Annotated in this window: 46 protein-coding genes and 3 tRNA genes (1 of these 49 running past the window's edge); 23 read left to right on the top strand and 26 right to left on the bottom strand. The window is 39.8% G+C overall.

The genetic code is table 11. The annotated features are described in order from the left end of the window. Window positions 1-2,134 carry the 5' portion of an alanine--tRNA ligase gene (gene alaS / locus G3567_RS12110; RefSeq protein ID WP_164005581.1) on the bottom strand. The gene continues 491 nt to the left of window position 1, outside the view, so 2,134 of the gene's 2,625 nt are visible here — the first part of the coding sequence; its start codon is at window positions 2,132-2,134; its stop codon lies beyond the left edge, outside the window. A 109-nt stretch (window positions 2,135-2,243) separates the two neighbouring features. Here alaS and G3567_RS12105 point away from each other — a divergent pair, with 109 nt between their 5' ends. From G3567_RS12105 to G3567_RS12085, 5 genes are read left to right on the top strand one after another with little or no spacing between them, the layout of a single operon-like run. Beyond that, window positions 2,244-3,218 carry a M23 family metallopeptidase gene (locus G3567_RS12105; RefSeq protein ID WP_164005580.1) on the top strand — a complete coding sequence of 325 codons (975 nt, stop codon included), beginning with the start codon at window positions 2,244-2,246 and terminating at the stop codon, window positions 3,216-3,218. Beyond that, complete coding sequence (locus G3567_RS12100) at window positions 3,218-3,547, top strand: MerR family transcriptional regulator (RefSeq protein WP_164005579.1); 330 nt, start codon at window positions 3,218-3,220, stop codon at window positions 3,545-3,547. The genes G3567_RS12105 and G3567_RS12100 overlap by 1 nt, the downstream gene beginning before the upstream one ends. A gap of 13 nt (window positions 3,548-3,560) precedes the next feature. Then, window positions 3,561-4,160: a LemA family protein gene (locus G3567_RS12095; RefSeq protein WP_164005578.1), complete on the top strand. Its 600-nt coding sequence runs from the start codon at window positions 3,561-3,563 to the stop codon at window positions 4,158-4,160. Between the two features lie 9 nt (window positions 4,161-4,169). Then, complete coding sequence (locus G3567_RS12090) at window positions 4,170-4,607, top strand: TPM domain-containing protein (protein WP_164005653.1); 438 nt, start codon at window positions 4,170-4,172, stop codon at window positions 4,605-4,607. A 3-nt stretch (window positions 4,608-4,610) separates the two neighbouring features. Further along, window positions 4,611-5,420, top strand: coding sequence for a TPM domain-containing protein (locus G3567_RS12085; protein ID WP_164005577.1), 810 nt, complete (start codon window positions 4,611-4,613; stop codon window positions 5,418-5,420). 117 nt (window positions 5,421-5,537) lie between these two features. On the opposite strand, the gene G3567_RS12080 is transcribed toward G3567_RS12085, so the two are convergent. After that, a complete protein-coding gene (locus tag G3567_RS12080; RefSeq protein ID WP_164005576.1) occupies window positions 5,538-8,303 on the bottom strand; it encodes an outer membrane beta-barrel family protein in 2,766 nt (921 codons plus the stop codon). 88 nt (window positions 8,304-8,391) lie between these two features. After that, window positions 8,392-9,696 carry a ribosome biogenesis GTPase Der gene (der, locus tag G3567_RS12075; protein WP_164005575.1) on the bottom strand — a complete coding sequence of 435 codons (1,305 nt, stop codon included), beginning with the start codon at window positions 9,694-9,696 and terminating at the stop codon, window positions 8,392-8,394. Between the two features lie 112 nt (window positions 9,697-9,808). Here der and G3567_RS12070 point away from each other — a divergent pair, with 112 nt between their 5' ends. Beyond that, complete coding sequence (locus G3567_RS12070) at window positions 9,809-10,318, top strand: hypothetical protein (protein ID WP_164005574.1); 510 nt, start codon at window positions 9,809-9,811, stop codon at window positions 10,316-10,318. On the opposite strand, the gene era is transcribed toward G3567_RS12070, so the two are convergent. Beyond that, window positions 10,315-11,232, bottom strand: a complete 918-nt coding sequence (gene era / locus G3567_RS12065) for a GTPase Era (RefSeq protein ID WP_205521228.1) — start codon at window positions 11,230-11,232, stop codon at window positions 10,315-10,317. The genes G3567_RS12070 and era overlap by 4 nt on opposite strands. 266 nt (window positions 11,233-11,498) lie before the next feature. Between era and G3567_RS12060 the strand changes: the two genes are divergently transcribed. The 4 genes from G3567_RS12060 (at window position 11,499) to G3567_RS12045 (ending at window position 16,178) form a co-directional block, all read left to right on the top strand. Then, the gene (locus tag G3567_RS12060; RefSeq protein ID WP_164005573.1) at window positions 11,499-12,755 is read left to right on the top strand and encodes a PAS domain-containing sensor histidine kinase; all 1,257 of its coding nucleotides are present in this window, start codon (window positions 11,499-11,501) and stop codon (window positions 12,753-12,755) included. Further along, window positions 12,748-13,785, top strand: a complete 1,038-nt coding sequence (locus G3567_RS12055) for a response regulator (RefSeq protein WP_164005572.1) — start codon at window positions 12,748-12,750, stop codon at window positions 13,783-13,785. The genes G3567_RS12060 and G3567_RS12055 overlap by 8 nt, the downstream gene beginning before the upstream one ends. 97 nt (window positions 13,786-13,882) lie before the next feature. Then, the gene (locus tag G3567_RS12050; RefSeq protein WP_164005571.1) at window positions 13,883-14,674 is read left to right on the top strand and encodes a universal stress protein; all 792 of its coding nucleotides are present in this window, start codon (window positions 13,883-13,885) and stop codon (window positions 14,672-14,674) included. Between the two features lie 52 nt (window positions 14,675-14,726). Continuing rightward, window positions 14,727-16,178 (top strand): AsmA family protein, encoded by a 1,452-nt coding sequence (locus G3567_RS12045; RefSeq protein ID WP_164005570.1) that lies wholly within the window; start codon window positions 14,727-14,729, stop codon window positions 16,176-16,178. Window position 16,179: 1 nt separating this feature from the next. On the opposite strand, the gene G3567_RS12040 is transcribed toward G3567_RS12045, so the two are convergent. After that, window positions 16,180-17,016 (bottom strand): universal stress protein, encoded by an 837-nt coding sequence (locus tag G3567_RS12040; protein ID WP_164005569.1) that lies wholly within the window; start codon window positions 17,014-17,016, stop codon window positions 16,180-16,182. Window positions 17,017-17,154: 138 nt separating this feature from the next. Between G3567_RS12040 and rimP the strand changes: the two genes are divergently transcribed. The 4 genes from rimP (at window position 17,155) to G3567_RS12020 (ending at window position 22,995) form a co-directional block, all read left to right on the top strand. Then, window positions 17,155-17,628 carry a ribosome assembly cofactor RimP gene (gene rimP, locus G3567_RS12035; protein WP_164005568.1) on the top strand — a complete coding sequence of 158 codons (474 nt, stop codon included), beginning with the start codon at window positions 17,155-17,157 and terminating at the stop codon, window positions 17,626-17,628. Between the two features lie 7 nt (window positions 17,629-17,635). Next, complete coding sequence (nusA, locus tag G3567_RS12030) at window positions 17,636-18,871, top strand: transcription termination factor NusA (RefSeq protein WP_164005567.1); 1,236 nt, start codon at window positions 17,636-17,638, stop codon at window positions 18,869-18,871. A gap of 55 nt (window positions 18,872-18,926) precedes the next feature. After that, a complete protein-coding gene (gene infB, locus G3567_RS12025; protein ID WP_164005566.1) occupies window positions 18,927-21,713 on the top strand; it encodes a translation initiation factor IF-2 in 2,787 nt (928 codons plus the stop codon). A 250-nt stretch (window positions 21,714-21,963) separates the two neighbouring features. Next, entirely contained in the window at window positions 21,964-22,995 is a 1,032-nt protein-coding gene (locus tag G3567_RS12020; RefSeq protein WP_164005565.1) for an endonuclease/exonuclease/phosphatase family protein, read from the top strand. Between the two features lie 385 nt (window positions 22,996-23,380). Here the strand turns inward: G3567_RS12020 and G3567_RS12015 are convergent. After that, window positions 23,381-23,453 (bottom strand) — tRNA-Gln (locus G3567_RS12015). A gap of 177 nt (window positions 23,454-23,630) precedes the next feature. Here G3567_RS12015 and G3567_RS12010 point away from each other — a divergent pair. The 3 genes from G3567_RS12010 to G3567_RS13575 all read left to right on the top strand — a co-directional run bounded on the left by G3567_RS12010 (window position 23,631) and on the right by G3567_RS13575 (window position 27,801). Further along, window positions 23,631-26,951, top strand: a complete 3,321-nt coding sequence (locus G3567_RS12010) for a glycosyltransferase family 117 protein (RefSeq protein ID WP_164005564.1) — start codon at window positions 23,631-23,633, stop codon at window positions 26,949-26,951. 6 nt (window positions 26,952-26,957) lie between these two features. Then, window positions 26,958-27,578, top strand: a complete 621-nt coding sequence (locus G3567_RS12005; RefSeq protein ID WP_317164180.1) for a polysaccharide deacetylase family protein — start codon at window positions 26,958-26,960, stop codon at window positions 27,576-27,578. 97 nt (window positions 27,579-27,675) lie between these two features. Beyond that, entirely contained in the window at window positions 27,676-27,801 is a 126-nt protein-coding gene (locus G3567_RS13575) for a hypothetical protein (protein WP_262887124.1), read from the top strand. 85 nt (window positions 27,802-27,886) lie between these two features. On the opposite strand, the gene lysS is transcribed toward G3567_RS13575, so the two are convergent. The 14 genes from lysS to G3567_RS11935 form a co-directional block, all read right to left on the bottom strand. Continuing rightward, window positions 27,887-29,578: a lysine--tRNA ligase gene (gene lysS / locus G3567_RS12000; protein ID WP_164005563.1), complete on the bottom strand. Its 1,692-nt coding sequence runs from the start codon at window positions 29,576-29,578 to the stop codon at window positions 27,887-27,889. A 599-nt stretch (window positions 29,579-30,177) separates the two neighbouring features. Continuing rightward, window positions 30,178-30,459: a hypothetical protein gene (locus G3567_RS11995; protein ID WP_164005562.1), complete on the bottom strand. Its 282-nt coding sequence runs from the start codon at window positions 30,457-30,459 to the stop codon at window positions 30,178-30,180. Between the two features lie 92 nt (window positions 30,460-30,551). After that, window positions 30,552-31,103 carry a hypothetical protein gene (locus G3567_RS11990; RefSeq protein ID WP_164005561.1) on the bottom strand — a complete coding sequence of 184 codons (552 nt, stop codon included), beginning with the start codon at window positions 31,101-31,103 and terminating at the stop codon, window positions 30,552-30,554. A 151-nt stretch (window positions 31,104-31,254) separates the two neighbouring features. Beyond that, window positions 31,255-31,833 (bottom strand): hypothetical protein, encoded by a 579-nt coding sequence (locus tag G3567_RS11985; RefSeq protein WP_164005560.1) that lies wholly within the window; start codon window positions 31,831-31,833, stop codon window positions 31,255-31,257. A gap of 179 nt (window positions 31,834-32,012) precedes the next feature. Next, a complete protein-coding gene (locus G3567_RS11980) occupies window positions 32,013-32,552 on the bottom strand; it encodes a hypothetical protein (RefSeq protein ID WP_164005559.1) in 540 nt (179 codons plus the stop codon). A 179-nt stretch (window positions 32,553-32,731) separates the two neighbouring features. Further along, window positions 32,732-33,202, bottom strand: coding sequence for a hypothetical protein (locus G3567_RS11975; protein WP_164005558.1), 471 nt, complete (start codon window positions 33,200-33,202; stop codon window positions 32,732-32,734). Between the two features lie 2 nt (window positions 33,203-33,204). Further along, the gene (locus G3567_RS11970) at window positions 33,205-34,455 is read right to left on the bottom strand and encodes a M23 family metallopeptidase (protein WP_164005557.1); all 1,251 of its coding nucleotides are present in this window, start codon (window positions 34,453-34,455) and stop codon (window positions 33,205-33,207) included. A gap of 428 nt (window positions 34,456-34,883) precedes the next feature. Then, window positions 34,884-35,645 (bottom strand): tryptophan synthase subunit alpha, encoded by a 762-nt coding sequence (gene trpA, locus G3567_RS11965; protein ID WP_164005556.1) that lies wholly within the window; start codon window positions 35,643-35,645, stop codon window positions 34,884-34,886. 479 nt (window positions 35,646-36,124) lie between these two features. After that, a complete protein-coding gene (gene trpB / locus G3567_RS11960) occupies window positions 36,125-37,309 on the bottom strand; it encodes a tryptophan synthase subunit beta (RefSeq protein ID WP_164005555.1) in 1,185 nt (394 codons plus the stop codon). Then, complete coding sequence (locus tag G3567_RS11955; RefSeq protein ID WP_164005554.1) at window positions 37,302-37,937, bottom strand: phosphoribosylanthranilate isomerase; 636 nt, start codon at window positions 37,935-37,937, stop codon at window positions 37,302-37,304. Before G3567_RS11955 ends, trpB begins: the two co-directional genes overlap by 8 nt. Then, a complete protein-coding gene (trpC, locus tag G3567_RS11950) occupies window positions 37,934-38,704 on the bottom strand; it encodes an indole-3-glycerol phosphate synthase TrpC (protein WP_164005553.1) in 771 nt (256 codons plus the stop codon). Before trpC ends, G3567_RS11955 begins: the two co-directional genes overlap by 4 nt. Continuing rightward, the gene (gene trpD / locus G3567_RS11945) at window positions 38,701-39,696 is read right to left on the bottom strand and encodes an anthranilate phosphoribosyltransferase (protein WP_164005552.1); all 996 of its coding nucleotides are present in this window, start codon (window positions 39,694-39,696) and stop codon (window positions 38,701-38,703) included. The genes trpC and trpD overlap by 4 nt, the downstream gene beginning before the upstream one ends. 25 nt (window positions 39,697-39,721) lie before the next feature. Next, complete coding sequence (locus tag G3567_RS11940; RefSeq protein WP_164005551.1) at window positions 39,722-40,288, bottom strand: anthranilate synthase component II; 567 nt, start codon at window positions 40,286-40,288, stop codon at window positions 39,722-39,724. 10 nt (window positions 40,289-40,298) lie between these two features. Next, window positions 40,299-41,681, bottom strand: coding sequence for an anthranilate synthase component I family protein (locus G3567_RS11935; protein ID WP_164005550.1), 1,383 nt, complete (start codon window positions 41,679-41,681; stop codon window positions 40,299-40,301). Between the two features lie 384 nt (window positions 41,682-42,065). Here G3567_RS11935 and fabD point away from each other — a divergent pair, with 384 nt between their 5' ends. Continuing rightward, window positions 42,066-42,950 carry an ACP S-malonyltransferase gene (fabD, locus tag G3567_RS11930; protein WP_164005549.1) on the top strand — a complete coding sequence of 295 codons (885 nt, stop codon included), beginning with the start codon at window positions 42,066-42,068 and terminating at the stop codon, window positions 42,948-42,950. 72 nt (window positions 42,951-43,022) lie between these two features. Here fabD and G3567_RS11925 read toward each other — a convergent pair whose 3' ends face one another. Continuing rightward, the gene (locus G3567_RS11925; RefSeq protein ID WP_164005548.1) at window positions 43,023-44,963 is read right to left on the bottom strand and encodes a M1 family metallopeptidase; all 1,941 of its coding nucleotides are present in this window, start codon (window positions 44,961-44,963) and stop codon (window positions 43,023-43,025) included. Window positions 44,964-45,031: 68 nt separating this feature from the next. Further along, window positions 45,032-46,078 (bottom strand): hypothetical protein, encoded by a 1,047-nt coding sequence (locus G3567_RS11920; RefSeq protein ID WP_164005547.1) that lies wholly within the window; start codon window positions 46,076-46,078, stop codon window positions 45,032-45,034. Between the two features lie 89 nt (window positions 46,079-46,167). On the opposite strand from G3567_RS11920, the gene G3567_RS11915 reads away from it, so the two are divergent. The 5 genes from G3567_RS11915 to uvrB all read left to right on the top strand — a co-directional run bounded on the left by G3567_RS11915 (window position 46,168) and on the right by uvrB (window position 54,142). Then, window positions 46,168-47,067 (top strand): ABC transporter ATP-binding protein, encoded by a 900-nt coding sequence (locus tag G3567_RS11915; RefSeq protein ID WP_164005546.1) that lies wholly within the window; start codon window positions 46,168-46,170, stop codon window positions 47,065-47,067. A gap of 9 nt (window positions 47,068-47,076) precedes the next feature. Next, entirely contained in the window at window positions 47,077-47,901 is an 825-nt protein-coding gene (locus G3567_RS11910) for an ABC transporter permease (protein ID WP_164005545.1), read from the top strand. 44 nt (window positions 47,902-47,945) lie between these two features. Next, window positions 47,946-51,299, top strand: coding sequence for a T9SS type B sorting domain-containing protein (locus G3567_RS11905; protein WP_164005544.1), 3,354 nt, complete (start codon window positions 47,946-47,948; stop codon window positions 51,297-51,299). Between the two features lie 23 nt (window positions 51,300-51,322). Next, window positions 51,323-52,021, top strand: a complete 699-nt coding sequence (locus tag G3567_RS11900) for an SIMPL domain-containing protein (protein WP_164005543.1) — start codon at window positions 51,323-51,325, stop codon at window positions 52,019-52,021. Window positions 52,022-52,135: 114 nt separating this feature from the next. After that, on the top strand, window positions 52,136-54,142 hold the full coding sequence (gene uvrB / locus G3567_RS11895) for an excinuclease ABC subunit UvrB (protein ID WP_164005542.1): 2,007 nt from the start codon (window positions 52,136-52,138) through the stop codon (window positions 54,140-54,142). On the opposite strand, the gene G3567_RS11890 is transcribed toward uvrB, so the two are convergent. The 4 genes from G3567_RS11890 to mutS all read right to left on the bottom strand — a co-directional run bounded on the left by G3567_RS11890 (window position 54,139) and on the right by mutS (window position 57,577). Further along, window positions 54,139-54,678, bottom strand: a complete 540-nt coding sequence (locus G3567_RS11890; protein ID WP_164005541.1) for an RNA methyltransferase — start codon at window positions 54,676-54,678, stop codon at window positions 54,139-54,141. The two genes, uvrB and G3567_RS11890, sit on opposite strands and share 4 nt — an antisense overlap. Window positions 54,679-54,723: 45 nt before the next feature. Next, a tRNA-Leu gene (locus tag G3567_RS11885) sits at window positions 54,724-54,808 on the bottom strand. Between the two features lie 6 nt (window positions 54,809-54,814). Continuing rightward, window positions 54,815-54,886: transfer RNA gene (locus G3567_RS11880), tRNA-Gly, on the bottom strand. Window positions 54,887-54,958: 72 nt separating this feature from the next. After that, window positions 54,959-57,577, bottom strand: coding sequence for a DNA mismatch repair protein MutS (gene mutS, locus G3567_RS11875; RefSeq protein ID WP_317164179.1), 2,619 nt, complete (start codon window positions 57,575-57,577; stop codon window positions 54,959-54,961). Window positions 57,578-57,671: the final 94 nt, after the last annotated feature.

Raw genomic sequence — 57,671 nt, 5'->3', positions numbered from 1 at the left:
AAATCTGAGATTCTTTGGTTAAAAATGCTTTGGCAGCTTCTGAAGTGATCGCTTCGATTCTTCTTATTCCAGAAGCTACTGAAGATTCGTTCTTAATGATAAAATGCCACAGCTTAGACGTGTTGTTCACATGCGTTCCTCCACACAATTCCATGGAGTCACCGAATTTCACCAACCTCACCTTATCGCCGTATTTTTCCCCGAAAAGGGCAATGGCTCCTTTTTCGATGGCAGCATCGTAAGCGATTTGCCGTTCTTCTTCAAAAGACAAAGACTCTTCAATTCTGGAGTTTACAAAATCTTCCACTGCCTGGAGTTCCTCGGCAGTCAATTTTGAAAAATGAGAAAAGTCAAATCTTAAATAATCCGCCTGAACCATGGAGCCTTTTTGCTCTACATGTGTTCCCAGAACCTGGCGCAAGGCTTGATGCAACAGGTGTGTCGCAGTATGATTGGCGGCTGTTTTCTGTCGGCGACTTACATCTACCTTAGCGATAAATTCTTCGTCTAAAGCTTTTGGTAAGGTCTTAGAGAAATGAATGATTTGGTTGTTTTCTTTTTTGGTATCCAGAATATAAACCTTGCTACCATCCTTAAATTCCAGAACTCCCCTGTCGCCAACCTGACCACCGCCTTCCGGATAAAATGGTGTTTTACTCAACACAAGCTGGTACTGCTCACCCTCTTTTTTAGAGGTAACTTTTCTATACTTTACAAGTTGGGTTTGAACTTCGGTCTGGTCGTAACCTACAAATACTTCTGCTCCACTAGAGCCGACCTCTGTCCAGTCGCTTGAGCTGGTTTCGGCAGCATCCTTAGATCTCTTTTTCTGCTTAGAGAGTTCTTTTTGAAACGCCTCAAAATCCAGTTTATAGCCTTGCTCACTCAAAATGAGACTGGTTAAATCAATAGGGAAGCCAAAGGTATCGTAAAGTTCAAAAGCCTTTTCACCACTTATGGTTTTGGAAGAAGAGGCTTCCATTAAATTATCCAGCATGCCAAGACCTTGCTCCAGGGTTCTTAGGAATGATTTCTCTTCCTCCCGTATTACGTTTTTACAAAGCTCAGCCTGAGTTAAAATCTCTGGAAAAGCTTCACCCATCTGTTTTGCCAGTACATTCACGAGTTGAAATATAAAGGGGGTCTTGACATCCAAAAAGGTAAATCCATAACGGATTGCTCTTCTCAGAATTCGCCGTATTACATAACCAGCTCCCGTACTGCTGGGCAGCTGCCCGTCGGCAATGGCAAAAGCAACGGCTCTTACATGGTCTGCGATTACCCTTATCGCAATATCGGTTTCTTCTGTTTTACCGTAAGTTTTACCCGTGATGTTTTCAATACTCTGAATGATAGGCGTAAATACATCGGTGTCGTAATTGGAGGTTTTATCCTGCATCACCATACATAAACGCTCAAAACCCATCCCCGTATCAATGTGTCTGGAAGGAAGGGTTTCCAGACTCCCGTTTGCTTTCCGGTTATATTGAATAAACACTAAATTCCAGATTTCTACAACCTGGGGATGGTCCTGATTGACCAGGTCTTTCCCGGGCACCTTCGCCTTTTCCTCTTCGGTTCTGATATCCACATGAATTTCTGAAGCAGGACCACAGGGTCCCTGATCTCCCATTTCCCAGAAATTATCTTTTTTGTTTCCCAGTAAAATCTTGTCTTCCTCTACCAGTGCTTTCCAATATTCGTAAGCTACTGTATCTTTTTCAAGTCCGTCAGCTTCATCACCTTCAAAAATGGTCACGTATAAATTATCCTTAGAAATTTTAAGCACTTCAGTTAAAAACTCCCAGGCCCACTCTATAGCTTCTTTTTTGAAGTAATCCCCAAAACTCCAGTTACCCAGCATCTCAAACATGGTGTGATGATAGGTGTCTTTACCTACTTCTTCCAGATCGTTATGCTTCCCACTCACGCGCAAACATTTTTGAGAATTGGTGACCCTGACAGATTTAGGCTCAGAATTACCCAAAAAGTAGGATTTAAACTGATTCATACCCGCGTTGGTGAACATAAGCGTAGGGTCATCTTTCAATACAATCGGGGCAGAATTCACTATGGCGTGAGATTTGCTGTGGAAAAATTCTAAAAATTGACGACGAAGAAGTATAGATTTCATAAAGTCTGTTCTGAATTTATTTTAAGGTGTTTCAATTTTGAGCTATATTTGTAAGTTGCGAAATGGTAATTCGCACCTCACAGGTGCAAAAATACTATAAAATTAAAGAATGAGTAAAGTAAAATATTACTACGACAGCGAAACCTTATCCTATCGGAAAATCGAACCGAAAAAAGGAAAAAGCTTTGCTTTAGTGACCTTATTCATATTGGGAATAATCACTGTGAGCTTTGTCTTAGTATTAGTTTACCTCAATATTCCGGATTTGGAAACGCCAAAAGAAAGAGCCTATAAAAGAGAGATTGAAAACATGAAATTTCAATATGAGCTTTTGAACAAGCAAATGGAAAATATTGTGGATGTTTTGGAAAATGTAGAGGAGCGTGATGACAATATTTACAGGGTTTATTTTGAAGCCAATCCAATTTCTGAAGAACAGCGAAAATCCGGGTTTGGAGGTATTAACCGCTATAAGGACTTAGAAGGGTTTGAAAATTCTGAAATCATCATTGAAACCACCAAAAACCTAGATAAGTTATCCAAACGATTAGTTATCCAATCTAAATCCCTGGATGAGATCGCAGAATTAGCAAAAAACAAGGAAGCACTGTTAGCTTCTATTCCAGCTATACAGCCTGTAAAAAATGATGATTTGAGAAAAATGGCTTCCGGATTTGGAATACGCATGCATCCCATTTTGAAATATAGAAAAATGCACAACGGTATGGATTTTTCTGCCACCACGAATACTGAGGTTTTTGCCACAGGAAATGCCGTTGTAAAAAAAGCACAGCGAACCAGCGGCTTCGGAAATTTAATTGTTCTTGATCATGGTTTCGGATACGAAACCTATTATGCCCACTTAAACGAGTTTAATGTAAGACCCGGACAAAAAGTGAAACGTGGAGAAATCATAGGCTATATTGGAAATACCGGGCTTTCCACGGCGCCACATTTACATTACGAAGTACATAAAAACGGCAGGGTAGTCAACCCCATTAATTTCTATCACGGAGATTTGACCGCCGAGGAATATGATATCATGTTAAATCAATCTGCTCTTGAAAATCAATCTCTAGACTGATGAAACACCAGCTTGGGGAAAAACTTTATTATTCTATTGGAGAGGTTGCCAGGGCTTTTGAAGTCAATTCTTCTCTTATTCGATTTTGGGAAAAAGAATTTGATGAAATCCAGCCCAAAAAAAATGCAAAAGGAAATAGAAAGTTTACCCAGGATGATTTAAAAACCATAGATTTGATTTATCATCTGGTTAAAGAACGCGGATTTACACTAGAAGGTGCTAAAACACACTTGCGCGAGGACAAAAAAGAAACGCTTTCAAAATTTGAACTGATAAGCAAATTGAAAGCTATAAAATCTGAACTTATCTCAATCAAAAATCAACTTTAATAAATCAAAAGAAATGAAAAAGTGGTTAATTCCGGTTATTATAATCGTTGTTGTAGCATTCGGCTTATATAGCTGGACCAAAGGATTCAATAACACAGCAATAACCTTAAAAGAAGAAGCCAAAACGGCCTGGAGCAATGTAGAAAGCGCTTACCAGCGGAGAAATGACCTTATTGGGAATCTCGTGAAAACAGTGCAGGGAGCTGCAGATTTCGAAAGAAATACCCTGACAGAGGTAATCGAAGCCAGGTCTAAAGCAACTTCTGTAAACATCAATGCAGACAATCTAACAGAAGAAAACATAAAACAATATGAACAGGTTCAGGGTGGATTAAATTCAGCCTTATCCCGATTATTAGTAAGTGTAGAACGCTATCCGGATTTGAAATCCAACCAAAACTTTATGAATCTTCAGACTCAGCTGGAAGGTACCGAAAACAGAATCAATGTAGAGAGAAATCGCTATAATTCTGCTGTTGGTAAATACAATACGCACATCAGTTTATTTCCAAATTCCATTTTTGCAGGCTGGTTTGGATTTGAGGAAATGTCCAGATATTCTGCCGATGAAGGCGCAGAAAAAGCTAAAGAAGTTGAATTTGACTTTAATTAAACCCGTTTTATTATGAAAGTATCTGAATTTATAAATCCAGCCGATGAGCACGATATCGTAGAGGCTATAAAAGAAGCAGAGCTCAATACTTCTGGAGAAATTCGAGTACATATAGAACACAAATGTCCTAAGGACAGATTTGAAAGAGCTTTGGAAATTTTCGAAAAGCTGGAAATGCATAAAACGGAACTTTCCAATGGCGTTTTGATTTACGTCGCGATAGATGATCATCAGTTAGTGATTCTTGGCGATAAGGGTATAAATGATGTGGTACCCAAAGGATTCTGGGAAAGTACCAGAGATGAAATCTTAAGTCAGTTTAAGCATCAGCATTTTAAAAGAGGACTTGTCAATGGCATCCTGGAAGCGGGTAAACAGCTGAAACAACATTTTCCTTATCAGTCTGATGATACCAACGAACTGGATAACGAAATTTCTAAAGGATAATTTATGAAGTCATTACAAAGATTAGTTTTATTCAGCATACTCACGCTATCAGGTTTCAGTTTTACTGGATTTTCACAAATTGAAATTCCGGAAAAGCCATCCAAAGAAATGGCGGTTTATGACGCTGCTGATCTACTTAAGGAAGCAGAAGAACAAAAGCTTAGACTAAAGCTGGAAACCTATGCCGATACAACATCTACTCAAATCGTTGTAGCTACCATCAATTCTCTTAACGGTGAATATATTGGCACTTACGCTGCAGAGTGGGGCCAGAAGTGGGGAATTGGACAAAAAAAGGAAGACAACGGACTTCTTATTCTTATCGCTAAAAAAGAAGCGAAAATCTGGTTTTCGACTGGCTACGGCTTAGAGCCCTACCTTACAGACGCCACAAGCAAAACCATCATTGAAAACATCATCCTGCCGGAATTCAGAAAAGCAAATTATTATGAAGGCATAGATGAAGGCACCACTGCCGTTTTTGAGGTTATTGCCGGGAAATTTGATGCCTCTCAGGTAAAAACATCCAGCAGCAAAGATGTGGGCTGGGGATTTGCCATCTTCCCTATACTTATATTTGTCGTTATTTTCATTTTGATTGCAAGAAAAAATAAAGGCGGTGGTTCTGGCAAAGGCAATCACGGCAGAGGTCCGGACTTACTCGATTTCCTCATTCTGGGGAGCATGGGAAGAAGCATGGGCGGCGGTAGTTTCGGCGGCAGCTCTTCCGGAGGCTTCGGCGGGGGCGGAGGCTTTAGTGGAGGATTCGGCGGCGGCGGCTTTGGCGGAGGCGGCGCTGGTGGTAGCTGGTAAAGTACAAATCCCATTGGGTAGTTTGTTAATCTAATTCACTTTACAAACTACCCAAACCGGACACAGAACTTAGTTATTTATCTAGTCTATTGAGTTTAACATACGTCTGATATAGGATTAAAACCTTCGCCTCGAATTATTAGGATCTTTACCACCAAATTTACTGAACTTATAAGTAAAACTCAACATAAAGTAACGTTCCAGTATCAATTGATCGGTGTCCTGAACAAAATCATCTCCAGTCTGTCTTCGCGTTCCAATATTTTCGTCTAGTAAATCGTAAACTTTAAATTTTAAAGTGGCATTGTCTTTTAAAAACTGATAACCAAGACTCATATTCCATTGCAAGGAAGTTGATCTGAAATCTGCTGCAACATTACCATACTTGAAGTAAGTAATATCATTACCGAAAACTACATTTTTTGGCCAGTAAGTTGTCGCTTCCAGTGAAAAATTAAGATTGGTAAACTCTTCATTTCTATTGGAATTTATATTGAAATTCCTAAGGTTATAATCCAGACCAAAACCAGGGTTTAAAGTTATAACTTGGTCTTTTTCGTAGGTAACACCCAAATAAGGGGATACCACATAATTTTCACTTTCAAATTGCTGACCGTTAGTAAACCCTAAATTTTTACCGTATTGACCAGAGAGATTTCCTCTTAGCCGATAAGTGTCTTTATTTACTGCTTTAATTTGCTTACTATAATAAAAGTTAATATTTGCATTCTGTGCTCCACTAATATTATCATAAGTAGTTGTTCTCAATAAGTCTTCATTGGTTTCTGTAACCTGCACTACCTGGTCTGAAGTGTAATTATAAGACATATAAAAACCATAACCTGAACGCGATTTAAAATCAAAGTTATTATAATTCAAACTCACGTTTTGATTAAAAGATGGCTTTAAATTGGGATTCCCCTCTATGATATTAAGTGGATCCGTTTGTATTCTTACCGGTTGTAATTGCTGAATGGATGGAATGTTATTACTATTTCTATAATATAAGCTTATCCGCTTGGACCTTTCAAATTCATATCTAATATTGGCACTTGCAAACAGATTATTAAAGTCATTATTGAATTCAATATTCTGAATTAAATTTTCAGTTCTTAATTGTGTATTGAGCAGACCAAGATTGAAGCCTGTTCTCAATTTATCGCCTTCATAACGTAAACCAAGGCTTGGAATATGAGTTTCTCCTTTTACTTTAAATTCGTTACTCAGGTCTTCATTAAAATTTGAATAACTATTGGTAGTATTATCGAAATCAAAAACACTTCTTTCATTCTTACTGGATTCAATTTCATAAGAATATTCTACATCCAGAAATAAATTATCAGTCATTACAGATCGATAGCGAGTTTCAAGTTGATATGTGTCAGAATTGTTATCCTCAGAAATTAATTGATCTTGGATTTGTGTGCTTGGATTAGCGCCAAAGGTTTCCCTACTGGAAAAGAAAAAGTTGTCGCTTTCACTTTTGTTGTTTTCATTTTCAAAAGAAAAACTCAGAAACGCACCTCTACTCCCAAACTTCCTGGTAATGGACAAATCATTACTAAAAGTGAAATTCAAGTTATCATTTCTGTTTTCAGTTTCGGATGTATTGATAAGGTTTCCTTGTTCATCTAAAGACTGGGAAATACTGGAGCTTTCAGTTGTTCCTGTGTTCCCGTTTATTGAGGGCCTGATGTTAATCCTAGTTAGCGTATCTGGCTTAAAGGTGAAATTCACATTACCTCGGTGAGAATTGTTATCTCTAGTTGCATTGCTTTCAGAGTTGGTGAAAAACCGTCGATCTGGAAGAATATTCTCTCTCCTTGTCGACGTCCGGGTATCCGTTTTATTATTTCCAAAAAAATAATCTGCAGCCAACTCGTACTCCTCTCCCCATTCATTTACAAAATTAAGACCAGCTGTCTCTGACTTAGTAATACCCGTATTATTTCCAAAGTTGAGTCCGTTTATCCCAAAACTACCTCCACTCACTGTGATGGATCTTGCGCGTCTTCCCATAGCATCAAAAACTTCATCGAAAGTAAAACCGCTACTATTAATGTTATTGGAACTTGCTAAAACACTAAGTCGCAATTCATCTTGGAAATAATTGGCAATTCCACTCATTTCATACCTGTCATCTGTACCGCCACCTAAAGTAGCTCTGGAGAAGTACCCTTTATTTTTATCTTCATCTATGGTGATGTTAATGGTTTTGTTTTCAGAATCCCCTTCTTCTCCCGTAAATTCCTGAGATTGGGTTTTTGTATCTACCACCTGAATTTTATTGATGATGTCCTTGGGTAAATTCTTGGTTGCAATCTTGGGGTCGTTGCCAAAAAACTCTTTCCCATTCACCAAAATTCTTTGAACCGGTTTTCCGTTGACGGTGATGTTACCCGCAGCATCCACTTCTACTCCTGGCAGTTGCTTCAGGGTTTCTTCCAGATTGGCATCTGGCCGAGTACTAAAAGAAGACGCATTAAATTCTAAGGTATCCTTTTTAATGGTTATTGGGGCACGGTTCACATTAATAAGCACCTCATCCAAATTATTGGTAAGTTCCTCAAGTTTGATTACACCAAGGTCGATGGATGGCTCCGAAAGTGAAATGGTTTCCACGTAAGGCTTCATCCCCGCAAAACTGATGTTTAATCGAGCTCTGCTCTCTTTTGTTTTAACTGAAAGTTCAAAATTGCCAGAGCTATTTGTAATGGTGTAATTCAATAAGGTTGAATCCTTTAAGGTCTCCACAAAAACAGTGGCTGAACTCAAATAAGCATCAGAAACACTATCGGATACCTGACCCTTAATCGTATATTCCTGGGCAAAAGACGTAAAAACAGTAAAAAAGAATATGTAAGCAAATAGAATGTTTTTCATGATAGGTTTGTCGGTTAACAGACCTAAGACTAAAAAAAAATCCAATTGTTTAATTGGATTTTGAAAAACTTAGACTAATTCTTTAAACCTACTTCTTCCGCATATAAATAGAAATCGGTACGCCTTTAAAATCAAATTCTTGTCTTAATTTATTTTCAAGAAAACGCTTGTAAGGTTCCTTTACGTACTGTGGCAGGTTGCAGAAAAAGGCAAACTGAGGTTGTGGCGTTGGCAACTGAGTAATGAATTTAATTTTCACATACTTCCCTTTCAAAGCAGGCGGTGGGTTTTCAGCAATAATAGGTAGCATGATATCATTGAGCAATCGTGTTTTTATTTTTGTGCTTCTACTTTTATAAACATCAACCGCCGTTTCAATAGCTTTAAAAATTCTCTGCTTATTCAAGACCGAAATAAATACAATCGGTACATCTACAAACGGAGAAATTTCCTGTCGTATTTTGGCTTCAAATTCTTTCATGGTGTTGGTTTCTTTCTCTACCAAATCCCATTTATTCACCAAAATCACAACGCCTTTTCTATTTTTTTCTGCCAGCCAAAATATACTTTGATCCTGCTTTTCAAAACCTCGTGTCGCATCTAAGACGATCAGGCATACGTCGGCATTTTCAATGGCTCTTACGCTTCGCATCACTGAGTAAAACTCAAGGTCTTCTTTCACTTTTGCCTTACGTCTGATTCCTGCAGTATCCACAAGTTTAAAATCAAACCCAAACCTGGTGTAACGCGTATCGATAGAATCTCTTGTTGTCCCTGCTATATCGGTAACAATGTAGCGTTCCTCTCCCAGCAGGGCATTTATAAAGGAAGATTTTCCTGCATTAGGTCGACCGACGATGGCAAATTTGGGTAAATCCTCCTCTGCTTCCGGTTCGCGTTCAGGAAGTTTTTCAACAATAGCATCCAGCAGTTCACCGGTACCCCCGCCACTTGTGGCAGAAATACTGTAATATTCACCAAGCCCAAGGTTGTAAAACTCAAGAGCATCGGTTCTGTTTTTATTGGAATCTACTTTATTGACACAAAGGACAACAGGCTTGTCCACACGGCGAAGCAATTTGGCTACATCCTCATCCATGGGCGTTATTCCTGAAATCACATCGACTACAAAAACAATCACATCCGCTTCATCAATCGCCAACTCTACCTGCTTATCAATTTCCTTTTCGAACACATCATCACTGCCGACTATATAGCCTCCGGTATCAATAAGCGTGAATTCACGACCGTTCCAGTCTGATTTTCCATAATGTCTGTCTCGAGTCACGCCACTAACAGAATCTACGATAGCTTCCCTCCGCTTAATCATTCTATTAAAAAGGGTGGATTTTCCTACGTTTGGTCGGCCTACAACGGCTACAATGCTATTCATTTTTGTATTTTAAATAATTTGCAAAGTTACGTCTTTAATTGCTCATAAAGTAGAATACTTCACGAAAGCTGTAATTTACAAAATTTACGTAAATTTTGACCTTTAAAATATCATGGCCGACCTCATCCGCATTGAAGAATTAAACGAGCAGCTTCAACTCAAACCCAGTTTCAAAGTTGAAGTTACCGGTATGAATATTGCCGAAGAATTTTCAGTTCGAAAAGACGATGCCCTGGTGCGAGGAGTAGAAATTAAGCAGTTGGATGATCACATCTGGTTGTCCATTCCAAAAGCCGACAGAACCTATTATTCTCCGCGTTTGCATCTCGAAATTGAACAAAAAGGAGACCTAAGCATTTTGCACTGCAGCTTTGGACCTGACCCAAACCTGTGGACCATGTTCATGTTTGTGCATTTCTTCTTAGGATTGTCTTTTGTGGCTTTATTCGTTTGGCTTTATACGAATATGACCTTAGGCCAGTCCAATACGCTTGTTTATATCCTAATGTTTATCGTTGTTTTATCCTGGATAGCCCTTTATTTTTTTGCCCGCCGAAACCGGCAAAAAGCAACACCACAGTCCAGACAATTGCTCAAGGTTTTGTCCAAGCTTATCGGCTAAGTCTTGTCATAGCCAAATCGCTTGAGTTGATTCGGGTTGCTACGCCAATTCTTATTAACCTTCACAAAGGTTTCCAGGTGTATTTTCTTGTCGAAGAATTTTTCAAGATCCTTTCTGGCTTCAGTCCCCACTCGTTTTATAGCCGTCCCTTTATGACCTAAAATGATCGCCTTTTGCGATTCACGCTCAACCATGATCACACTTCTGATATGAATTATGGAATCGGACTCTTCAAAACTTTCGGTTTCCACCTCAACGCTGTAAGGAATTTCCTTTTTGTAATGCATCAGGATTTTTTCTCTGATTTTTTCATTGACAAAAAATCGCTCAGGTTTATCGGTGAGCTGGTCTTTGGGGTAAAAGGGAGGAGATTCCGGGAGCAGTTCCAGAATTCTATTAAATACTTCTGCCACTCCAAAATTTTCCAGTGCTGAAATCGCGAAAATTTCCGCATCAGGGAGCTGTTCCTGCCAGTGCTTTTGCTGCTCCAACAGCAAGGCCTCGTTTCCTTTGTCAATCTTATTCAAGAGTAAAAGCACGGGCATTTGGGCATGCTGTAGCTTTTGAAAAAAAGCTTCATCTTTCAACGCCTTTTCTCCAAGTTCCACTAGGTAGAGGAGAACGTCCGCATCCTGGAAAGCAGATTTGACAAAATCCATCATAGAACTTTGCAATTCATAAGCGGGCTTCAATATGCCGGGCGTATCGCTAAACACCATTTGAAAATCTTCGCCATTTACAATTCCCAGTATTCTATGACGTGTGGTCTGTGCTTTATTGGTGATAATGGAAAGTTTCTCCCCAACAAAAGCATTCATCAATGTAGATTTTCCGACGTTTGGATTGCCTATGATATTTACAAATCCTGCTTTATGCGTTTTAGTTTCGATGGCTATTGTTTTAAATTTGAACAAAAATAAGCATTCATTTCGACCTAAGGTATCCAAACTTAGCTTGAAACCTTATATTTGCCTAAAACCAACATCCATGAATAAAATATGCATTGCTTTAGTATTCTTTTGCGCTATGCATGCATTTCCTCAAACAGAATCCAATTTTTCTAAGACTGAATTTCACGAAACAAAGTTCAACCTTGCTTATCTTAGTTCCGGAAACTTATGTGTTGTTTTGAAAGCAGGTCCCAACCCTGGACAGAGATTTTAATTAAAACCATTTAAATGTGAGTCAGACCGATTTTCAAAAAAATTCTAAAATCTTTAATCTTCTTTTTGAAGGCATTTCAGAGGGAATTATCGTAGTAGATGAAACTCAGCATGTTGTTGAAGTCAATTCTGCTACTGAAGCTATGTTTGGTTATAAAAAAGGAGAGCTTATCGCCAAACACCTGGATATTCTCATCCCCAAAAATTACAGATCCAATCATCACAAGCACGTAGATAAGTTTATAGACAATTCTGAAAAACGGCAGATGGGTCATGGCAGAAATATTTACGGCCTCAAAAAAAACGGAGAGATCTTTCCCGTCGAAGCGGGGCTTAACCCCTTTCAATTTGAAGGGAAGCGTTACGTCATGTCTTTGATAAGTGACATCACGCAAAGAGAAACTCAACAACAGGAAATAGAGGAACTCAACAAAGGCTTGGAGCGCAAAATTGAACAGCGAACAGAGGAACTGAAATTAACCATTCAGGAATTACAACATCTCAATTCCAAGCTGGAAAGTGAAGTCCATAAACGAAAACTGGCTGAAACTAAAACCAAAAAAGCACTGCAGAAGGAAATCGAACTCAATGAGTTAAAAACCAAATTTTTATCCCTGGTCTCGCATGAGTTTAAAACTCCTCTTAGCGGCATATTAACCTCTTCCACTTTAGCCAAGAAATACACTCAAACCGAGCAACAGGATAAACGAGAGCGACATCTGAATACCATCAAAAACAAGGTGCATTATCTCACTGGAATTTTAAATGATTTTCTGTCTATAGAACGCTTAGAATCCGGCAAAGTCACGTATAAATTTGAAGAATTTAGCCTGATCACCCTAGTAAACGAAGTCATTTACAACGCCAATATCACTTTAAAGGACGGACAGGAAATCGTTTATCCCCGAGACCTTCCAGACATCAGTTTAAAGCAGGACAAGCATGTTTTAGAACTGGTTTTGTCCAATTTACTAAACAATGCCATCAAGTATTCTTCAGAGGACACGACGATCTATTTTGAAGTAAACCCCACAGAGTCTAATCTGATTCGATTCAGAATAAAAGATGAAGGCATTGGTATACCACAGGAAGACCAAAAACACATTTTTGAGCGCTATTTCAGGGCGGAAAATGCATTAAACAACCAAGGAACCGGCATTGGTTTGAACATTGCCAAGGTGCATCTCGAAAACTTAAACGGCTCCATCTGCTTTGAGTCCACAGAAGGCGAAGGCACGACATTTTATATAGAAATCCCTAAGTCACATGAGTAAGAAAATTTTATTAATCGAAGACGATAAAACGGTAAGAGAAAATACGGCAGAACTCCTTGAGCTGTCAAATTATGAGGTTGAAACCGCCTCCAACGGGAAAATCGGGGTGGAAAAAGCCCCAGTCTTTTTTCCGGATGTCATCGTTTGTGACATTATGATGCCGGAGATGGATGGCTATCAGGTTTTGGATAACTTATCCAAAAATGAGGCTTTGAGAAAAATTCCTTTTATTTTTTTAACCGCCAAAACCGATCATAAAGATGTGAGGAAAGGAATGAATCTTGGAGCAGACGATTACCTGACCAAGCCTTTTGAAGAAGATGAATTGGTAGATGCCATAGAAAGCAGACTGGCCAAAGCTGATATCTTAAACTCCGGTGCTAACCACCAAAAATTGACAACGGCACCTCAAACCTTTGAGGCTTTAAAGGATGTGTTTAGAAAAGAGAAATTAAAGATTTACGAAACTGGTGACCCCATTTTTGAAAGCGGACAATCTTCAAATTCGATTTACCTCATTGATAAAGGCGTGGTAAAAACCTACAAACTTGAAGATAACGGTAAGGAGCTCATTACGGGTATTCACAAGGTCAATGATATTTTTGGCAGCATGAGTTTTACAAAACAATCCAGTCTTAATGAATTTGCTTCAGCACTGGAAGATACTAGCGTTTATGAAATTTCTATTGAAAAGGTGAAAAGCCTGTTCAACGAGCATCCGGAGGTCATGTTTGAATTCATTGATCATCTTGGAGACCACTTGAGCGAGACCAAATCTCAGCTCATGGAAATGGCCTACAGCTCTGTAAGAAAGAAAACAGCCCAAAGCATTTTGCTCTTTTCTGAGCGCTTGAAGAAGAACAAACTGAGCCAAATCCGAATTTCCAGAGCAGATCTTGCTGCTGTAGCGGGTATTGCTTCAGAAAGTTTGATCAGAACCCTTTCCACCTTCAAAAAAGAAGGCATTATCGACGTGGAAGGCAGAAACATCAAGATCAATGATTTTGAGGCTTTGGAACAAATTGTTTAAATAGCTCAGAAAAATAAATCAATAAAAGAGAATCTGATTTTTATCATATTTTGAATTTGATTCTCCTTTTACTTTTGCAGTCATAGAACTTTTATCTATGAATGTAGTATTGCTGTCTGACTTTTCACCATTATCCACTCATATGCTGGATTATGCTGCAATGCTGTTTAAAAATCAGGACGTCAACTTCACAATTTTACATATCAAGATGCCCTATCAAAAAGAAAGCTGCAAAGGGAAATGCAGCCTTATTTTTAGTCAAAAATTAAGAACAGACCAGGAGTTCCTCCAATTTAAGGGCTATGATGAAAAAGACATTCAAACGAAATTCATTGAAGGTCCATACATTGAAAGCATACGGCATGTAATCCATGAAGAACATATCAATCTGATTTTATTAGGGAACTCCAGCAAAGACATTAACAGTACCGGATTGTTTTTCGATAAAAAAACCCTGGAGATAATCACCAAGGTTAAATGCTCTGTAGTCCTGGTTCCGGAACAGACTCGCCTGGAATTACCAAAAACCGCATTATTGCCAACGGACTTTTCGATCACTTCTGAATACAGCATTTTCAATATTTTAAATTCGTTATCCTTTGTAAAACAAACACATCTTTCTCTCCTGCCCATCGGCCTCAGCAAAACCTTAGGCCCCAACAGGAAGCAGGCTAAAAAACTTATTTCCAAAGCGATCAATTCTTTGGAATTCAAGAGCGTGGAAGAAATCGATTTCTCCCCTAAAGTGAGCAGCATCAATACATTCAACCTGATTATGGTGATGGCTAAGAACCTGAGCATTTTCCAGGACCTGTTCAGCACCTCTCACAACTCCCTAAGTCGTCTCGAAACGCCTGTTCTTTTTTTACACGATTCAAAAACCTTATAACACGCCCATTCTAGTGTATTTTACGTAAATTCAATTTTTAAATAAATTGAGCATGAAACCTTTTTATCGATATGCGATTGCTGCCCTTGTCCTTTTAATAGCTTTGTTTTTTATCGCAAATTTTTGGGTTTCTAAAAAAATCAAAACACATTTAGCGGAGGTAGATTCGCTCTACTATTCCAGCTACTATGTCAACGCACTGACAGGAATCTTTTCCCTGGAGGAAGTGAAGTTCGATGATGCAGCCATGGATATTAAGATTAAAGACATGGAGCTGGATGTAGCCCTTGTTCCACTTCTGATGAACAACCAACTCATCATTGAACGTATTGACGTCAGCAGATTGGATTTAAAACTTTTCACCTCTTCAAACCTTGAGTCCAAAGCGCATAAGGAATCAAAAGACCTTATCATTAAGAAACTTCAGTTAAAGGATGCAAACATCACACTTACAGGTAAGGATAAAATCGCTTTTGAAGTAGTCCAGCTGAATCTCAAAGCTGAAAATATAACCTGGCCACTGGACAAAAACTATGCATGGCTAAACAATGAAACCCTGAAAATCGATGCGAAAAACCTGAGATATACGATGGACACCTTGCACGATTTGAATTCCGAAGCCTTTGATTTTTACGATAAAGAGCTCTTATTCACAAATTTTAGCATTACACCAAAGTTTACCAAAAGCGAGTATGTAAACCATATCCAAACCGAAAAAGATTTGATGGATTTAAAATCTAAATCCTTAAAGATTTCGGGTTTCAGACTTCAAAAGAAAGACAATTTACTCCATGTGTCATCGCGTAAAATTGAAATGGACTCTACAAATTTTGATATTTACAGGGACAAAACGGTGTTAGATGACAATTCATATAAACCGCTTTACAGCCAGGCTTTGAGGGAACTCAACTTTGAACTTGACATAGATTCCTTACTGATATCTGAACTTGACATCACTTACGGAGAATTGATAAAACCCGACAGGCAACCGGGCAGAATCAGAATTAAGGCTATACAGGCTCAGGTTTTGAACATTCACAATACTCTTGAGGCAGAGCATCCTGAAATAAAAGCCGAGGCCAAAGCCAGGTTTTCTGAAGATTCTGAAATTGTGTTCCACTTAAATTTAGTTCCAGATCATGAGCAGTTTTATGTGTCTACGAACTTGAGACAAATTGAAGATAGATCCATCAATGGCTTTTTTGCGCCAGCCATGAGAATGGAGATGGATGGAAAAATAGATGAGATGAAAACATCAGCTTATGGTAACAATACTGAAATGAATGGTGATTTTAGTCTCAATTATGAAAATCTAAAAGTCAATATTCTTAACAAGAATGGCTCAAAAAACAGTTTCGCAAGTCTTATGAGCAATGCCTTAATACGCAATAACAATGCAGGCCAAACCCGTCCCTTAAAAAATGTTGAAAGAAATACCACCAAATCGTTTTGGAATTATGTCTGGACATTTCATCTGGAAGGTTTAAAAAAATCTCTGTTATAAACTATATTTTAAAGGTTATAATCGGTTTTTTTAAGTGATTAATCACGTCTTCAGTCAGGCTGCCATTCATAAAGTGAGAAATCCCCTTTCTGCCATGAGTGCCGATTCCAATTAAATCCACATTCATTTTAGAAGCGAAATTTTGAATACCCCGTTCAACAGTCCGATCGTTATAAATATGAAAATGAGAAGGATTCAAAGCTGTGTCCTGGGTAAAACTATTAAACAAAGCATCCAGTTCGGCTGTGGTTTTAAACTTATAAGGCGTGTTGATATAAACGAGTTGCAAATCCACTTCAAGAACTTTGGAGAACTTTAAAGCAGCTTTAAAGGCCGATCTGCTGTTAAGACCAAGACTGGAGACAAACATAAAAGATTTAATTTTGAAAATGGGTATTTCATCTTTAATGACCAGAACAGGAATCGTGGATACCCGAACTACCTTCTCGGTATTGGAGCCTACAAAAATTTGTTTCAAACCATCAGAACCACTGGACCCCATAACGATAAGATCGCAATCATGTTTCTTGGCAACAGAAATGATTCCATCGAAAGCTTCATCAAACTCAACAATTTCATGAACATGGATTCCCTCCAGATAATGACTCATGTTATCAAAGGTCTCTGTAAATTTCTTGTGAGCAAGCTTCATAAAAAACAAAGATTCCGGAAGGTCTCCGGCCACTCCTTCATTTAAGGGGTCTATAAGTTGCAAGGGGAGATTAAGCAAATGCACAAGAAAGATTTCGCTGTCATGATGTCTGGCAATTTGAGCGGCAACTTTGAGCGCGTTGTTGGCTTCTTGAGAAAAATCCGTAGGAACGAGTATGCGTTTCATGGTTAAAAACTTAAAAGACAATTAAAGTTACTTCAAATTATAAAAAACAGGCTCTTTTATAACTGATAAATTATTATTACATTTGCAAAGTTTTGAATATGAGGGGACAAATTAGTCCCCTCTTTTTATAAGTATAGAATGGCTTTAGAGAAAGAGCAGATTATGACCTTGGTAACAGAAGGTTTAGAAGAAGATAAAGGTCTATTTCTCATCGATTTACAAATTACTGGAGGTAACAACATCAAGGTAATTATTGATGGTGACAGAGACTTATCCATTTCGGATTGTGTGAATATTAGCAGAGCTATTGAGCACAATCTGGATAGAGAAATCGAAGACTTCGCATTGGAAGTTGCTTCCTGTGGAGCTACAGAACCTCTCACCTACCCTAGACAATATCAAAAAAATGTAGGCCGAAAATTAGCTGTAGTCACCAAGGAAGAAAAGATTGAAGCCGATTTAGTTGGCGTTGAAGACGGTAAAATCCACCTGAAGTGGACAGCAAAAGAGCCAAAACCCGTTGGGAAAGGCAAGCATAAAGTACAGAAAGAAACAAAAATAGCTTTCGAGGATATCGTGAAAGCTCAAGTTATAATAAATTTTAACAAATAAAGATATTATGGAAAATATCGATTTGATCAACTCATTTTCAGAATTTAAAGACGACAAATTAATTGATCGAGTAACTTTAATGGCTATTCTTGAAGACGTTTTCAGAAACGCTTTGAAGAAAAAATTTGGACAGGACGACAATTTTGACATCATCATCAACCCGGACAAGGGGGATCTAGAAATCTGGAGGAACAGAATTGTTGTAAACGACGGTGAAGTTGAGGATGAAAATAAAGAAATCTCACTTTCAGACGCCAGAAAAATCGAACCCGATTTTGAAGTCGGTGAAGATGTATCTGAAGAAGTTAAACTTTTTCAGTTGGGTCGTAGAGCGATTTTGGCTTTAAGACAGAATTTAATTTCAAAAATTCACGAACACGACAGCACCAACACCTTTAAATATTTCCAGGATTTAATCGGAGAAATATATACCGCCGAAGTTCATCACGTCAGACACAATGTGGTGATTTTGCTGGACGATGATGGTAATGAACTGATTATTCCTAAAGAGCATCAAATTCCTGCAGACTTCTACAGAAAGGGAGACAGTGTGAGGGGTGTAATCGAAAAGGTGGAATTGAAAGGCAACAAGCCTGTCATCATTCTTTCGAGAACATCATCAGTTTTCTTAGAGAAACTATTCGAACAGGAAATACCAGAGGTTTTTGACGGGTTGATCACGGTTAAAAACGCCGTGAGAATTCCAGGCGAAAAAGCTAAAGTAGCTGTTGACACTTACGATGACAGGATAGATCCTGTAGGTGCCTGTGTAGGCATGAAAGGGTCGCGTATTCATAGCATCGTTAGAGAATTGGGCAATGAAAATATAGATGTCATCAACTATACGAACAATCCACAACTCTACATACAGCGTGCGTTAAGCCCGGCAAAAATCGTGAATATCAAGCTGGACGAAGAAAAGAAATATGCTGAGGTCACGTTAAAACCTGAAGAGGTTTCTAAAGCCATTGGACGCGGAGGACATAACATAAGATTAGCCGGTCAGCTGACGGGTTACAACATTGAAGTCTTTAGAGACGGTATTGAGGAGGAAGATGTAGAATTAACAGAATTCAAAGATGAGATCGAAGACTGGGTCATCAAGGAATTTAGCAGAATAGGATTGGATACTGCAAAAAGTATTTTAGAATTAGACGTAAGCGATCTCGTGAGAAGAACTGATTTAGAAGAAGAAACGGTTCAGAACGTGATCAAAATTTTAAAAGAAGAGTTTGAAGAATAGATTATTTAAACTCATCTTTGTAACATTATATAAGAGGTAATATTAGAGGCAATTTATGGCTGAATCAAAACAAACAAGATTAAATAAAGTACTGAGAGAATTTAATATTTCACTGGATCGTGCTGTGGAATACTTGAATACTCAAGGCTACGAAATTGAAGCAAGACCTACAACTAAAATTTCTTCGGAAGTTTACGAGGTTTTATCAGATAAATTTGAAACTGATAAAAGCAAGAAAGTAGCTTCCAAAGAAGTCAGTGAAGAACGCAAAAAGGAGAAAGAGGAGTTGCGTCTTGCCAGGGAGCAGGAACTTGACAAGAAAAAAGAAGACGAAGCCAGAAGAGAGCGAGAAGCAGAAGAAAACAAGAAAAAGGCTCAGGAAGCTGCCAAAGCCAAGGCTCAGGAAGAAGAAGATAGAGCTAAGGCTGAAGAATCTAAGAAAGCTGCCCAGCAGCAAGAAGAAACTATCAGGTCTAAGACCAAGATTTCCGGCTTAAAGCAAGTGGGGAAAATTGAACTTGAAGATGCGAGGAAAGATAAATCCACAAGCAAAAAAGCATCGGAAGAACCTGAAAAGTCTTTTAAACCTGTTGCACCAACAACCTCTAAAGATACTTCTAAAACGACTGAAGAAAAACCTAAGACCGAGAAAGAAGAGGAAAAAGCTGCTGAGGAAGCTAAACACCAGACGCAGTACACTAAACTTTCTGGTCCAAATTTCACCGGTGAAAAGATTGATTTAAATCAGTTCAAAAAAACGCCAACCAAGAAAGAAAAGGAAAAAGAGAAAGAAAAAGAAGCGGCTTCCAAACGAAGAAAACGCAAACGTATTTCTAAAACCAATACCTCTCCGGGGGCGAGCAAACCCGGCTTCAAGAAAGGTGCTGCAAAACCTTCTTCCAGAAGAGGGGCTAAAGCCGCTCCAAAAGAAGAGCCAACTCCTGAAGAAGTCCAAAAACAAGTAAGAGAAACCTTAGAGAAACTTCAAGGCAGATCTTCTGGTAAGAAAGGCGCAAAATATAGACGAGACAAAAGAGACCAGCATAAACAGCGTTCTCAGGACGATCTCGATCAGCAAGAAAAAGAAAGCAAAGTCCTTAAGGTTACAGAATTTGTCAGTGTCAATGAAATTGCCACCATGATGGATGTGCCTGTGACTAAAATTATATCAGCCTGTATGTCGCTTGGCATGATGGTGACGATGAACCAGCGTTTGGATGCAGAAACCTTAAGTGTGGTTGCAGAAGAATTCGGTTTTGATGTGGAATTCGTCAGTGCAGAAGTTGAAGACACTTCGCAAATTGTCGAAGAAAATCCTGAAGATCTAAAACCAAGAGCTCCGATCGTTACCGTTATGGGACACGTAGATCATGGTAAAACCTCTTTGCTGGATTACATACGAGAAGAAAACGTGATCGCCGGTGAATCTGGTGGAATCACACAGCACATCGGTGCTTACAGCGTAAAAATAGGAACAGGTGAAACCATCTCCTTCCTGGATACCCCTGGTCACGAAGCCTTTACGGCGATGCGAGCAAGAGGAGCACAGGTTACCGATATTGCGATTATTGTGATTGCGGCAGACGATGATGTGATGCCACAAACTAAAGAGGCGATTTCCCATGCGCAGGCCGCAGGAGTCCCCATTGTTTTTGCCTTGAATAAGGTAGATTTACCTACGGCAAACGTAGATAAAATCAAAGAATCTTTAGCCAATATGAATCTTCTGGTTGAAGACTGGGGCGGTAAAGTTCAGTCTCAGGAAATTTCAGCAAAACTGGGAACAGGTATCCCTGAATTGTTAGAAAAAGTATTGCTGGAAGCAGAATTACTCGATCTTAAAGCAAATCCGGACCGACTTGCAAAAGGAAGTGTGGTAGAAGCCTTTTTAGATAAAGGCAGAGGTTATGTTTCTACCATTTTGGTACAAACAGGGACTTTAAGAATTGGAGATTATGTCCTGGCAGGAACTACTAGTGGTAAGATAAAAGCCATGCAGGATGAGCGAGGCAACAAAGTAAAAGAAGCAGGTCCTTCGACCCCGGTTTCTATACTTGGTCTTGATGGCGCTCCTCAGGCTGGTGATACCTTCCAGGTGATGCAGGACGAGCGTGAAGCAAAAGATATAGCTTCCAAGAGAAATCAACTTCAAAGAGAACAAAGTGTACGAACTCAAAAGCATATCACGCTTGATGAAATTGGTAGACGTATTGCTCTGGGAGACTTTAAAGAATTGAACATTATCCTGAAAGCTGATGTGGATGGTTCTGTAGAAGCCTTAACCGACAGTTTACAGAAACTTTCTACCGAAGAAATTCAGGTGAATATTATACATAGAGGTGTGGGTGCCATCACAGAAAGTGATGTACTTCTGGCCTCAGCTTCTGAAGCTGTCATTATCGGATTTAACGTAAGACCTGCAGGAAATGCAAGAACGCTAGCCGATAACGAAGAAATAGATATCAGAATGTACTCTATCATCTACGATGCCATCAACGACATCAAAGACGCAATGGAAGGCATGCTCTCTCCGGAATTAAGAGAAGAGATTACAGGTACGGCAGAAATCAGAGAGACGTTCAAAATTTCAAAAATTGGAACTATCGCCGGTTGTATGGTATTGACAGGTAAAATTTACAGAAACTCTGGAATCAGACTGATCCGAGATGGTATCGTTATTCATACAGGAACACTGACTTCCCTAAAACGTTTCAAAGACGACGTGAAAGAAGTTTCCAAAGGATATGACTGTGGTATGCAGTTGAAAAACTACAACGACATACAGGAAGGAGATATCTTAGAAGCATTCCAGGAAGTGGAAGTGAAAAAGAAATTGAAATAGATTATTTTTTATGCGATTTAAAAGCTCCACAATGTCTTGTGGAGCTTTTTTGTTTTTTAGAAAACCCTTGCTTTAAAACGTCTGAACTGGTTTTCTAAAGCAGTTTTATGTCAACGTTTCATTTATAATTACCCTTGAAAATTTGAAGATGGATTCAGGTTTAAGATTAGGTTAAGTAAAAGCAGAAAACCTAAAAACAGACAGCGTACAAGGTTTGACTTCTATATCTTCGTTTTAAAATAACAACTCAATGAATTCAAGCTTCAGTAACAACAGAACACCACTTAACTGTACTCCAAAACTTAAATTTTTGGTATGCCTGTGTTGCATAGCGCTCTTATACAGCTGTAAGTCTTCCCAGGATATCAGCAGGACTGATTCTAAAGCGGATTCTCAGGTTGTGCCGGCAGATTATCAGTATCCAGAGGATGAAACTTTCAAAGTCTTATCCTGGAACGTGGAGCATTTTGTAGATGCTTACGACGATCCCTATATGGATGCGTCACGTGAAAACAATCCAACTCCTGAACTGGAAAATAAGGTAGCATATTTGGCCGAAGCCCTAAAAAATGCTGATGCTGATATTGTCGTGCTACAGGAGTTTGAAAGTACAAAGTTTTTGAAAGAAATCGCCGAGGAGCAACTGAGTGGAATGGGATATGAATTTTTCGCTAGTGCTCCCAGTGATGGCTGGTATATGAATGTCGTGTTGATGAGTAAATTCCCCCTAGGCATCCTTTACGCCTATGGTAACGTGACCACGCCGGTAGTTGATTATACCAATGATGAAGGACTCTCCGAAACACAAAACAATTTGAACACACGAATGTGGTCGATTGAGGTTTTTCCATCCAAAAATTATGACTTTATACTGACAGGTCTTCACCTTAAAGCCGGACGCGGTGAACGCAACGCATCCATGAGACTGGGACAAATCAATTTCCTAAAAGACCAGTTTTCACGCTTTTTGGACAGGAATGCTTCACAAGACCTGTTGATTGCCGGAGATTTGAACAGCACTCTGGGAAGTCAAGAAATTGAAACGCTCAAACAAGGGAATACCGAAGGCAATACCTTCTTTGACCCCCTTCCTGAAAACATCCTCACCCATCCTTCAGATAAGCCTTCCCGAAGACTGGACTATATACTCTTTAACGGGAATATGCAAGACGAATATATACCGGAAACAGCTCGAGTACCTGAGTTATTAGAAGATGAGAAAATGCAGGCAGTGAGCGATCATTTGCCTATAGTCTTTCAATTCACAAAAAGTAATCCATAAATAAACCGGGGTAGAAACCGGTTTCTAACCTAAAAGGGGTTCAATTTTATAATGCATCCCGTTCCAGAAATAAAGCAAAAGCCTGTGTAAGTTTAAAACTGCTGAATTCATTTGAAGCCTGAATTTAATTAGACAAACCTTACCCCCAAATCTAAACCGTAAAGGTATCGACCAGAAGAAATGGTAGTTTTCACATCAAACCAAAAGTTGAACATTTTTTGTAAACAATCTTGGAAGAAAATTTAAAAAAAATTAGCCTATTGCGTCTCGTGTAGCTTTATTTAAAAGCAACAGGAGTTCCGAAAGTACTTGAGTTTAATAACAATGGCATTTGTTATAAAACAAAAAAACCGACTTCATTTAAGAAATCGGTTTTCGAATAAAGTTGGCCTACTAGGGCTCGAACCTAGACTCTTCTGGACCAAAACCAGATGTGTTGCCAGTTACACCATAGGCCAATAATTATTGGAGTGCAAATATAAAACTTACTTTTATATGACCAAGCCCTTTTTTAAAATTATTCTTCAAAAAAATAAGTTTGACTTAAAACCATATTTCAAGTCGCAAATAATAATCAAAATCAAGCGTTTATAAGATTTCTTAATTGTTTATTTTCGTCCAAAATTTTAATTTCAATGACAAAGCACGCCTTCTCACTTTGGAACAAACTATTAGGTTGGTTTGCCTTTTTAGTAGCATTCATTACGTATTATCTCACAGCAGAGCCTACCGCTAGTTTTTGGGATGCTGGTGAATATATTGCTACTTCAGCAAAACTACAGGTGGGGCATCCACCGGGCGCTCCTTTTTATCAAATCTTTGGGGCTTTCTTCTCTATGTTTGCCTCCGACGATAGTCAGATAGCCTTTATGATTAACCTCATGTCTGGTGTGGCGAGTGCGTTTGCCATTTTGTTCATGTTTTGGTCTATCACTCTGCTATTGAAAAAACTTACAAAAAACATTGAAGTTAAATCTCAGGCTTCAGACATGGCTATTTTAGCCAGTAGTTTGATTGGTGCACTTACTTTTACCTTTACCGATAGCTTCTGGTTTAGTGCTGTAGAAGCTGAAGTGTATGCGATGGCCGCCTGCTTAATGGCCGCCATGTTTTATGTGGGATTGCTTTGGGAAAGAGATATGCATAAACCCAGAGGGAATCGCTGGCTGATCTTAATTTGCCTGATTATCGGCCTGTCTTTTGGCGTGCACTTCATGGGATTACTTACCATTCCAGCCATCGGTTTTTTATATTACTTCAAGAATTACAAAACGATCACGGTCAAGAATTTTATAGTTGCCAACTTAGTTGTGATCGGTATCTTACTGTTTATCTTCAAACTCCTTCTACCCTACTCGCTCACCTTTTTCGCCAAGATGGAGGTGTTTTTCGTCAACAGCATAGGATTACCCTTCAACTCCGGAACCATCATAGCCGGATTGCTTGTGATTGCTGTATTTTATTTTGGTTTAAAGTACACAAGACGTAAAAATTATATTCACATGAATACAGTATTGCTATGTATTTTATTTGTGTTTATAGGTTTTTCAAGCTGGATTATGCTTCCTGTAAGAGCCAACGCAGGTACAGTCATCAATGAAAACGATCCCAGCAGTGCTCAGCAACTCCTCGCCTATTATAATCGGGACCAGTACCCGGAAACGCATCTGTTTTACGGACCTCAGTTTACCGAGATCTTCGCAGGCCTTGATCCTGACAATCCTTACCTGGACGACGACCCTATCTACGAAAAAGATGAGGAAAAAGGGGAATATGTGATCATCAACGATTACAAAAATGCCAAGCAAAATTCTGACGCTAAACAAAAAACATTCTTACCGAGAATGTGGAGTACACAGCATGCCTCGAATTACATGATGTTTACCGGCCCCTTGGAGTTTTCAATCAAACCTGAATACAGAGGCGAAGAGGAATTAACTGCTATCGTCAATACCTTTAGAGAAGACTTTAGAGAAGGAGAAGTTTCTTCAGAAGGCTACATCAGCTTTTTAAAGCGTTTTAATCAGTACCTGGATGTGCAAAAACCCTCTGCAGCCTCCAACCTCAATTACCTTCTCGAGTTTCAGATGGGGTATATGTACTGGAGGTATTTTATGTGGAATTTCGCAGGACGACAAAACGACAATCAAGGCAAATACACGAATTTAGAAGGGAACTGGTTAAGCGGCATCGATTTTATTGACGAAAAAAGACTGGGAAGCCAGGATAATTTACCTTCAGACTTAGCTGAAAACAAAGCACGAAATACCTATTATTTCCTGCCACTCATCTTAGGGCTTATCGGTTTATTGTTTCATGCGTCCAAAGATGTCAAACGCTTTTGGGTGCTTACCGTATTTTTCCTGTTCACAGGAATAGCACTGAAAATTTACCTCAATGAACGCCCTTTTGAACCCAGAGAGCGGGACTATGCGCTTGTGGGATCCTTTTATGTGTTCGCCATCTGGATAGGAATGGGTGTTTACGCTTTGTTCCATTATCTGAAGACATGGATCACGCCGAAACTGGCAGTGCCTCTTGTGGGGGTAGTTTGCTTGTTTGCCGTACCGGTTTTGATGGCTTCGGAAAACTGGGATGATCACGATCGCTCAGGAAAATATACAACCTTGTCTATGGCCAAAAAGTATTTGGACTCTGTAGACCAAGACGCCATACTCTTTACCATTGGTGACAATGACACCTTTGCGCTGTGGTATGCTCAGGAAATTGAAGGCTATAGAACCGATGTGAGGACTATAAATACCAGCCTTTTTGCTACAGACTGGTATATAGACCAGATGAGAAGAAAAGCCTATGAAAGCGAACCTATTAAGACCACGTTAAAACATGATGACTATAAATACGGGACAAACGATGCCGTTTGGTACCAGGAAGATCCCAGAGTGAGTGACACACTTGTGATAGACCAGTTTATACAATACATCAAAAGTGATAACGAAACCACAAAAGCAGAATTGCAAAGTGGACAGGTCATCAACACCTTTCCAACCAAAAACATCAGAGTGCCGGTTGACAAGGAACAGGTATTGAAGTCAGGTATAGTAAAACCTAAAGACGCAGACTTAATTGTCCCTTACATCGATATTAACCTGGAAGATAATCTGATCTACAAGCCCAATTTGATGATGCTGGATTTACTTGCCAATAACGACTGGGAAAGACCAATCTACTTTACAGGCGGAAGCTTTAGAGATGAGGACTACCTCTGGATGAAAGATTATCTTCAGCTGGAAGGCGTGACCTATAAACTTGTACCTATCAAAACTCCGGTCAATCCACAAAATCCATTTGATATGGGCCGTATAGACGAAGATAAAATGTACAATATCGTTATGGACTGGGAGTGGGGAAACAGCGGTAGCGACGACATTTATCACGATCCTGAAACCCGAAAAAATGCCATAACCTACAGAAGCAACCTTGCCCGACTGGTCGAAAAACTGATTGAAAAAGGAAAGTTTGATAAAGCTGAAGACATTCTTGACCTGGGTATGAAACATATTCCGGTAGAACATTACCAGTATTACCAGTTGGTTGAACCTTTTGTGACCGGTTATTATATGATTGACAAACCAGAGAAAGCCAGGGAAGTATGGGAGCAACTCGCGACCAACTATCAGGAATGGCTGGATTATTATGCCGGGATGACCTATGAAAATCAGGTTGAAAATGCCGAGGATATTTTTACTGAAATCGAGAAATACAGAAGTTTAGTCGATATCCTCATCATTCAGCAGGACGATGAAATGGTAAAAGAAAAAGCCGCTGAATTCAACTCCTACCTGGAGAAATTCAGCTATTTTTATCAGGATTCTGAAGCTGAAGATGTGGATCAGAACCTATTAGATGAACTCAATCAGGAAGACGTAGAAGAGATTGAAAAAGATAGCGGCAGTGGTAGTTTATTATCGCCGGATCAAATCCCTAATGAATAGATAGATGTGAACTCCACTGACTTTCTGAAACCCCTATTTCCAAAACGCGTGTGGAGCATCCCTACTCAGGAAAAAGAGATGTTCCTCACGTTTGATGACGGACCAATCCCCGAGGTAACCCCCTGGGTTTTGGAAACGCTAAAAAAACACAAGGCCAAAGCCACCTTTTTCTGCATTGGAGATAACATCAGGAAACATCCACGGCTTTTTAAACAGATCCTGGCTGAAGGCCATGCTGTAGGAAATCACACCTTTTATCACAGCAGTGGGTGGAAGAGTTCATTAAAGGATTATTTGAAAGACGTCAGGCGTTGTCAGGATGTGATAGAGTTGAATTCAGTGGAATCCAATCTCTTCCGGCCACCCTATGGAAAATGTACCTCAGCCCAGGCCAGAGCCGTTTTGAAAGACCATCAGCACATCATTATGTGGAGCATCATCAGTAAGGATTATGATGCTAGGATTTCTAAAGAAGCGTGTTTTGAGAGAATTCAAACCAAAGCAAAACCCGGCAGCATCATCGTCTTTCACGACAGCCTAAAAGCGGAAACCAACATGAAACATGCTTTAGAGAAAACCCTGAAGACGTTTAGTGATTACCAGTTTAATAGGATTGATTTATTGTAAAGGACTGGATTAGATTCTCTGTCTCGTCCGACAGTCGGAAGTCTCCTCATATAGAATAAAACCACAACCCTTGTCATTCTGAATGAAATGCAATGGAATGAAGAATCTTACATTATCTAAAAACATAAGATTACTCATAGCCTCGAATTGGAAAAGATTACTCATCGAAGCAGAAGAAAGCTTCTCTGTCAGAATGACAAACTACATCGCAGAATTATATTAAACTCGCCGCTGGTGCAAGCCTGCTTGCGTTGCTAGCAAAGTCAGACGTCTCGCTCGTACCAAACATTAAGTTTTCAAGCAATTTTTTACAACAACCTAACAAACAATCCTTCATCTGTTTTATCAACAGTAGCCTGATCTTTACTTCTAAGCCCTTTTATAGCCTTGTCCCATTTTTTGTTACTCAACTCAGATTTGGCTTTAAGGCTTTCCAGTTCCTGAGGAGATTCTTGTTTCAAGAGTTCCAGAACTGCTTTTTCTTCTTCAGTCAGCTCCACTTTTTTCTTCTCTGGTCGCATTTGCGGGAAGAACAGGACTTCCTGAATTGACGGATTATCCGTCAGGAACATAATCAATCGGTCCATACCAATCCCTAAACCAGAGGTTGGAGGCATGCCGTATTCCAGAGCCCTGAGGAAATCATAATCGATAAACTCCGTGGCTTCATCGTCGCCTTTTTTGGCCAGCTTCAACTGATCTTCGAAACGCGCACGCTGTTCTATAGGATCGTTTAACTCTGAATAGGCATTGGCGATTTCCTTACCACAGACCATCAGTTCAAAACGCTCGGTCAAATCCGGATTATCTCTATGCTCTTTGCACAACGGACTCATTTCCTTGGGGTAATCGATGATAAATGTAGGCGCTATAAAATTGCCTTCGCATTTCTCACCAAAAATCTCATCGATGAGCTTGCCTTTACCCATGGTTTCATCCACGTCCAAGCCCATCTCCAAAGCCGCCTTTCTCAATTCATCTTCAGACTTACCCGTAATATCAAACCCGGTATATTCTATAATGGCATCGGTCATGGTCACACGCCTGTAGGGCGCTTTAAAGTCCACGTGATGCTCTTTAAAGGTAGCTTTGGTAGTTCCATTCACCTGCAGGGCACAATGCTCCAGCAGGTTCTCGGTAAACTCCATCATCCAGTTGTAATCCTTGTAAGACACATAGATTTCCATCGCGGTAAACTCGGGATTGTGCGTTCTGTCCATGCCTTCATTCCTGAAGTTTTTGGAAAACTCATACACCCCGTCAAAGCCTCCGACAATCAAGCGTTTCAGATACAATTCATTGGCAATTCTCAGATACAAGGGAATATCCAGCGCATTGTGATGGGTGATAAACGGACGGGCCGCTGCACCACCAGGAATGGATTGCAGGATTGGTGTCTCCACCTCCATATAGCCTTCAGCATTAAAGAAATCCCGCATCGCTGTAAACAAAGCCGATCGTTTTTTGAAAATCTCTCTCACAGTAGGGTTCACGGCCAGGTCGGCATAACGCTGTCTGTAGCGCTGCTCCGCGTCATGAAAGGCATCATATTCTTTACCCTCTCTGTCTTTTTTAGCAAAGGGAAGCGGCTTTAAAGATTTACTAAGCAGCTGAAAATCCAGCACCTTGATGGTTTTCTCACCCACCTGAGTCATAAACAATTCCCCTTCTATCCCGATAAAATCGCCGATATCCAGTAGTTTCTTATACACCTCATTGTAAAGGGTTTTGTCTTCACCCGTACAGATTTCATCTCTGTTGAAGTAGACCTGGATGCGTCCTTCCCCATCCTGCAACTCAGCAAAAGAAGCCTTTCCCTGTATTCTTCGGGAGACCAGACGTCCGGCAACCACTACCTTTTTGCCTTCCTCAAATTTCTCATTTATCTGTTTGGAGGTATGCGTATAATCGAATTGAGCAGCAGGATACGGATCGATGCCCATTTCCCTAAGTGAAGCCAGTTTATCCCGCCTTACGCGTTCTTGTTCTGATAATTGCATGAGTCTGTAATTTTTTCTGAAGCCGCAAAGATAAAGACAATCCAACAATTTCTTTTATAATCCCGGGATTAAAGCTTCAGGATTTTGAGAAATCTGCTTAGCAGGATAGCGTTTTTTATTTATTCTGATTTTGTAAACCTTAACCTGATGTTTTTAGACATTCAACTCGGTGTTTTCAACTGACTTTAAAAAACGTCCTGAGTGAGAAGGTTGATCTGAAGGATTTGAAGTGGTTTGAAACATGAATTGAAATCAATCCTTGGATCTATTAGCCCAGAATACCTCTTTAAATTTAATGAAGATTAAGATATGAAATTAATTCTGGAGGCCTACGTAACCAGTAAGATTAATTTGATGTATTATCTTACTTTATTAAGTCATCTCAACATAAACTATCTTCGTGATCCTATTCTTTGAATCCAAATACAGAGATAAAAAATTATTACAACCCTCACAGTACTGATAAATAACACTTTTTCCACCGTCAACCTGGTTGTTTAAAACAACGTTTCCCAATTCATCTATATGACTCCCTATCGTAATGGTTTTGCCTTGAATTGTCATTTCCCAATTCGAATTAGTAATTTCAAAACTACTTATTAAAAGGTGCCCATAATACCAGAAAAACCAATAGAAAATCCATTAAAATCATAGTTATAAAATTCACCATCTGGATCTATATTACTCGATCTTTGTAGATCATAAGTAAATAAATTATCAAGTTGGTCTTTATCTGCATTGGTTGCTTTAATGTCCTTAAGTTTGACATTATTGATTTCAATGTTATTAAACTCATCTTTAGAAATGATGTTTGAATTTACTTGACATTGAACATAATTGCTTAATAAAATTATTGATAAAGTTATTATTATATTTTTCATTTAATATCAATTTACTATTCAAGAAAATAAGTTAACGGAGAAAGACTTTACCTCGCTTTCTCTGTTATGATACACCCAATTGTTTTCAAATACTATATAGGAGCATACAATTCTATCTCTAATATGGTATGATCATAAGTTGAAATAACAAATCCTAGTGTAAAGTATTCGTATCTAAAAAATAGTGCTTTCTTTCTAGAAGAAATTGACTTTGTACAAAAGCTCACCTCACTAAAAGCCTGTTTTAAAGCACTCTCTGTATCTCCTACCTGAATACCATTCACATGAAACACTCCTCTCTCTTTTATGACGAAAGAATTAATTCGTTTAAGACCATTGTAATTAAAGTCCTCAGTAATTCCTGCAAAATGAATGTAATTATTACCTAAGTAGTAATAGTACCATGGATATCCAAACTCTTCGGTATCCTTTTCACCGCCATAATCCAATTGAGAATTTTGTTCTAACCCAGCTACTTCTATAAATCTTTCGTGCGTATAATCTGTCCTGTCAATATCCCATCCATTAAGTGTTACATTGATATCTGTAGAATCATAGTTACATTCTTGACCAAATGCAGATTCAGTAGTGCATAATAATAAAAGTATAAAAGCGTATATGTTGAGTTTTGTTTTAATTGTCAATTTTTATCACGATACAACTATAGAATATGATTTTCACGTCATCTAGTTAGCCCAGAATACCTCTTTAAATTTAATGAAGATTAAGATATGAAATTACTTAATTCTGGAGGCCTACGTAACCAGTAAGATTAATTTGAGTTGTAAAATAGATTTAAGTATAAATTAAATACACGATTTTAGTGATTTTATTATACCTATCAAAGACTATGACTATGGGACAACAATATCCATTATTTTTAATGAATCTAATTGAATACCCACCATTCTTTCTTTGGTTAAATTCAATATCATCCCCAAACACATCTATAGAATCTCCTACTTCTAAATGATGTCCTAATACAGTGATATCAGGAGATTCTAGTCTGCCAATCTCAGCTGGCACGTTCGGTCCTTCTAGTCCAAAAAATATTTTGAGCCCACTATTAAAATAAAAATAGCGTTGAGGTTCACCTATTTCACTTCCAAATTCATCTACTTTAAAAGCATCCGGATGATTACTTGCAGTTGAAGACGGAAAGAGTTCTCTCATTGCTTGTACATCTCCATCGGTGGCTTTTATAGCTTCAAAAGAAACACCCTGGAATTTTACATTGGCATACTCAGTATCGTTCAAGCTATTATAGCCTTCTTGAGCGAAACAGGCTTGAACGAAAATTAATACTATGGATAAATAAATTATATTTTTCATGTTTCTTTTAATTACAATTGTTATTTGTTTGAGAGTTTCCATTGTCATCTATTATAATACCCTCATTTCTTTAGACCACTTTTAGTCGCTCATACATTGCAAAATAGTTTTTCCATAGGCACTTAGGACATCTTAACTTTCAACACTACTCTCAAAAAATTACCATAGAGTAAAAGTAAAATAACCGAAAAGGCTTATGCCATATCGGTTATAAATAATATCTAAGTCATTTCTATATATCCCACTTCTAATATGCTCTGGTCGTGAATATTATATTTAATATATAAAAAATTATTACATCCCTCACATGGGGCTATTAGAAAAGCTTCTACTCTGGAAGAATAATTTCCAGCAGTATTTTTTTCTAAATTTAATGGCGACAAAACAGAGATGTTATCTCCTACAGAAAAATTCACACCTTTTATTGAAAGATTAATATCTTTATCTGTTATTTCAAAGTTACTCAGTGGAACTTCTCCTGATGAAGAGTTTGTAGATGAAAATCCTATTTTAAACTCCCCATTATTTAGAGACTTGAAAAAATATTCATAAGACACTCCACCTAGGTTTGTGGCTTTCAAATTATTATATGTTCCAAATAGATCTATAATTTGTATCTCATTCCCATTGGTAGATCTTATTTGACTTATACTATGTCCGTTGATTTGTATAGATTCAAATTCATCCTCGCTCAAAACGTTTACATTTGGTTGAGCATAGATTGAAGCAGTTGTTATTAATAAAAAATATATCAGTTTCATATTATTAGTTTAAAATTATTATTTATAGTTATAAGATTTACGTGATTTTCACATTTTTTCCATTATTTAAAGTAAAAAAAATTCAATTTAACTGATAGTCTCAATTTTTTGGGCATTATAAAGTCAATAAAAAAAGGTCTTATCCCAATGATAAGACCTTTTTAAAACGTTTCAATAGCTCAATAAGAATATAACTCTATTTTTTTAATGACATTTTCTTTAGAATAATGTAAAGATATAAAGTAATCCACATCAGAAAATTGTATTATTATTTCATAATTTTTTCTATTAGAATAACTTTTTGGATAGATATTTTCTAATGAATCAATTTTATCATTTATATTAATGTCATCTGACGTAAAATCATATTGACCACCTTCTATTACGAAGCTTTCGACTTTATCATCTTTTACATAAAAGCAAAGTTTATCGTAATAATAAATTTTCCCCATTGTATTTTCCATCTCAAAAAAGAAGTTTTCTTTAGAAACTGGTTCTCCAAATACGTTCAACAAAGAACTAACTGGAGTTTTAAATACATTAGTGCCATTGATAGTGGCTTGACTACTATCAATATTGTTATTTTGGGCTTCACAACTAACAATAAATGAGAATTCTAAAATGGTTAGTATTAAAAATAGCTTTTTCATGATTAATTACAATTTGAAATTGGATTATGATTATTATCGTATTTTGTGTTTAAAAAATCAGAAGGGTTTATACTCTGCCAAGAAGAATTAAACACCTGTAAATGTATATGAGGTGTTACACCAGCTGAAGCAGCATTACCAGTATTACCAGCGGTACCAATTATATCCCCAGCAACTACGCTTTGCCCTTGAACTAATGAAACAGTATTTAAATGATTGTATTTCGCAAAATATGTATTACCATTTATCTGAAAAGTAATAATAACATAATTACCGTATGAATCTATTTGATACTGACCTGGACTAAATGAATCTCTTATGTTGCTTACTTTTCCTGAATACATAGCATATACATTTGTATCTAGTTCAGCTTTTATGTCCATACCATCGTGTTCTTTATCAAAAGGCGGGGAGCAATCTGTATCCCCTTGTCTTGTACATCCAAAAGTTCCTCCTTTTTTTCCTGATGCCCCTGAAGAAACAATTTCAGGATTGTTAACAGGATCACCGGGACAAGGTTTATCATTTTCAGAGTCGGGGTCTAAATCGGCATAACCTCCACCACTACTACCAAGATCCCATTCATTAGTGTCTTCACCACCTCCGTCTGTTGTATAAATATAAGAAATAGATACGTATGGTACTGGTGGTGTATCAGATACATCTGCAGTTATAATAACTTCATCAAGTTCTCCACACCAATCACAATTGGATAAACCACACCAGCAATTTGTGGCAGCAGTAGTCTTACCCGTATCACTTTTATGGCTTTTATGACCAAATCCGTTATGCTTATACTCAGCTACAATGGCATTTTTCTCAATAACCAAAACTCCCTGTATATTGCCTTCTCTATCTGTTATCAATAGTTCTCCCGAAAAACTAGTGGGTGTAGCATCTTCAAACGGGTTTAAGCTTACTACTGCGCTTTGTATTTTATTATCAATAGTCAATAAAACCAATCTACTATACAACTTTGGATACAGAGTGGTGACAGGTATTACCGCAAGCTCTTCTTCTGTATTGGTTAAATCTTCGTAGCTTATGTCTTCTGAAAATGAGGTGATAAAATTTTCTCCAGAAGTTTTATTTTTTCCCTGCTCAATTTGTTTTATAAAATTTTGAGCGTCCTCAAAAGCTACCGTCTTAAGGCCCTTCTCTTGTTTAATAATACTATCATTCTTTTCACAACTGTAGATCACGACAAAGAGTAAAAAAAACAATAGTAGCGGTTTAATCGGATGTGTTTTCATTCGTATGGGTATTAGTTATTAGTATTTCTAGATTTTTTTTTCTGAAATAATAACTAAGGAAAGCCATACTGCAGCCTTATTCGATGAAAGAATGCATTACTCGGCTGTGTGTGTGTGTGTGTGTGTGTGTGTGTAAAATCACTTTGCAACTTATTAACAAAGCAATAATAGACCCATAAGATTTAAAAGGCTTACGGTTCGACCTTACTTTTACTACGGGAAAACCGTAAATTTCTGAAATTCAAAGCCTTCAGTTAATCTCAGCATATCAATCACCAACTTTCAAATTCAATCTACACGCTCAACGGACGGAGGTGTAGGTCTTCTCAATACCTTGAAGCTGGATATCTTTAAGCTGTACAGCAAACGAAAGCAAATTCAAAAAAAAATAAAAAACACAATCCGGACTTTTACAGCAGGAAAACTTCTTATTTCAGTGACTTTATAAAAGGAGCTATGCCCTCCATCCCTGCATTGGTCAGTCGGCGGATAAACTCAGAGCCGATGATGCAACCGCTGGTAAACCGGCTGGCCTGCTCAAAGCTGAACGCATCTTTGATTCCAAAGCCTACCATCAGGCTGTTGTTCAGATTCATATCGGAGATGCGTTTGAAATAAGACATGGCTTCTTCGCCAAACCCCTGCTCTCCGCCTGTGGTGCTTGAAGAACTCACCATATACACAAAACTATCGCCCAATTCGTCGATGGTTTTAATGCGCTCTTCGGAAGTTTCCGGGGTGATAAGCGGCACAAATTTGAGTCCGTGGGTTTCAAAAAGGGCTTTATAGTCCCTTTCGAAGATATCGATGGGCAAGTCGGGCATAATGATGCCATCAATACCGATAGCTTCGCATGCCTTACAAAAATCTTCCACCCCAAATTGCAGCATGGCGTTGAAATAGCCCATCACGATCAACGGAATATCCACCGTATCGCGGATGCCCTGCAACTGCTGAAACAATTTCCGAGTACTCATACCATTGCGCAAAGCCTGTTCTGAGCTTTTTTGAATCACCGGCCCGTCCGCCAGAGGATCGCTGTAGGGCAAACCGATTTCGATCACATCGGTTCCCGCGTCTGCAAGGCGTTTGATGACTTCAGTGGTGTCTTCCAGCTCCGGGTACCCCGCCGTGAAGTAAATGGAAATCAGTTTTTTATCTTGAGCCAGGGCTTGATTTATTCTGTTCATAGGTTTTAGTTTTGTATTGCTAGGTAATTATGTTAGAAGTAAAAATCACTTATTAATTATCGTTTTCTTTGTCACCTTTTGAGGTGTATTCTTACCACGGAGTCATGAAGGACACTAAGGTTTAAACTATCTTTTTTCTTTGTTCTTTGTTTCTTGCTCTTGACTTTTTACAGATCAACAACTATTGTATTTGAAATCATCTCTAGTTCTCGATACAATCCCAACAAAACGGACGGGATCACTCGAACTGTCATCTTGTTCTTTGCTCCATGTTCTGTGTTCTTTTCTTACCACAGAGTCACGGAGGACACAAAGGTTTAAACTATTGTTTTCATTTCTCTGCATTCTTTGCGTCATGGCGGTGAAATCTTACCACGGAGTCATGAAGGACACTAAGGTTTAAACTATCTTTTTTCTTTGCTCTTTGTTCTATAGTCTTTGTTCTATTTTTATCACCATCAGGTAACATAGGCAAAACCTTAATACCCAAAATACTTCCTATACGTCTCCAGATCTTTATCTCCACGTCCCGAGCAGTTAAACACCAGCACATCGTCTTCCTTGAACTCCAGGTATTTGAAAATCGCAAAGGCGTGAGCCGTTTCTATGGCCGGAATAATGCCTTCCATTCGGCTCAGTTCCAGGCCTGCTTCCATGGCTTCGGCATCGGTAATCGAGACGAATTTGCCACGCCCTGTTTTAAACAAATGCGCGTGCAGCGGTCCAATGCCCGGATAATCCAATCCTGCGGAAATGGAATACGGCTCGGTAATTTGCCCGTCGGTGTTTTGCATCAACAGCGTTTTACTGCCATGAATAATCCCTTCGCGTCCCAAAATCGTAGTGGCGGCAGATTCGGTAGTATCCACACCCTTACCTGAGGCTTCCACGCCGATGATACCCACGTCTTCATGATCCATGAAATCTGCGAAAAGTCCGGCGGCATTACTTCCACCACCCACACAGGCAATGACATAATCTGGCAGTTCACGGCCTTCTTTTTCCAGCATCTGAGCTTTTACCTCTTTGGAAATCACACTCTGCAACTGCGTGACCATGTCCGGATAAGGATGTGGTCCTACCACAGAACCGATGATGTAATGGGTGTCCTTCGGATGGTTAATCCAGTCGCGAATCGCCTCATTGGTCGCGTCTTTCAGCGTTTTGCTTCCCGATGTCGCCGGAACCACTGTGGCGCCCAGCATCTTCATGCGGGCTACGTTTGGCGCCTGCCGCTCGATGTCCACAGCACCCATGTACACGATACATTCCAGACCCATCAGTGCACAGACCGTCGCTGTAGCTACGCCATGCTGGCCTGCACCGGTTTCGGCGATGATGCGACGCTTCCCAAGCGCCTTGGCCAGAAGGATTTGCCCAACCGTATTGTTGATTTTATGCGCTCCGGTATGACACAAATCTTCCCGTTTCAAGTAGATTTTAGTCTTGTACTTTTCGCTCAGGTTTTCAGCCAGATATAAGGGCGTAGGTCGACCAACATAGTCCTTCAAAAGGCTTTTGAACTGGTTTTGAAAATCATCCGTCCCTATAATCTGCTTATAGTTTTGTCTTAATTCTTCGACATTCGGAAACAGTAGTTCCGGGATATAGGCCCCGCCAAAATCTCCGTAAAATCCTTTTTCACTCACGCTATACTTACTCATTGGTTCTAAGGTTTTGTAAAAATTCGTGTATTAAATTTATATTTTTAAGGCCGGGTTCCTCTTCAAACCCTGAATTGACATCAACGCCCGCAATCAGCCCGTCTTTATATAACTGACTCACTTGTTCAGCATCTTCCGGCCCAATGCCCCCGCTGAGCATCACAGGTCTTGAAAAATTCTGCGGCTCCAGCAACTGCCAGTCAAATTTCTCACCTGTGCCTCCGCGATACTGGCCTTTGGTGTCCAGCAAATAGCCGTCAACAGCAGAGCAGTAGGCTTCAACGCCTTTAAAATCTGAAGCTGACTTTATCGAAAATACCTTCCATAAGCTAACCTCAGCCTGCCCCGCATGGTCTAGTGCCGTTCTGAGTTCCAAGCAAAAATCGGGGGTTTCATCTCCGTGCAACTGAATCACTTGTAAGCCGAATTGATTTACCTTCTCCACAATGACAGCAATATCTTCGTTTACGAATACCCCTACTTTCTGAATCCGGGCAGGGAGTCTGACCGGAGTTTCCGCAAAACGCGGTGATTTTTCATAAAAAATAAACCCCATATAATCGATGTCCGACTCGGCAAGTGCCTTGATATTTTCGGGATGTTTCATCCCACAGACTTTTACTTTCATCGGTTATTTGTATTTTGTTCTGCGGCCTTTTGCTTCATAAAAAACTCTCCTACCAGAACACCGTTAAAGCCCTGCTCAATCAACTTTCCAATCGTTTCCGTGTCCTGTATTCCACTCTCTGAAATTTTCAGCAATTCTGAAGGCAGATGCGGCAACATATCCAGTCCCTGCTGAATATCAACCTCAAACGTGCTTAAGTTTCGATTGTTGACACCGATGAGATCGATGTGTTTTGAAGCCAGTTTTTCAATTTCTTCAGCCTCATGAATTTCAAACAGGATTTCCAGCCCCAACTCCTGTGCTAAAACCGCCAGTTCCTCCAGTTTTTCGGAAGGTAAAGCATTAGCGATTAACAGTATCGCATCCGCTCCATAGGCTTTGGCCTCATACATCTGATAGGGATCCACCATAAAGTCTTTGCGAAGTATCGGCAGGTTGCAAACCGATTTAGCCAGCTGTAAATCCTCCAGACTTCCTCCAAAATAGCGCTGATTGGTCAGCACCGACATCCCGGCAGCACCCATTTGTTCATAGCTTTGGGCGATTTCCATCACGTCTGCCTTCAAGTTAATCGCTTCTTTACTGGGCGATCGCCTTTTAAATTCAGCGATAATCCCTTGTTCTGAACTTGCCACAGACTGCTTTAAGCTTCGGGTTGGATTTGAAAACCCGGGGAATGACTTCAAAACTTCGACGGGCATCGTTTCTTTCTTAAGGCTGACAAGCAGCTGCTGATAAGTGATAATCTCTTCTAAAATCCTTTTCATGACTGACTTATGGTTTTTAGTTGGTTCAAGACCTCCAGGGCTTTACCGCCTTTCAGAATGCTTTTGGATTCGTTAAAAGCCTCTCCTATCGCGATGGATTTTGCTGTGGAAATGGCTGCGGCCGCATTGGCACAGACCACATGGTTTTGGGCCTCTGTTCCGTTTCCGCTTAAGATTTGATAAAAAATATCAGCGGCACTTTCTACCGTATCTCCTCCATAGATTTCTTCTTTGGTCACAGGCAAAACGCCGAAATCTCGGGCAGACAAAAATATTTCCTTAGACCTGGTCACACACTTGGTTTTAGCCGTGAGTGAAATCTCATCATATTGATTGAGGTCATGCAGAATGCAATAGGTTTTATCGGTTTTTTGATATAAATAGTGATACTTTCTCAAGAGCTCCAGATCGTAAACCCCTACCAGTTGAAACTTTGGTTTAGCCGGATTTACCATAGGCCCCAGCATATTGAAAAAGGTTTTAAGTGCGAGTGATTTCCGAATAGGGGCTACATTTTTCATCGCCGGATGAAAGAGCGGTGCGTGAAGAATCGCAATATTGGCCTCGTTAAGGCAACGGTCTAAAAATCCCTGCTCGCTGGAGAATTGGATACCCATCGCTTCCAGCACGTTGGAACTTCCACTGACAGATGAAACACCGTAGTTACCGTGTTTCGCCACTTTCACACCCATGGCTGCAACTACAAAAGAAGCCGCCGTGGATACGTTGAAGGTGTTTTGACCGTCACCCCCTGTACCGCACAAATCCATAACCGCTTCCCCCTGGAAATCCACAGGAATGCAAAGCTCTAAAAGCGCATCCCGAAAGCCTTCCAGTTCTTCCACGCTGATGCTGCGCATCATAAACACGGTGAGGAAAGAAGCGATTTGAAGATCGCTGAATTCTCCATTGGAGATTTGAAGCAATACCTCCCTGGCTTCTTCCTTGGAAAGCTGCTCCTGCTGTATAAGACGATTGAGTATATCTTTCATAGTAAAATTGCGTTTGAGAGGTTAGTTAACTTTCTATCCAGTTTTTGATCATTTGTTTGCCTTCAGGCGTTAACACCGATTCCGGATGAAACTGAACCGCTCTTACATCGTATTCTTTATGGCGCAGGGACATGATTTGACCTTGTTCATCGACGGAAGTGGCTACCAGACACTCTGGTAATTCCTGCTTCACTACCCACGAATGGTAACGCCCAACCATCATGGTGGCAGGTAAGCCCCTAAAAAGTACTTCATCTTCTACCATGGTTTTGATCTCTGTCGCAACGCCATGGTGAACCTTGTCCAAATTCAGCAGTTCGCCGCCAAACACCTCCATGATGGCTTGTTGACCCAGACACACCCCGAGCATTGGTTTTTCGTGAGCAAAAGCTTTGATAATGGCTTTTAGCTGTCCGGCTTCATCGGGAATACCAGGTCCCGGCGAAAGCAAAATCTTATCGTACTGGGCCACCTCATCGAGATCGACCTCATCGTTTCTTTTGACGGTGACTTCGGCATCAAATTCTTCCAGATAATGCACCAGGTTGTACACAAAAGAATCGTAATTATCTATGACTAATATTTTCTTCATGATTTCGTTTTTATTGATCTAAAGCTTTACGTAAAGCTCCAAGTTTATTGATGACTTCCTGTAGTTCGTTTTCTTCGGTACTGTCGCTCACCACCCCTGCACCCGCCTGAAAATGCAATTTTAAATCTTTACTCACAAAACTTCTGATGATAATGGCCTGGTTCATATTTCCTTTGAAATCGATAACACCTATCGCACCGCCATAGGCCTCCCGGCTGATGTTTTCATATTTTTCTATCAGTGACATCGCCCTATGTTTTGGTGCGCCGCTTAAGGTTCCTGCCGGAAAAGTATCTCCCAGCAACTTCAGGCTGTCTTCCGGATTGACTTCGGCAGTTACTTTACTTACCAGATGAATCACATGCGAGAAATACTGAACTTCTTTGTAGGTCTCCACTTTTACGTTTTTACCATGACGGCTAAGGTCATTCCTGGCCAAATCTACCAGCATCACGTGCTCTGAATTTTCCTTTACATCTTCCGATAATTTTAAAGCCATCGCAGCATCTTCCTGGTCGTTTCCGGTTCGCTTGAAGGTTCCGGCAATCGGGTGAATCTCTGCTTTACCTTCCTGAACAACCAAATGCGCTTCTGGTGAACTGCCGAAGATTTTGTAGTTTCCAAAGTCGAAGTAAAATAAGTACGGACTCGGATTGATGCTTCTCAGTTTTCGATACACATTGAATTCATCTCCTTTAAAGCCCTGAGAGAATCGTCTGGACATGACCATCTGAAAGACATCTCCACGCTGACAGTGTGCTTTTGCCTTGGTCACGTACTCCATAAATTCCTCATCGGTAATCGGCGATTCCTCTTCACCATCCAATTCAAAATCATACTCGGTATAATTCTGATTTTTCAAAAGAGATTTCAATTCAGGAATGCGATCTGTTCCATCATAAGCATGGTTAAAGACATAGGCTTCATCATTGAAGTGATTGATCACGATCACATTTTGAAAGACATTGTAAAGCATATCCGGCAAACCCAGTTTGGACTTGCTCTTATCGATGTTTAGATTTTCAAAATACCGCACCGCGTCATAGGTGGTAAATCCAAAAAGCCCCTGCGTCAAAAATTTGAAGTTGTGATCATCTACCTCAAATTCGGCCAGGTACTTTTTTAATTCATCAGCCACATCGATGTTTTTATCAATGGCGATGCTTTTGAACGTGCCGTCAGGGTATTTAAATTCAATTTCCTCGTGTTCTACTTTAAAATGAGCGATGGGATTGCAGCAGATGTAACTGAAACTGTTGTCATTGGTATGGTAATCGCTACTTTCCAGAAGTAAAGAATTCGGATATTTATCTCTGATTTTGAGATAAGCACTTACCGGCGTAAACGTATCTGCAAGTAACTTTTGATAGGTGGTTTTTAAAGAATAACTCATAGTTTAAGACTCAGCGTTTTTAAAAATTAAAAAAGGCCTGTCGTGATAGACAAGCCTTTATGAAATATGTACATAGCAGGATCTAGGTCACGACGTTTGACGTAATAAAGACCACCACCAAGAATTGTTTTTGTTATTAAACATGCTACAAACATAGGAATAATATTCTTTTATTTATAAATCTACAGATGTTAAAATTTTGTTTGTTCTCGACTCTACTTCGTCTTTGCTCAGCACAGGCAACTCGAACCTAAACAAAATATCCTCTAAAATCTAAAATTACAGATCGAATCCGCTCTAAACAAGCTCCGTCGAGAACCCCGTCTGTATGCTTTCAAAATACTTCAAAATAGTATCTTTGCCATGTAAATTAAATAAACACTTATGAAAGCATACATATTTCCCGGACAGGGGGCTCAATTCACCGGAATGGGTCAGGATTTATACAATTCATCAGAAGAAGCAAGAACTCTGTTTCACCAGGCCAATGATATCCTTGGATTTGACATTGCCAAAATCATGTTTGAAGGCACTGCGGAAGACCTGAAGGAAACCAAAGTCACCCAACCCGCTATCTTTTTACATTCTGTGATTTTAAGCAAAGTGCTTGGCGATTCTTTTCAACCTGATATGGTAGCCGGCCATTCTTTAGGAGAATTTTCTGCCCTGGTAGCCAATGGCACTCTGGAGTTTGAAGATGCCTTGAGGCTGGTTCATAAACGCGCCTTGGCTATGCAGGAAGCCTGCGAGATCAATCCATCCACCATGGCTGCAGTTTTAGGCCTGGAGGATGACGTGGTGGAAGAGGTTTGTAAAAACATCGACGGCGTTGTGGTTCCTGCCAATTACAACTGTCCCGGGCAACTGGTGATTTCCGGTTCTCATGAGGCTGTAGAAAAGGCTTGCGAAGCCTTAAAAGAAAAGGGAGCAAAACGCGCCCTGCTTCTTCCTGTAGGAGGAGCTTTTCACTCGCCACTCATGGAGCCTGCCAGAGAGAAACTGGCAAAAGCGATTGAATCTACCAGATTCAATACACCTAAATGTCCTGTCTATCAAAACGTGACCACGACCGCGGTTTCAGATCCTGAAGACATTAAAACCAATTTAATGAAGCAACTCACAGCCCCGGTGAAATGGACACAAACCATGAAGCAAATGCTTGCCGACGGTGCCACCGACTTTACCGAAGTGGGTCCCGGAAAAGTTCTTCAGGGCTTACTGAGAAAAGTGGACAGACAAGTAAATGCCGAGAGCATCTCCGGTTTATAAGTTCTACGTCTGTAAACTAAAAAGCCTCGCTCCAATGTTATGAAGCGAGGCTTTTTGGTTAAAGATCATCCATTAATCCTTATAAATAGTGACCGGCCATTTGTCATTGGAATAATTCACATCCATCAGAATTTTTTCAGGATCGATTTCAATGGATTCTATTTCTTTTTGGGTTTCAAATTTATGAGTCCAGGTATCTCCCCTTTGCCAGATTTCCACAGGAAGGCTTTTCATTTCCGTGGTACCATCTTCAAAAGTAATCTGCATGTGTACAGGCATTGGAATATCTCCTCTATTGGAAACGGTTAAGAAATATGCACCATCTCGCTTTCTCAAGGAGTCTATGGCTAAATCGATATTCCCTGTTCCGTAAAACCAGGCATCAAAAAACCAGGATAGATTTTCACCTGCTGCATTTTCAATGTGATTGAAGAAATCTTTAGGCTGAGGGTGTTTAAACGCCCAGGTCTCGATATAAGATTTAAACGCATAGTCAAAACGTTCTTCCCCAAGGATGTATTCTCTTAGAGTGACCAGTCCTAATGCAGGCTTGTAATAGGCAACCATACCCAGGTTTCTCAGATTAGCGACATCCGGATAGGTATCGATACCCTCGCGTCCTTCGCTTAAAAACCAGCCCGCCAGTGTTCTTGGCTGATTCAATCGTGTCGGGTATTCCCCATCATTAAAAGCCTGAGTGCTGTAGTAATTGATAAACGTATTGAAACCTTCATCCATCCATGCATACCGTCTTTCATTACTCCCTACAATCATAGGAAACCAGTTATGACCAAATTCATGGTCGGTCACTCCCCATAAACCTGCTCCTGTGCTTTTCCAGCTGCAAAAGTTAAGTCCCGGGTATTCCATTCCGCCAATATCTGCAGCTACATTAACCGCTGCAGCATAAGGATATTCGTACCATTTTTCGGAGTAGTATTCTATGGATGCTTTGCTGTATTCTGTAGATCTGGACCAGGCATTTTGTCCGTAGCTTTCAATTGGGTAAGCAGAATGTGCCAGGCCGGTTTTACCACTAGGCAAATTGAATTGAGCGCCATCCCATATAAAAGCTTTGGAAGTGGCAAAGGCAAAATCTCTTGAATTTTCAATTTTATAATGCCAGGTTTGTGTTCCGCTTTGATTTGCAAACACAGAGGAATCTCCAATTTCTTCAGAAGAAATTAAAGTCACTGTTTCCTGGCTTTCCAGGGCGTTTTTATAGCGATCGTAAACTTTAGAAGACAACACATCTTTTGGGTTTTGCAGTTCTCCGGAAGCTACCACTAGGTAGTTATGAGGGACGGTAATTTCGACATCAAACTCACCATAATCGTAATAAAATTCTCCGGCACCTAAATAGGGTTCCACATTCCAGCCTTCGATATCATCAAAAACAGCAACCTGGGGAAACCATTGGGCAATGGCATAAATCTCGCCGTTCTTGGTGCTGAGACGTCCCATTCTGTCCATACCGTTAACAGGAACTTCAAACTTAAAGTTCATGGATACTTCGGCTTTACCTCCATTCGCTTTTAAGGGTTCATCAAAAAAGACCTGCATTCTTGTATCGGAGATCAAGTGTTTTGAGGATGTAGACCCTCTGACTTCAGCTTGTAGATTTGAAATTTCAACGCCTTCCAGTGGATCGCCATCATAGCGATTGCCTTCAACAGGGGTCGTCAAAGTTCCTCTGGAATCTTCGGTAAATCTGTTCTGCTCTAAATACATCCAGATGTAATCCAAATCTTCCGGACTGTTATTGATATATTTCATCGTAACTTGCCCTGTAATAATGTGCGTTTCAGGATCCAAATTAGCTTTGATGGTATAGTCTGCTTCATTTTGAAAATATTCTGGACCAGGTTTTCCTGAAGCTGACCTGTAGACATTACCTGACCTGTCCATAAATTCATCGAACTGCGACTGGTTATTGTCTAGCTGTGCAAAAGCTGAAGGCAAAGTAAAAATACTCAAGCCAAAAGCCAGACATAAGAAATTTATTTTATTCATAATTATATTTTTTGATTTGGGCTCTAAAATAGAAAAAACAAGGATACAAGTGAAGCTCAGGCTTAGAATTATTCTATTTCCAAATAATTTCTTTTCACGAAATCTAAAGCTGTTTTTAGGATATGACCCATCGTTCTGCAGCGTTTGAACCGAATGTCTCTGGTATAATCCACCAGCTGCTTTTTAAGCATTTTTACGTTGTCGTCTGAAGAGACTCGGTCTTTGATCATGCAGCGAATCAACATCCTAAATCTTTTTTCTGAAGTGATGAGTCGTTTCGCTACCTGAGAGCGTTCCTCCTTTCGGTATTGCTCAACTGAAGTATCCTGCAATAATTCTGAAACCATCTTCACCAGGGGACGGTTTTCTTTGAAAAAGTGTGGCTGGTAAACTTTCAGATTCCCCTCATAATTTTGCTGGTCAAAATCTATGGCTCTGATTTTATAATCCACATGATCAAAATCGTGGGTAGGAATCACCACATAATTGTAAGAACGCATATCTCCAAGAAGTCTTAGGGTACAGCGCTCGTCAAATTTCACAAACTGCTTGGCAATTTCATTTCGTGCTCTTGAGTTGCATTCTGGCAAATGCTCCTTAATAAAAACATCACCGGGAATTCCTGCGATATGTTCTTCGATTAAAGTATCCTTGTACACTAAAAAATTAATCCGGTGGGGAGATAGAATATGCTCAAAATCAAGACCATATATCCTGGAGGCATCTGCTTTTTTGACGTAGAAGTAAGTGAAATTGTCATTCAGAATGTTTCTTATTTTTATTCTGAAAGGCTTAGAGTTTCCAAAAGTGCAGTAATCTATGGCATCCACATTGAGAAAATCCATGTGTTCACTTCGTCCATCAGAATGGAGAATAAGATACACCCGTTTTAGACTGTTATCAATTTCTTCGCGGTCAAAGTCAGAATAATAACATCTCACCCATAAGGTGTCTTCATCATGTCTGTCGTAAACCACTATGGAACCCGAAAACCTCAATAAATCATCATAAGAAACCGGAATTCTCGTGTTTCTGTTGTAGGTCTGCAGGTATTTATTGAGATTCTCATTGATAGCAAACGTGGGCTTTTTTCTAGACATGAGTTTCTTTTCCATAGACTGCTTTTTCCTCAAAGGTAGCAAATTTGCTAGCTTTACATGTAACATTAGCCAGAGCTTTTCGTCTTACAGGAAACCACTTAGCCTTGAAAACTATTTTAAAATTAAAAGAACTTACCAAAAAGTTCGGAAGCCTCACCGCAGTAGATGCTTTGACTTTCGATATTCAAAAAGGAAATGTTTATGGGATACTGGGTCCAAACGGCAGCGGTAAATCTACGACCTTAGGCATGGTACTCAATGTAGTAAATCCTTCTTCCGGCTCATTTGAATGGTTTGGCGGAGATATGAATACACACGAAGCGCTAAAAAAAGTAGGGGCCATAATTGAAAGCCCCAACTTTTATCCAAGCATGAGCGCTGAAGATAATCTCAAACTGGTCTGCAAGATCAAAGGGGTAAACTATTCCAGAATTGATGATGTTTTGGAAATCGTGAATCTTCACGACAGAAAGAAAGATCATTTCAAAAGCTATTCCTTAGGAATGAAGCAGCGGCTGGCGATTGCTTCAGCCTTGCTCAATGATCCCGAAATTCTCATTTTGGATGAGCCTACCAATGGACTGGATCCTCAGGGTATTCATCAGATTCGAGAAATCATCAAGAAAATAGCCGCAGACGGCATGACTATTCTACTGGCCTCACACCTTCTGGATGAAGTTGAAAAAGTCTGTTCCCATGTCGTTGTCATTCGCAAGGGAGTGAAATTATATGCCGGACCTGTAGACGAATTGAATGCTACACATGGTTTTTTTGAATTGAAAAGCGAACAGAAAGACAAATTAAAATCATTCCTGGCAACGCATTCAGCTATCGAACGTTATGATGAAGAAGACAACGATCTAATCAAAGCGATTTTAGCTCAGCCTTATGAAGCAAAATTTCTCAATCAGGAATGCTTCGAAAAAGGGATTTTACTCACGCATCTCGTCAAGCGTAAAGAAACCCTGGAAGAGCAGTTTTTAAAATTAACCAAGAATCAATAAGCCTTAACAATGAAAAGACTTTTTCTCATAGAATTTCACAAACTCAGGAATAACAGAGCTGCAAAAATTCTCAGCCTTATTTATTTTATCCTTTTCAGCGCCATCGCCTTGTTTACTTCCATCAAATTCAACTTTGGCTCCATCGATTTCAGGTTGGCGGATCAGGGGATTTTCAACTTCCCCTTCATCTGGCATTTCAACGCCTACTTTGTCGCTTTTTTAAAATTATTCCTTGCCGTAGTCATTGTATCCATGGTTTCCAGCGAATACACCAACAGAACGTTGAAGCAAAACCTGATTGACGGCCTGAGCAAAAAAGAATTCATTTTATCGAAGTTTTATGGCGTTTTAGGCTTTGCCTTCGCCTCTACTTTACTGCTGTTTATCGTCAGTCTGGTCTTGGGATTGATTTTTTCTGATTATGATGAATTCAGTATTATTTTTTCTGATCTTGAATACATCTTCGCCTATTTTTTAAAATTAGTTGGATTCTTTTCCTTGTGTTTGTTTTTTGGAATTTTGCTCAAACGCTCAGCCTTTGCCTTAGGATTTCTTTTCCTGCTGTGGATTTTTGAAGGGATTGTTCAGTTATTTGTCAAATTCCAGGCTGAATCTTTAGACGTTATCCTCAACGTTTTACCCCTGCAGTCTATGAGCAATTTAATCATAGAACCTTTTACTAGATTGGGTATTGTAAAATCGGCGGCTACCCAGTTGAATTCAGAATTCACAAAATCCTACGATGTGGAATGGTCTGCCATACTCATTGTCCTGGCCTGGAGTTTTATATTTATTTATTCGTCCTGGAAACTCTTACAAAAAAGAGATCTTTAAATTATATTTGAGAAAATAGTTTAGCCTTGAATAAAATATTGACCTTGTTAATTTGCTTATCTAGTGTATCTTTTTACGCTCAGGGCCAGGCTGACAATTGGTATTTTGGAAGAAATGCCGGAATCACATTTAACACCAACCCGCCGACAGCACTTTCTGATGGTCAGCTCAATACCCTAGAAGGCTGTTCTTCCATTTCTGACTCCGATGGTAATCTGTTGATGTACACCGATGGCAGGACGATTTGGAACAGGAATCACCAAATCATGCCTAATGCTGACTATTTTGCCGGCAGAGGTTTGAAAGGCGATCCTTCGAGTACCTCTAGCGGCTTGATAGTTCCCCATCCTACAAACCCAAATCTTTACTTTGTTTTTACCGTTGATGAGCCTCATCACGAAAATGCTAATGCTTACCCTAATCAGGGCCCGGCAGATGCCAACGGAAACCCGATCTCTGAATACACAGATACCGAACAGGGAGTCCCTGAAGCTGATGACGGGTTTAATAATGGCTTAAACTATTCCATTGTTAATATGGCCCTAAATGGCGGCCTTGGCGATGTTATTCCCGGCCAAAAAAATAAAGAGCTTATAACCTACGACCCTAATGATGCTGAGGAAGTTAAATATAAAGCTTCTGAGAAAATCACAGCCGTAAGAGGTCGCGACTGCAACTCCGTCTGGGTCATTACTCAGTTTAGAAATAAATTTTACGCCTTTCTTATTGATGCAGGTGGGGTCGATGATGAACCTGTGATTTCGGAAGTCCCTCCTCTGCTGGAAGTATCAAATTACAGAAGAGCGGCAATAGGCTATCTAAAAGCCTCCCCACAGGGAGATAAGTTATTGATTGCGCATAACACCTCAAATTATAACCCTGTAACAGATGCAAACCTTGATGACGGAAATGTCTATTTATACGACTTTAATAACTTAACCGGAGAGGTTTCTAACCCCATTGAACTGATAGAGAATGTTAATGCCTATGGCGTTGAATTTTCTCAGGATAGCAGAAAAGCCTACGCCACTGTACGTGACACATCCACCAAAATTTATCAATGGAATTTAGATGCTGCAGACATCCCCAATTCGATTGAGACGATTTCAAATTCGAATGAAACCACCTCGGCCTTACAACTTGGCCCCGATGGTAAAATTTATCATTCCTTAATCAATACTTTCCAATTAGGCGTCATTAATAATCCCAATGAAATAGGAGCAGCCGCAAATTATACACAAAATATATCTGAGGGAGCTATAGCATTAAACGGAAACATAGCAACATTTGGCTTACCGCCTTTTATCCAGTCGCTTTTCAGTCAGAGAGTTCCCATCGTTGAAACCGATAATGAAGAAGTTATTGAGCAGGTCTCCCTTTGTGACACCTATACCTATCAATTAGGTTACGAGGATATTCCAGGAGCAACTTATACATGGTCTAAAGATGGAACAGTTCTGCCAGGCGAAACCAGTCACATTTTGAATATCAGTCAAAACCCCTCGGCAGATTTTCCGGTTGAGCATAATTACCGCCTGGAAGTTGATTTAAACAACGGAGATTGTCCTTTTTTTGGTATTGCCACGATCCTTTTTAACCAAAGTCCTGCCTTTGAAGACGACAAGCTGCTCACCTGTAAAGAAGAGGGGAGCGATGCTGTTTTTGATTTAACTGAAGTGGTTTCTAAACTTAGTGAGCAGGTCGAAATGAATCCGGAAGAATTCGACATAGAGCTTTATAGAAATTCAACAGATGCCGAAACGGGAACTAATCCTATCGCTGTTTCAGCGGATTTTATAAATACTGAAAACCTCAATTCTATCAGTGTTAAAGTAAAAACGAATACGATTTGCGAAAAGCTTGTCGAATTCAAATTAACCAATCGATTTTTCCCGGATGTGGATGTAACTCCTGAAGTCCTGATCTATTGTACTGCTGATTTTCCTGAGACCCTAAGCCTGGAAGCCATAAAAGATAATGAAGATGCATCGCGCTATGAATACCTATGGTCTACAGGAGAGACAGGTCCGTCAATTGAGATAAACTCAGCAGGTGATTATTTCGTGGACATTCGGTTTATAGGCGAAGATTGTATGGTCACAAAGCCTTTTGAAATTGAAGAGTCCCAACCTGCCTTTGAATCTGAAACCATCCGCTTATGCGATACCTTCCAACATACCCTGGAACAAAATACGTTCGAAAATGGAGTCTTCACCTGGTTTCAAAATGGAAACCGAATGACCGGAGAAAACACGTCCGCTTTGACTGTAAATGTTCAGCAGGATGCTGAATTTCCGGTTTCCGACACCTATACCCTGGAAGTGGATCTTCTGGATGGGAGTTGCATAAAAACCTTTGATTACAACCTGATATTCAATAAAAGCCCTGATTACAATTCAGTTGTACTGCAGAGCTGTAATAATCCTGAACTGGGCTATGCCACGTTTAATCTCGAAGAGGCCATCAGCCAACTGACTGAAAATGTGAATGAGGTTTCCCCTGATGAATTAAGTCTTGAGTTTTATGAATCTGAAAGTGATGCCCTCGATGCTGAAAATCCAATTCTGAATCCTCAAAATTTTGAAAACACCTCTAACCTAAGTCGTATTTTTGGAATTGTAGAAAGTTTTGAATCTTGCATAAACCTGGTGGAAATTGAACTGTCAACCTTCCTTTTTCCCAATGTCAGTCCAGAAGCAACAGCTTTGATTTATTGTCTTGAAGATTTTCCCGAAACCATTCAACTCAGCGCTTTAATCGATGGAAACACCCTCAGCAACTATGACTTTTTATGGTCTACTTCAGAAACTTCTCAAGCCATCGAGGTCAATCAGGCTGGAATTTACACCGTAGAAATCAGCGATCCTACTTTTGGCTGCAGCCTGATCAAAGAATTTGAAGTAAGAGAATCCGACATTGCAGACTTCGAATCCAGCGTAGAACATTTCAGCGACCTGAATAATTCCATTGAAATCATCATAGACCCTTCAAATCTTGGGGATTATGAATTTGCCATTGAGGAACCCCTTAATTTCCAGGATTCAAACCGATTTGAAAATCTAGTTTCTGGCATTTATAAGGTCTATGTAAGAGATAAATTTGGCTGTGGTATTTCGGAAAAAACCATTGGTGTATTGGGCATCATGAAGTTCTTCACTCCCAATGGAGACGGTAATAACGATATTTGGGAAATAAGCGGACTGCTGGAAAATAATCAGGAAGATATTCTGCTGCAGATTTATGACAGGTATGGCAAGCTTATGCGATCGTTTACGAATAAAGATGCGGGCTGGGACGGAACCTATAATGGTAAAAATATGCCCTCTGATGACTACTGGTACCGTATTCGACTTACAGATGGGACCATCGAAACTGGTAGTTTCACTTTAAAGCGTTAACTTCAAAATCCAAATTTAATCTTATGAGACTCTTTTTAAGCCTACCCCTGTTTATACTTTCATTCTTAAGTCTCCATGCCCAACAAAAAAACTTCATCGATCAGCCTTTTATTGAAGTCAAGGGAACGGCCGATACCTTAGTAACTCCAGATCGCATTTATCTGGGCATTAGCATTTCTGAAGAAGAAATCAGCGGTAATTCAAGTCTTGAGGAAATGGAACAGCAAATGATTTCAGAATTTAAAAAACTCGATATAGATATTGACAAACAGCTTTTTGTAGCCGATGCGAGTAGCGATTTCAAATCTTACTTTTTCTCAGGTCAGAAAGTCCTAAAAACCAAAGACTACAGCCTTTTGGTTTATCAGGCATCTTCACTGGGAAATGTTTTAAGAAGCCTGCAAAACATTGGCATTGCCAACGTCAATTTGAATAAAACGGAACATTCTAAGATCAAAGAATTTCAAACCTCGATGAAAGGAAAAGCTGTAGCTAATGCCATGAGAAATGCTAAGGCCATGGCTGATGCAGTCGGTCAGGAGCTAGGCAAGGCCCTTTTTATTTCAGAAACCAATTCCTACATCTATGCTTTGCAGGGACAGGCTTCGGATATGCAGATAAGAAGTGATTCGACCGGTAACCAAGAAGAAGCAACAACTAATCTTTCTTTCGATCAGTTTAAAATCAGCAGTGACGTCCTGGTAAGATTTGTTTTAAAATAAGATGCTTTTTTAGGTTTTCTTCTGAATTTTATACCTGTGAAATTAATGCCAAAGGAAGTGCTTTAACTTTGCGTTGACCTGGAAGCGAGGTATCTTCGCAGAAAACAGATTTGAATGAAATTCAATTTAAAGTCAGACTTTAAACCTACCGGGGATCAGCCTCAGGCCATTGAAAAGCTGATAAAGGGACTTAACTCTAATGAGCGTTATCAAACTTTGCTTGGCGTTACCGGGTCTGGAAAAACATTTACGATGGCCAACGTCGTTGAAAGTGTTCAAAAACCAACCCTTGTCCTGGCGCATAATAAAACGCTTGCCGCTCAGTTATATTCAGAATTTAAGGCCTTCTTCCCTGAGAACGCGATTGAATATTTTGTGTCTTACTACGACTATTACCAGCCTGAAGCCTTCATCCCTTCAAGCGGAACCTATATTGAGAAGGATCTATCGATCAATGATGAAATCGAAAAACTCAGGTTGAGCACCACCTCGTCCCTGCTTTCAGGCCGTCGTGATGTTTTGGTGGTGGCCTCCGTAAGTTGCCTTTACGGTATTGGAAACCCGGTTGAATTTCAAAAAAATGTCATTTCAATAGAAGTGGATCAGCAGATTCCAAGAACGAAATTGCTTCAGCGCTTGGTTCAAAGTTTATATTCCAGAACTGAAGTTCAGTTTAACCGAGGCAATTTCAGAATAAAAGGAGACACGCTGGATATCTTTCCCGGCTATGCCGACCACGCGTATCGCATTCACTTTTTTGGAGATGAAATTGAGGAAATTGAAGCCTTTAACGTAGAATCCAATGAAATCATCGCTAAGTATGATAAGCTGAATATTTATCCGGCCAATATATTCGTGACATCTCCTGAAGTGCTAAATTCTGCCATCGACCAAATCGCCATTGATTTGGGTAAACAGATAGAGTACTTCAAAGACATAGGCAAACCTCTTGAAGCTAAGCGAATTGAAGAGCGTACCAATTTCGATCTGGAAATGATAAAAGAATTGGGCTATTGTTCCGGTATTGAGAATTACTCCAGGTATCTGGATGGAAGACAGCCCGGGACAAGACCTTTCTGTCTGTTGGATTATTTTCCTGACGACTATCTGATGATTGTGGATGAGAGTCACGTCACCATACCGCAAGTGGGTGCGATGTACGGTGGAGATCGATCCAGAAAGGAAAACTTAGTCGATTACGGCTTCAGACTGCCGGCAGCCATGGACAATCGACCTTTGAGACTTGAAGAATACGAAGCGCTGCAAAACCAGGTGGTCTATGTAAGTGCAACTCCGGCAGATTACGAACTCCAAAAATGTGACGGGGTGTATGTGGAACAAGTGATACGCCCAACAGGTTTACTGGATCCTGTAATTGAAGTGAAACCCAGCCAAAATCAAATTGATGATTTGATCGAGGAAATCCATAAGCGCGTTGATAAAGATCAGCGTATTTTAGTTACTACGCTGACTAAACGTATGGCTGAGGAACTCACCAAGTATCTTACCAGAGTAAAAATCAGAACACGCTACATACATAGTGATATCGATACGCTGGAACGTGTGGAAATCATGTCTGATTTACGAAAGGGTGTGTTTGATGTGCTGGTGGGCGTAAATTTATTAAGGGAAGGCTTAGATTTACCAGAAGTGTCTTTGGTTGCCATTTTGGATGCCGATAAAGAAGGTTTCCTGCGAAGCAACAGAACTCTGACGCAAACCATAGGTCGTGCTGCGCGTCATCTGGAAGGAAAGGCGATTCTGTACGCCGATAAAATTACGGATAGCATGCAAAAAACCATAGACCAGACTGAATACAGACGATCTAAACAAATCGAATACAATACCAAACATAATATCACGCCTCAGGCTCTTAAAAAATCTCACAACTCAGCTTTAAGCGGTAAAAAAGATAAGCCTTACGAGGTTATTGAAACTCAAACTTTACAGGCGGCAGAAGAAGCAGCGGAAAATTACAACGAAACCGATTTGAAAAAGAGAATGACCCTGGTAAGGAAGTCCATGGAAAAAGCAGCAAAGGATTTGGATTTCATGGAAGCCGCAAGGTTTAGGGACGAATTGAAAATGCTTCAGGAAAAACTACAAAAAGAAAAAGCTTAGGATTTAAACTGGGTTTTCGACATAAAATCCCAAACGCATACCCCGGCTGTAACTGAGATGTTCAAAGAATGTTTGGTTCCAAGCTGGGGGATTTCCAGAACGGCATTAGAAGCATCGACAACGGCTTGCTGCACTCCTTTCACTTCGTTTCCAAACACAAAAGCATACGTTAAATCGGGATGCGGATTAAATTCTTCCAGTGAGACTGAATCTTCAGCCTGTTCGATGGACAGGACCTGAACGCCGCTTTCTTTCAATTCCTGAATGAGTTCCAACGTGCTTTCCCTATGGGACCATTCCACCGTTTGCGTAGCTCCTAAAGCTGTTTTTTGGATGTCTTTGTGGGGTGGTGTCGCGGTAATACCACACAGATAAATCTTCTCTATTAAAAACGCATCGGCGGTTCGAAACACAGAGCCAATATTATTAAGGCTCCTGATGTTGTCCAAAATTAAAATCAACGGCGTCTTGGACGAGGCTTTAAACTCATCATCGGTTTTACGAACCAGCTCACTGTTTTTTAATTTTCTTGGCATAACCTGTTGTAATAAAAAAAGCCCTATGATTTCTCAAAGGGCTTGTACTCGGAGCGGGACTTGAACCCGCACGACCGCAATGGTCATTGGATTTTAAGTCCAACGTGTCTACCAATTCCACCATCCGAGCGGAAAGAGCGAAAGACGGGATTTGAACCCGCGACCCTCACCTTGGCAAGGTGATGCTCTACCCCTGAGCTACTTTCGCATTAAATATTGCGAGTGCAAATTTAATATATTAATTGATTTGTCAAAACCTTTTCGCTAAAATATGATAAAATTACTTCTTGGCCTTAGGTGCTATTAAACGCTTGATTTCATTAAGCTTCATCAAAGCTTCTACGGGAGTGAGGGTATCGATGTCAAGCCTCAAAATCTCATCCTTAATCTGCTCAAGCAGAGGATCATCCATATTATAAAAACTCAATTGTGGCTCAGGTTGTACCGCCTGTTTTAGAGAGGCAGAGTCATCATTGGTATCCCTCAGGGATTCCAGTTTCTTTAAAATAGTATGTGCTTTTTGAATTACATACTGTGGCATACCCGCCATTTTAGCCACATGAATCCCAAAACTATGCTCGCTACCTCCAGGAACGAGCTTTCTCAGGAACAAAACTTTATCCTTTAATTCCTTGACAGAAACGTTGAAATTTTTGATCCTGTCAAATTGCTTGGACATTTCATTAAGCTCGTGGTAATGGGTCGCAAATAAAGTTTTAGCCTTACTGGGGTGCTCATGCAGAAACTCAGCTATGGCCCAGGCAATCGAAATCCCGTCGTAAGTACTGGTTCCGCGTCCGATTTCATCCAAAAGGACAAGGCTTCTGCTGGACAGATTGTTTAGAATACTCGCCGATTCGTTCATTTCTACCATAAACGTCGATTCGCCCATCGAAATATTGTCACTGGCGCCAACGCGAGTAAATATCTTATCCACCAGACCGATTTCTGCGGAAGTGGCGGGTACAAAACTTCCCATTTGTGCCAGTAAAACAATAAGAGCGGTTTGCCTTAACAAAGCCGACTTACCACTCATGTTCGGTCCGGTGATCATAATGATTTGGTTGCTTTCCTGATCGAGGAAAAGGTCATTACTGATGTACTCTTCCTCTGCTTTGAGTTGCATTTCAATGACTGGGTGCCTACCGTCTTTAATAGATAATTCGAAGCCTTCATTAATTGCCGGTTTGGCATAATTGTGTTCCAGAGCAAGCTGAGCAAATCCGGACAGGCAATCCAGCTGGGCGATCTGAAAGGCATTTTGCTGAATGACTTTCATGTAATCCTGAGTCCATATGACAAGTTCCTGAAATAATTTTTGCTCCAAGCCTGAGATTTTCTCTTCTGCAGATAAAATTTTCTCCTCGTAAATCTTTAATTCTTCAGTAATGTAGCGTTCAGCATTGACCAAGGTTTGTTTTCTTGTCCAGTCTGCCGGCACTTTATCTTTATGGGCATGCCTGACTTCAAAATAGTAGCCGTAAACATTATTACTGCCAATCTTTAAACTTGGAATCCCCGTTTTTTTGGATTCAGAGTCAAGCATTTCATCGAGGTAGTCATGCCCGGAAAAAGCGATTTTTCGGTAGTCGTCCAGCTCATCAGAATAACCCGGTTTAATTGCATTTCCTTTTAAAATATTGACTGGAGGCTCTTCTGAAATCGACGACTCAATTTTGGACCTTAAAACATCACAGGGATTGAGATGATCGGCGATGGTGACGAGAGACTCATGTCCGGATTTTTCTAAAGTCTTCTGACATGAAGCGATGATATCCAGGGAATTCTTTAACTGTAAAAGTTCACGCGGGTTAATTTTTTGAGTAGATACCTTGGATACCAGGCGTTCCAGGTCATTGATCTCTTTTAAATAAGATCTGATTTCAAGTTGAAGGCTTTGATTCTTTTTTAAGAAGCTAACGGTTTCAAGGCGTTGATTAATTTTATACTGATTCTTGAGCGGGAAGGCAAGCCAGCGTTTTAAAAGTCGGCTGCCCATGGCTGAAATTGTTTTGTCTATAATGTCGATAAGTGAAACGCCTTCTGAAGTGGTAGACTGGTATAATTCGAGATTTCGAATGGTGAACTTATCCATCCAGACATAGTCTTCTTTAGGGATTCGGGATAAGTTATTGATATGTTGAAGCTGTGCGTGATTCGTTTCAGACAAATAATGAAGAATAGCTCCGGAAGCGATCAGTCCTTCATTATAATCCTGTATCCCAAAACCTTTGACTGAAGTGGTTTTAAAATGAGAATTGATAAGGTTATTGGAAAAATCAAATTTGAACACCCAGTCTTCGAGGTAAAAATAAGGCTGCTGACTTCCCAGCTTTTCTGCCAGTAAGGTCTTTTGTTTTTTTGAAATCAAAATCTCACTTGGTGAAAAATTCTGAATCAGTTTATCTACATCTTCAAGACTGCCTTCAGATACTAAAAACTCACCCGTGGAAACATCAAGAAAGGAAATCCCGTAGTTATCTTTAGGACCCAGAACAATGGAGCAGAGAAAATTATTGTCATTTCGTGACAAGACATCGTCATTGAAGGATACCCCGGGTGTAATTAATTCGGTAACACCGCGTTTAACAATGGTTTTGGTTTGCTTCGGATCCTCCAGCTGATCACAGATAGCCACTCTCAGACCTGCTTTCACCAGTTTGGGGAGGTAGGTATTGAGGGAATGATGAGGAAAACCGGCAAGTTCTGAGCGTTCTCCACCATTATTCCGATTGGTAAGCACGATATTAAGTATGCGGGAGGCGGCAACGGCATCTTCACCAAAGGTTTCATAGAAATCCCCGACTCTAAACAACAACATCGCATCAGGATATTTATCCTTGATGGTATTGTACTGCTTCATTAAAGGGGTTGTCTTAGGAGACTTAGATTTGGCCACAATTTTTTAAGCTAAAATACTAAATTGTAGAAGGAAAATCAGATAAGAAAGTCAAAATGCATTAAAAATAAAAAACCCTTAATTACGGCTGTAA

The organism is Psychroflexus aurantiacus (assembly GCF_010820555.1).
Classification (GTDB): Bacteria; Bacteroidota; Bacteroidia; order Flavobacteriales; family Flavobacteriaceae; genus Psychroflexus; species Psychroflexus aurantiacus.
Note: the sequence above shows the minus strand (reverse complement) of the source record. Positions and strands in the feature narration are given on the sequence as shown.

What these genes read in the sequence shown, in the direction of transcription:
- G3567_RS12105 (WP_164005580.1), top strand. Translation starts at nt 2,244, where the DNA reads ATGAGTAAAGTAAAATATTACTACGACAGCGAAACCTTATCCTATCGG.
- G3567_RS12100 (WP_164005579.1), top strand. Translation starts at nt 3,218, where the DNA reads ATGAAACACCAGCTTGGGGAAAAACTTTATTATTCTATTGGAGAGGTT.
- G3567_RS12095 (WP_164005578.1), top strand. Translation starts at nt 3,561, where the DNA reads ATGAAAAAGTGGTTAATTCCGGTTATTATAATCGTTGTTGTAGCATTC.
- G3567_RS12085 (WP_164005577.1), top strand. Translation starts at nt 4,611, where the DNA reads ATGAAGTCATTACAAAGATTAGTTTTATTCAGCATACTCACGCTATCA.
- G3567_RS12080 (WP_164005576.1), bottom strand. Translation starts at nt 8,303, where the DNA reads ATGAAAAACATTCTATTTGCTTACATATTCTTTTTTACTGTTTTTACG.
- der (WP_164005575.1), bottom strand. Translation starts at nt 9,696, where the DNA reads ATGAATAGCATTGTAGCCGTTGTAGGCCGACCAAACGTAGGAAAATCC.
- G3567_RS12070 (WP_164005574.1), top strand. Translation starts at nt 9,809, where the DNA reads ATGGCCGACCTCATCCGCATTGAAGAATTAAACGAGCAGCTTCAACTC.
- G3567_RS12055 (WP_164005572.1), top strand. Translation starts at nt 12,748, where the DNA reads ATGAGTAAGAAAATTTTATTAATCGAAGACGATAAAACGGTAAGAGAA.
- G3567_RS12050 (WP_164005571.1), top strand. Translation starts at nt 13,883, where the DNA reads ATGAATGTAGTATTGCTGTCTGACTTTTCACCATTATCCACTCATATG.
- G3567_RS12045 (WP_164005570.1), top strand. Translation starts at nt 14,727, where the DNA reads ATGAAACCTTTTTATCGATATGCGATTGCTGCCCTTGTCCTTTTAATA.
- G3567_RS12040 (WP_164005569.1), bottom strand. Translation starts at nt 17,016, where the DNA reads ATGAAACGCATACTCGTTCCTACGGATTTTTCTCAAGAAGCCAACAAC.
- rimP (WP_164005568.1), top strand. Translation starts at nt 17,155, where the DNA reads ATGGCTTTAGAGAAAGAGCAGATTATGACCTTGGTAACAGAAGGTTTA.
- nusA (WP_164005567.1), top strand. Translation starts at nt 17,636, where the DNA reads ATGGAAAATATCGATTTGATCAACTCATTTTCAGAATTTAAAGACGAC.
- infB (WP_164005566.1), top strand. Translation starts at nt 18,927, where the DNA reads ATGGCTGAATCAAAACAAACAAGATTAAATAAAGTACTGAGAGAATTT.
- G3567_RS12020 (WP_164005565.1), top strand. Translation starts at nt 21,964, where the DNA reads ATGAATTCAAGCTTCAGTAACAACAGAACACCACTTAACTGTACTCCA.
- G3567_RS12010 (WP_164005564.1), top strand. Translation starts at nt 23,631, where the DNA reads ATGACAAAGCACGCCTTCTCACTTTGGAACAAACTATTAGGTTGGTTT.
- G3567_RS13575 (WP_262887124.1), top strand. Translation starts at nt 27,676, where the DNA reads ATGAAGAATCTTACATTATCTAAAAACATAAGATTACTCATAGCCTCG.
- lysS (WP_164005563.1), bottom strand. Translation starts at nt 29,578, where the DNA reads ATGCAATTATCAGAACAAGAACGCGTAAGGCGGGATAAACTGGCTTCA.
- G3567_RS11995 (WP_164005562.1), bottom strand. Translation starts at nt 30,459, where the DNA reads ATGAAAAATATAATAATAACTTTATCAATAATTTTATTAAGCAATTAT.
- G3567_RS11985 (WP_164005560.1), bottom strand. Translation starts at nt 31,833, where the DNA reads ATGGAAACTCTCAAACAAATAACAATTGTAATTAAAAGAAACATGAAA.
- G3567_RS11980 (WP_164005559.1), bottom strand. Translation starts at nt 32,552, where the DNA reads ATGAAACTGATATATTTTTTATTAATAACAACTGCTTCAATCTATGCT.
- G3567_RS11975 (WP_164005558.1), bottom strand. Translation starts at nt 33,202, where the DNA reads ATGAAAAAGCTATTTTTAATACTAACCATTTTAGAATTCTCATTTATT.
- G3567_RS11970 (WP_164005557.1), bottom strand. Translation starts at nt 34,455, where the DNA reads ATGAAAACACATCCGATTAAACCGCTACTATTGTTTTTTTTACTCTTT.
- trpA (WP_164005556.1), bottom strand. Translation starts at nt 35,645, where the DNA reads ATGAACAGAATAAATCAAGCCCTGGCTCAAGATAAAAAACTGATTTCC.
- trpB (WP_164005555.1), bottom strand. Translation starts at nt 37,309, where the DNA reads ATGAGTAAGTATAGCGTGAGTGAAAAAGGATTTTACGGAGATTTTGGC.
- G3567_RS11955 (WP_164005554.1), bottom strand. Translation starts at nt 37,937, where the DNA reads ATGAAAGTAAAAGTCTGTGGGATGAAACATCCCGAAAATATCAAGGCA.
- trpC (WP_164005553.1), bottom strand. Translation starts at nt 38,704, where the DNA reads ATGAAAAGGATTTTAGAAGAGATTATCACTTATCAGCAGCTGCTTGTC.
- trpD (WP_164005552.1), bottom strand. Translation starts at nt 39,696, where the DNA reads ATGAAAGATATACTCAATCGTCTTATACAGCAGGAGCAGCTTTCCAAG.
- G3567_RS11940 (WP_164005551.1), bottom strand. Translation starts at nt 40,288, where the DNA reads ATGAAGAAAATATTAGTCATAGATAATTACGATTCTTTTGTGTACAAC.
- G3567_RS11935 (WP_164005550.1), bottom strand. Translation starts at nt 41,681, where the DNA reads ATGAGTTATTCTTTAAAAACCACCTATCAAAAGTTACTTGCAGATACG.
- fabD (WP_164005549.1), top strand. Translation starts at nt 42,066, where the DNA reads ATGAAAGCATACATATTTCCCGGACAGGGGGCTCAATTCACCGGAATG.
- G3567_RS11925 (WP_164005548.1), bottom strand. Translation starts at nt 44,963, where the DNA reads ATGAATAAAATAAATTTCTTATGTCTGGCTTTTGGCTTGAGTATTTTT.
- G3567_RS11920 (WP_164005547.1), bottom strand. Translation starts at nt 46,078, where the DNA reads ATGGAAAAGAAACTCATGTCTAGAAAAAAGCCCACGTTTGCTATCAAT.
- G3567_RS11910 (WP_164005545.1), top strand. Translation starts at nt 47,077, where the DNA reads ATGAAAAGACTTTTTCTCATAGAATTTCACAAACTCAGGAATAACAGA.
- G3567_RS11900 (WP_164005543.1), top strand. Translation starts at nt 51,323, where the DNA reads ATGAGACTCTTTTTAAGCCTACCCCTGTTTATACTTTCATTCTTAAGT.
- uvrB (WP_164005542.1), top strand. Translation starts at nt 52,136, where the DNA reads ATGAAATTCAATTTAAAGTCAGACTTTAAACCTACCGGGGATCAGCCT.
- G3567_RS11890 (WP_164005541.1), bottom strand. Translation starts at nt 54,678, where the DNA reads ATGCCAAGAAAATTAAAAAACAGTGAGCTGGTTCGTAAAACCGATGAT.